Source organism: Brevibacterium antiquum (genome assembly GCF_016107655.1).
Classification (GTDB): Bacteria; Actinomycetota; Actinomycetes; order Actinomycetales; family Brevibacteriaceae; genus Brevibacterium; species Brevibacterium antiquum.
Genome location: NZ_JABASX010000007.1, coordinates 170,653 through 228,323, shown reverse-complemented (window position 1 = coordinate 228,323; position 57,671 = coordinate 170,653). Strand labels below are relative to the sequence as shown.

At 59.3% G+C, this 57,671-nt stretch carries 41 protein-coding genes (1 of these 41 running past the window's edge); 12 read left to right on the top strand and 29 right to left on the bottom strand.

What is annotated here, in order from left to right:
* The 5 genes from JFC13_RS13440 to JFC13_RS13420 all read right to left on the bottom strand — a co-directional run.
* A protein-coding gene (locus tag JFC13_RS13440) for a phosphotransferase family protein (RefSeq protein ID WP_198397578.1) crosses the window boundary here: on the bottom strand, positions 1 to 924 show its 5' portion. Its footprint begins 102 nt before the window's first position; only the first 924 of its 1,026 coding nucleotides appear in the window; the start codon lies at positions 922 to 924; its stop codon lies off the left edge, out of view.
* Positions 921 to 2,144: an acyl-CoA dehydrogenase family protein gene (locus tag JFC13_RS13435; RefSeq protein WP_101572670.1), complete on the bottom strand. Its 1,224-nt coding sequence runs from the start codon at positions 2,142 to 2,144 to the stop codon at positions 921 to 923. The genes JFC13_RS13440 and JFC13_RS13435 overlap by 4 nt, the downstream gene beginning before the upstream one ends.
* A 67-nt stretch (positions 2,145 to 2,211) precedes the next feature.
* Entirely contained in the window at positions 2,212 to 3,207 is a 996-nt protein-coding gene (locus JFC13_RS13430; protein ID WP_198397577.1) for an NADPH:quinone oxidoreductase family protein, read from the bottom strand.
* Positions 3,208 to 3,236: 29 nt separating this feature from the next.
* Positions 3,237 to 4,037, bottom strand: coding sequence for an SDR family oxidoreductase (locus tag JFC13_RS13425; protein WP_232488596.1), 801 nt, complete (start codon positions 4,035 to 4,037; stop codon positions 3,237 to 3,239).
* Positions 4,038 to 4,163: 126 nt separating this feature from the next.
* A complete protein-coding gene (locus JFC13_RS13420) occupies positions 4,164 to 4,643 on the bottom strand; it encodes a MaoC family dehydratase (protein WP_198397576.1) in 480 nt (159 codons plus the stop codon).
* A gap of 178 nt (positions 4,644 to 4,821) precedes the next feature.
* Here JFC13_RS13420 and JFC13_RS13415 point away from each other — a divergent pair, with 178 nt between their 5' ends.
* Positions 4,822 to 5,781: a phosphotriesterase family protein gene (locus tag JFC13_RS13415; RefSeq protein ID WP_198397575.1), complete on the top strand. Its 960-nt coding sequence runs from the start codon at positions 4,822 to 4,824 to the stop codon at positions 5,779 to 5,781.
* A gap of 26 nt (positions 5,782 to 5,807) precedes the next feature.
* The gene (locus tag JFC13_RS13410; protein ID WP_198397574.1) at positions 5,808 to 7,205 is read left to right on the top strand and encodes an MFS transporter; all 1,398 of its coding nucleotides are present in this window, start codon (positions 5,808 to 5,810) and stop codon (positions 7,203 to 7,205) included.
* Positions 7,206 to 7,294: 89 nt separating this feature from the next.
* Here the strand turns inward: JFC13_RS13410 and JFC13_RS13405 are convergent, their stop codons facing one another.
* A complete protein-coding gene (locus tag JFC13_RS13405) occupies positions 7,295 to 8,104 on the bottom strand; it encodes an SDR family oxidoreductase (RefSeq protein WP_198397573.1) in 810 nt (269 codons plus the stop codon).
* Positions 8,105 to 8,262: 158 nt separating this feature from the next.
* Between JFC13_RS13405 and JFC13_RS13400 the strand changes: the two genes are divergently transcribed.
* A complete protein-coding gene (locus JFC13_RS13400) occupies positions 8,263 to 9,798 on the top strand; it encodes a class I adenylate-forming enzyme family protein (RefSeq protein ID WP_198397572.1) in 1,536 nt (511 codons plus the stop codon).
* Positions 9,799 to 9,986: 188 nt separating this feature from the next.
* Here JFC13_RS13400 and JFC13_RS13395 read toward each other — a convergent pair whose 3' ends face one another.
* From JFC13_RS13395 to JFC13_RS13375, 5 genes are read right to left on the bottom strand one after another with little or no spacing between them, the layout of a single operon-like run.
* Positions 9,987 to 11,429, bottom strand: a complete 1,443-nt coding sequence (locus JFC13_RS13395) for a sodium:solute symporter family protein (RefSeq protein ID WP_198397571.1) — start codon at positions 11,427 to 11,429, stop codon at positions 9,987 to 9,989.
* On the bottom strand, positions 11,426 to 11,626 hold the full coding sequence (locus JFC13_RS13390; RefSeq protein ID WP_198397570.1) for a hypothetical protein: 201 nt from the start codon (positions 11,624 to 11,626) through the stop codon (positions 11,426 to 11,428). The genes JFC13_RS13395 and JFC13_RS13390 overlap by 4 nt, the downstream gene beginning before the upstream one ends.
* A gap of 21 nt (positions 11,627 to 11,647) precedes the next feature.
* Entirely contained in the window at positions 11,648 to 12,817 is a 1,170-nt protein-coding gene (locus JFC13_RS13385; RefSeq protein WP_198397569.1) for a M20 family metallopeptidase, read from the bottom strand.
* Between the two features lie 39 nt (positions 12,818 to 12,856).
* Entirely contained in the window at positions 12,857 to 14,563 is a 1,707-nt protein-coding gene (locus JFC13_RS13380) for an amidohydrolase (RefSeq protein ID WP_198397568.1), read from the bottom strand.
* A 46-nt stretch (positions 14,564 to 14,609) separates the two neighbouring features.
* A complete protein-coding gene (locus JFC13_RS13375; RefSeq protein WP_232488595.1) occupies positions 14,610 to 16,154 on the bottom strand; it encodes an aminotransferase class I/II-fold pyridoxal phosphate-dependent enzyme in 1,545 nt (514 codons plus the stop codon).
* A gap of 104 nt (positions 16,155 to 16,258) precedes the next feature.
* Between JFC13_RS13375 and JFC13_RS13370 the strand changes: the two genes are divergently transcribed.
* Positions 16,259 to 17,206 carry a LysR family transcriptional regulator gene (locus JFC13_RS13370; RefSeq protein ID WP_198397566.1) on the top strand — a complete coding sequence of 316 codons (948 nt, stop codon included), beginning with the start codon at positions 16,259 to 16,261 and terminating at the stop codon, positions 17,204 to 17,206.
* A gap of 54 nt (positions 17,207 to 17,260) precedes the next feature.
* On the opposite strand, the gene JFC13_RS13365 is transcribed toward JFC13_RS13370, so the two are convergent.
* The 3 genes from JFC13_RS13365 to JFC13_RS13355 are packed head-to-tail and all read right to left on the bottom strand — an operon-like array spanning position 17,261 to position 20,121.
* Positions 17,261 to 17,971, bottom strand: a complete 711-nt coding sequence (locus JFC13_RS13365; protein ID WP_198397565.1) for a response regulator — start codon at positions 17,969 to 17,971, stop codon at positions 17,261 to 17,263.
* Positions 17,958 to 19,682, bottom strand: a complete 1,725-nt coding sequence (locus JFC13_RS13360; protein ID WP_332839412.1) for a sensor histidine kinase — start codon at positions 19,680 to 19,682, stop codon at positions 17,958 to 17,960. The genes JFC13_RS13365 and JFC13_RS13360 overlap by 14 nt, the downstream gene beginning before the upstream one ends.
* Positions 19,683 to 19,686: 4 nt before the next feature.
* The gene (locus JFC13_RS13355) at positions 19,687 to 20,121 is read right to left on the bottom strand and encodes a hypothetical protein (RefSeq protein WP_198397564.1); all 435 of its coding nucleotides are present in this window, start codon (positions 20,119 to 20,121) and stop codon (positions 19,687 to 19,689) included.
* Between the two features lie 282 nt (positions 20,122 to 20,403).
* On the opposite strand from JFC13_RS13355, the gene JFC13_RS13350 reads away from it, so the two are divergent.
* The 3 genes from JFC13_RS13350 to JFC13_RS13340 all read left to right on the top strand — a co-directional run bounded on the left by JFC13_RS13350 (position 20,404) and on the right by JFC13_RS13340 (position 24,058).
* Positions 20,404 to 21,699, top strand: a complete 1,296-nt coding sequence (locus JFC13_RS13350) for a cation:dicarboxylate symporter family transporter (protein WP_232488620.1) — start codon at positions 20,404 to 20,406, stop codon at positions 21,697 to 21,699.
* A 145-nt stretch (positions 21,700 to 21,844) separates the two neighbouring features.
* The gene (locus JFC13_RS13345; RefSeq protein ID WP_198397562.1) at positions 21,845 to 23,032 is read left to right on the top strand and encodes a YbfB/YjiJ family MFS transporter; all 1,188 of its coding nucleotides are present in this window, start codon (positions 21,845 to 21,847) and stop codon (positions 23,030 to 23,032) included.
* Between the two features lie 114 nt (positions 23,033 to 23,146).
* Positions 23,147 to 24,058 carry an LCP family protein gene (locus JFC13_RS13340; protein ID WP_198397561.1) on the top strand — a complete coding sequence of 304 codons (912 nt, stop codon included), beginning with the start codon at positions 23,147 to 23,149 and terminating at the stop codon, positions 24,056 to 24,058.
* A 7-nt stretch (positions 24,059 to 24,065) separates the two neighbouring features.
* Here the strand turns inward: JFC13_RS13340 and JFC13_RS13335 are convergent, their stop codons facing one another.
* Entirely contained in the window at positions 24,066 to 25,580 is a 1,515-nt protein-coding gene (locus tag JFC13_RS13335; protein ID WP_232488619.1) for a hypothetical protein, read from the bottom strand.
* Positions 25,581 to 26,187: 607 nt separating this feature from the next.
* Here JFC13_RS13335 and JFC13_RS13330 point away from each other — a divergent pair.
* The 3 genes from JFC13_RS13330 (at position 26,188) to JFC13_RS19395 (ending at position 28,959) form a co-directional block, all read left to right on the top strand.
* A complete protein-coding gene (locus tag JFC13_RS13330) occupies positions 26,188 to 27,759 on the top strand; it encodes an APC family permease (RefSeq protein WP_198397560.1) in 1,572 nt (523 codons plus the stop codon).
* A 772-nt stretch (positions 27,760 to 28,531) separates the two neighbouring features.
* Complete coding sequence (locus JFC13_RS19400; RefSeq protein ID WP_232488594.1) at positions 28,532 to 28,717, top strand: hypothetical protein; 186 nt, start codon at positions 28,532 to 28,534, stop codon at positions 28,715 to 28,717.
* 59 nt (positions 28,718 to 28,776) lie between these two features.
* On the top strand, positions 28,777 to 28,959 hold the full coding sequence (locus JFC13_RS19395) for an ATP-binding protein (RefSeq protein WP_232488593.1): 183 nt from the start codon (positions 28,777 to 28,779) through the stop codon (positions 28,957 to 28,959).
* Here JFC13_RS19395 and JFC13_RS13320 read toward each other — a convergent pair.
* The 3 genes from JFC13_RS13320 to JFC13_RS13315 all read right to left on the bottom strand — a co-directional run bounded on the left by JFC13_RS13320 (position 28,949) and on the right by JFC13_RS13315 (position 32,633).
* On the bottom strand, positions 28,949 to 30,697 hold the full coding sequence (locus tag JFC13_RS13320; RefSeq protein ID WP_198397559.1) for a hypothetical protein: 1,749 nt from the start codon (positions 30,695 to 30,697) through the stop codon (positions 28,949 to 28,951). The genes JFC13_RS19395 and JFC13_RS13320 overlap by 11 nt on opposite strands.
* A 72-nt stretch (positions 30,698 to 30,769) precedes the next feature.
* Positions 30,770 to 31,048, bottom strand: a complete 279-nt coding sequence (locus JFC13_RS19390) for a hypothetical protein (protein WP_232488592.1) — start codon at positions 31,046 to 31,048, stop codon at positions 30,770 to 30,772.
* Positions 31,049 to 31,187: 139 nt separating this feature from the next.
* Positions 31,188 to 32,633: a hypothetical protein gene (locus JFC13_RS13315; protein WP_198397558.1), complete on the bottom strand. Its 1,446-nt coding sequence runs from the start codon at positions 32,631 to 32,633 to the stop codon at positions 31,188 to 31,190.
* Between the two features lie 314 nt (positions 32,634 to 32,947).
* Between JFC13_RS13315 and JFC13_RS13310 the strand changes: the two genes are divergently transcribed.
* Positions 32,948 to 34,084 carry a glycosyltransferase family protein gene (locus JFC13_RS13310; protein WP_198397557.1) on the top strand — a complete coding sequence of 379 codons (1,137 nt, stop codon included), beginning with the start codon at positions 32,948 to 32,950 and terminating at the stop codon, positions 34,082 to 34,084.
* 77 nt (positions 34,085 to 34,161) lie between these two features.
* Here JFC13_RS13310 and JFC13_RS13305 read toward each other — a convergent pair whose 3' ends face one another.
* The 10 genes from JFC13_RS13305 to JFC13_RS13260 all read right to left on the bottom strand — a co-directional run bounded on the left by JFC13_RS13305 (position 34,162) and on the right by JFC13_RS13260 (position 54,109).
* Complete coding sequence (locus JFC13_RS13305) at positions 34,162 to 38,718, bottom strand: heparinase II/III domain-containing protein (protein ID WP_198397556.1); 4,557 nt, start codon at positions 38,716 to 38,718, stop codon at positions 34,162 to 34,164.
* Between the two features lie 12 nt (positions 38,719 to 38,730).
* On the bottom strand, positions 38,731 to 42,555 hold the full coding sequence (locus tag JFC13_RS13300; protein ID WP_198397555.1) for a glycosyltransferase: 3,825 nt from the start codon (positions 42,553 to 42,555) through the stop codon (positions 38,731 to 38,733).
* A 101-nt stretch (positions 42,556 to 42,656) separates the two neighbouring features.
* Positions 42,657 to 44,582, bottom strand: a complete 1,926-nt coding sequence (locus JFC13_RS13295) for a glycosyltransferase family 4 protein (RefSeq protein ID WP_198397554.1) — start codon at positions 44,580 to 44,582, stop codon at positions 42,657 to 42,659.
* A gap of 390 nt (positions 44,583 to 44,972) precedes the next feature.
* Positions 44,973 to 45,842, bottom strand: coding sequence for a DUF6270 domain-containing protein (locus JFC13_RS19385; protein WP_232488617.1), 870 nt, complete (start codon positions 45,840 to 45,842; stop codon positions 44,973 to 44,975).
* Positions 45,842 to 47,146 carry an ABC transporter ATP-binding protein gene (locus tag JFC13_RS13285; RefSeq protein WP_198397552.1) on the bottom strand — a complete coding sequence of 435 codons (1,305 nt, stop codon included), beginning with the start codon at positions 47,144 to 47,146 and terminating at the stop codon, positions 45,842 to 45,844. The genes JFC13_RS19385 and JFC13_RS13285 overlap by 1 nt, the downstream gene beginning before the upstream one ends.
* Positions 47,133 to 48,014, bottom strand: a complete 882-nt coding sequence (locus tag JFC13_RS13280) for an ABC transporter permease (RefSeq protein ID WP_198397551.1) — start codon at positions 48,012 to 48,014, stop codon at positions 47,133 to 47,135. Before JFC13_RS13280 ends, JFC13_RS13285 begins: the two co-directional genes overlap by 14 nt.
* Complete coding sequence (locus JFC13_RS13275) at positions 48,011 to 49,774, bottom strand: glycosyltransferase family 4 protein (RefSeq protein ID WP_198397550.1); 1,764 nt, start codon at positions 49,772 to 49,774, stop codon at positions 48,011 to 48,013. The genes JFC13_RS13280 and JFC13_RS13275 overlap by 4 nt, the downstream gene beginning before the upstream one ends.
* The gene (locus tag JFC13_RS13270; RefSeq protein WP_198397549.1) at positions 49,771 to 51,132 is read right to left on the bottom strand and encodes a glycosyltransferase family 4 protein; all 1,362 of its coding nucleotides are present in this window, start codon (positions 51,130 to 51,132) and stop codon (positions 49,771 to 49,773) included. Before JFC13_RS13270 ends, JFC13_RS13275 begins: the two co-directional genes overlap by 4 nt.
* Positions 51,129 to 52,166 (bottom strand): MraY family glycosyltransferase, encoded by a 1,038-nt coding sequence (locus JFC13_RS13265; protein ID WP_198397548.1) that lies wholly within the window; start codon positions 52,164 to 52,166, stop codon positions 51,129 to 51,131. The genes JFC13_RS13270 and JFC13_RS13265 overlap by 4 nt, the downstream gene beginning before the upstream one ends.
* Positions 52,166 to 54,109, bottom strand: coding sequence for a polysaccharide biosynthesis protein (locus tag JFC13_RS13260; protein WP_198397547.1), 1,944 nt, complete (start codon positions 54,107 to 54,109; stop codon positions 52,166 to 52,168). Before JFC13_RS13260 ends, JFC13_RS13265 begins: the two co-directional genes overlap by 1 nt.
* 293 nt (positions 54,110 to 54,402) lie before the next feature.
* On the opposite strand from JFC13_RS13260, the gene JFC13_RS13255 reads away from it, so the two are divergent.
* On the top strand, positions 54,403 to 56,295 hold the full coding sequence (locus JFC13_RS13255; RefSeq protein WP_232488591.1) for a glycosyltransferase family protein: 1,893 nt from the start codon (positions 54,403 to 54,405) through the stop codon (positions 56,293 to 56,295).
* Here the strand turns inward: JFC13_RS13255 and wecB are convergent.
* A complete protein-coding gene (wecB, locus tag JFC13_RS13250; protein WP_232488590.1) occupies positions 56,283 to 57,419 on the bottom strand; it encodes a non-hydrolyzing UDP-N-acetylglucosamine 2-epimerase in 1,137 nt (378 codons plus the stop codon). The genes JFC13_RS13255 and wecB overlap by 13 nt on opposite strands.
* Positions 57,420 to 57,671: the final 252 nt, after the last annotated feature.

The window sequence follows — 57,671 nt, the reverse complement described above, 5'->3', positions numbered from 1 at the left end:
GTCGAGGACCCGGCGGTAGACTCCCTCGGCGATGATGGCGACCTTCCACACTCCCAGCACATGCCAGAACCCCAACGCCTGCCCGTCGCGTCCGGAGGCACGCAGATATTCTGCAGCCATCTCTGCCCGGGTCGGGAAGCCGTCCAGGGCTGAGGCGGCGAACATTCCGCCCGGCAGTTCACCGGCCTGCGTCCAATATGCGAGCGCGCTGCCCATATCGGCCAGCGGATCGCCCAGGGTCGAGAGCTCCCAGTCCAGGACCGCTCGGATGCCTCCCGTGCTCTCGTCGATGATGACGTTGCGGATGTGGAAGTCGCCGTGGACCAGGGCGATCTCATCCGAGTCCGGGATGGTGTCACGGAGCAGGTCAGTCAGGGCGTCGAGGTCGGGCCGGTCCTGGGTTCGGCTTTCCTCAAGTTGCCGACTCCACCGTTTGAGCTGTCTCGGCGCATAGGGCTTCCGGGAGGCCAGGCCTCCCAGTCCCGCGGCATCGATGTCGACCGCGTGGATCTTGGCCAATGTCCGTGCGAGGTCGAGGCCGAGCCGCCGCCGCACGTCTGGGGTCAGTGAGTGTGCGGTCTCCTCATCATCGACGACGATGCCCTCCACGTGGGCCATGACGAAGACGGGAACGTCAGCGACGGCGGGGTCCGTGCACACACCGATCGTGGTCGGAACGGGAACTCCTGATTCCTGCAGCGCCGACATGATCTGATATTCGCGGGCAACGTCGTGAGCCGAGGCCAACAGTCTGCCCAGCGGGGGCCGGCGTGCGATCCACGCATGTCCGGCCTCGTCATCGATGCGGTACGTGAGGTTTGACTGGCCTTGGCCGACTCGGGTCCCCTTGAGCTCACCGACGACGGCCTCCCCCGCAGCCTGCATCCAGACTGCGAGAGCTTTCAGGTTGAGTTCGATACTCATCCGGCCTCCCGAGCGGTCTTCCGGCGGCGCAGTTCGCGGCGGGCGATCGAACGCTTATGCACCTCGTCGGGTCCGTCGGCCAGGCGCAGCGTACGCAGGTGCGCATAGAAGCCGGCCAGCGGAAAGTCATCCGTGACTCCGCCGCCGCCGTGAACCTGGATGGCCCGGTCGATGATGGTCAGGGCCATCTCTGGGGCCTTGACCTTGATGGCTGCGATCTCCGTTGCCGCTTCCCGGTTGCCCACGGTGTCCATCATCCATGCCGCCTTGAGCACGAGGAGACGGGTGGCTTCGATCTCGATGCGCGCCTCGGCGATCCAGTCCTGGATGTTGGCGCGATCGGCCACCGGCTGTCCGAAGGTGACTCGCTGCTGGGCACGGTCGATCATCAGTTCGAGGGATCGTTCTGCCATGCCGATCGTGCGCATGCAGTGGTGGATGCGGCCTGGCCCCAGTCGGGCCTGGCTGATGGCGAACCCATCCCCTTCACCGGAGAGCAGCGCGGTCTTGGGCACGCGCACATCCTCGAACAGGATCTCTGCATGGCCTTCCCGGTCCATGTACCCGAACACCGGCAGCCCGCGAACAATGGTGATGCCGGGGGTGTCCTTCGGCACGACGAGCATGGACTGCTGTCGGTGGGTCTCCGCGTTCGGGTCGGTCTTGCCCATGACGATGAAGACCTGGCAGTTGGCGTGCAATGCATTCGAAGCGAACCATTTCCGACCGTTGAGGACGTAGTCATCCCCGTCGGCGGTGATGCTCATTTCGATGTTCGTCGCATCGGAGCTGGCCACCTCGGGTTCTGTCATGCAGAACGCGGAGGCGATCTCGCCGGCCAGCAGAGGCTTGAGCCACTTCTCCTTGTGCTCATCGGTACCGAACAGGGCAAGTACTTCCATGTTCCCCGTGTCCGGTGCGTTGCAGTTGATGGCCTCCGGGGCGATCTCTGGGCTGCGTCCTGTGATCTCCGCGAGGTGCGCGTACTGCAGGTTCGTCAGTCCCGCACCCCACCCTTCGTAAGGCAGGAACAGGTTCCACAGTCCCTGCTTCTTCGCCTCGGCCTTGAGGTCTTCGAGGACCGGCGGGTGGAAGTTCGGGTCACCGGACTCGGCGCGTTGGCGGTGATAGACGGACTCTGCAGGGTAGACGTATTCGTCCATGAATGCGTTGAGTCTGGCCTGGTAGTCGAGGGTGGTCTCATCTGGTGCGAAGTCCATGGTTCCTGCTTTCTGGTCAATTCACTTAAGTAGAGCGAAATTCTTCGGTACAGCCGCGTTGTCAGAGTCAGCGGGTGGCAGTCTCGTTGGCGTCGCCGCCGACTTCGAGGAGCACTTTGCCTCGAACCGATCGGGAGTCGATGATCTCGAGTGCCTCACCGGCCTGCGCCATGGGAAGGACGGTGTGGATTGCAGGGTTGAGGTCTCCGGCAGACAGGTGGGGCCAGAGGGTTTCCCACTGCTGAGCCACCATCTCAGGCCGTCCGGCCAAAGCGGCTCCCCAGCCCACGCCTGCCACGGAGATGTTGCCCAGCAGCAGTCGGTTGACCTTCACCTCAGGAATCTGGCCCGCGGTGAAGCCGAGGACCAGGAGCGTGCCGAAGGTCGAGAGGCAGCGCAGGGAATCCGTGAAGCGGTCCCCTCCCACCGGGTCTGCGACCAGGTCGACTCCGCGCGGGAAGATCTCCTTGACTGCGTCTTTGAATCCGTCGGCGAAGACCACATGTTGTGCGCCGAGGTTGGCCACCGTGTCCGCCTTCTCCTGAGTGGAGACGACGGCGACGACTTCTGCACCGGAGGCGAGTGCGACCTGGACGAGGGCGCTGCCGAGTCCCCCGGCAGCTCCGTGGATGAGGACGCTCTGTCCTGCTTGAAGGTTCCCTCGCACGCGCAGAGCGAAGTCCGCCGTCAGCAGGTTCATCGGCATCCCGGCCCCGGATCGCAGAGACACCGAATCCGGCAGAGGCAGGACGCTGGCGGCAGGAACAGCCATGACCTCGGCGTAGGCTCCGGTGCCGGCAACACCGAGGACACGGTCACCCACAGAGAAGCCTGTGACCCCCTCCCCCAGTTCGCGCACTGTTCCAGCGACCTCAGAACCCATCGTGTAGGGCAGGGGCGGCTGCATCTGATATTGCCCGCGAGACTGCAGCAGTTCGGGGAATGTCACGCCTGCATAGGCGACGTCGATGAGGATTGTGCCGGGTTCGGCTGTGGGGGCGTCGACGTCTGCGAGTGCGAGGGAGCTTGGCCCGTCGGTGGCGTTCAGCTGTACTGCCTTCATAATGTTGTGTCTTCCTTGTTCGGTTTGTCCTAGAGTCCAGCCGATGCGACGACGCCGCCATCGACGACGATTGTGTCGCCGACGACGTAGTCACCGGCGCGTGAGGCGAGATAGGTCGCGACTCCGGCCATGTCTTCTGGCCCGCCGATGCGCCCGGCAGGGATGCGCTGCTGCAATTCGTCTCCGTGGTCGCGGGCCACCTTGTTCATCCGTGAGGGGAATGCTCCGGGTGCGATTGCGCTGACGATCACGCCTTCTGGTGCCAGCTGCGCGGCCAGGCGCTTGGTCAGGTGGATGACCCCGGCCTTGCTGGCGTGGTAGCTGTACGTTTCGTTGGGGTTCGTTCGGATGCCGTCGATGGAGGCGACGTTGATGACCTTGGCGAGGTGGTCCCCGCTGGCAGCGGCGGCGCGCAGTTCGGGGGCGAGTTGCTGGGTGAGGAAGAACAATGCCTTGAGGTTGAGGTCCATGACCTTGTCCCAGCCGTCTTCCGGGAACTCGGCGAAGGGTGCACCCCAGGCGGCTCCGGCGTTGTTGACAAGGATGTCCAACGTCGACTCATGCTCGCGGAGTCGGGAGACGACAGATGCGAGTCCCTCCGTCGTTGAGATGTCGCCGGGGATCGAGGTGCAGCTTCCCTGCTCAGACATTTCGGCGGCCGCTGCGTCGCATTCCTCTGCTTTGCGGGCCGTGATGTAGACGCGCACGCCGAGTTGGACGAAGCCTTCGGCGATCATTCGGCCGATGCCGCGTGAACCGCCGGTGATGAGTGCGCATCGTCCTTCCAAGTTGAACAGTGTTGACATGTTCATGGTGGGTGACGTCGTCATTCGGAATCCTTCGTTCGGGGTGGACGGTTCGGGCCCGTCGCTCTCGTCTGTGAGTATGCTCCGACCATAGTTGAACTTGACCTCAACTTCAATAGTCTGACATCCCGTCGCTCGACGCCTCGACTCTCAGACCTCAGCGCCGTGCTCGGTGAAGAATCCGATCGATTCGGCTACGCAGACAGGCTTCTCGATGCCTTCGGCCTCGAAGACCTGAGTCGTCGTGATCTGCGCGGAGCCGGTCTTACGTCGCTCCACCTCGGTGACGGTGGCACGCATGCGCACACGCGAGCCCACGGGACGAGGATTCGGGAATCGGACCTTCCCGTATCCGTAGTTGAGGCTGTGGGCGAAGCCGTCGAAGGCCATCAGCTCCTCCATGAAGGCCGGTCCCAGCGAGAGCGTGAACAGGCCGTGACCGATCGTCCCACCGAAGGGCCCCGCCGCCGCGCGCTCCTCATCGACATGGATCCACTGATGATCATTCGTCAGGTCAGCAAAAGAATTGATGTCGTCTTGGACCAGCACATGCCAGCTGGTCGGGCCGAGCTCTTGGCCAACGAGCGCTTCGAGGTCGGAGATCGAGGTGGGGCGGATGGGAGTGGTCATTGTCTGCCTTTCGGTGGGCGCAGCGCGGTGAGGGCGAGCGCAGAATGGGGAATTGCGAAGCTGAACTTGAAATTGACTTCATGTTCGATAGCGTAAGACTAGCCGTGTGAGCCGCATCACTTCAAATGGCATCGGCGCCGACCACACGGCCGAGCTACGTATGCGAAGGAGCAGCACCATGGCAGAAGTGCAGACCGTCACCGGCACCATCGACAGCAGCAGCCTCGGCAGGACCCTTGTCCATGAACATGTCTTCGTCCTCAGCGAGGAGATGCGGCAGAACTACGACTCCACATGGGATGAGGAAGAGAAGATCGCGGACGCCGTGACCAAGCTCAACGACCTCAAGAGTGCAGGAATCGACACGATCTTCGACCCCACGGTCGTCGGGCTCGGTCGCTTCATTCCGCGCATCCAAAAAGTCGCCGAGCAGACCGACATCACCATCGTCGTGGCCACCGGCCTCTACACATACACGGACCTGCCACACCGTTTCGATGTCCGCGGACCCGGCCTCCTCATCGATGAACCCGAGCCCCTCGTCGGCCTGTTCGTCAGCGACATCGAGGACGGGATCGCGGGCACCGGCGTCAAGGCGGCGTTCCTCAAATGCGCCATCGAGGCACCGGGGCTGACCACCGGGGTGGAGCGGGCCATGCGCGCGGTCGGACAGGCGAATGCCCAGACGGGCGCCCCGATCACCGTTCACACCAATCCGCACACGGAATCCGGGCTCGTCGCGCAGCAGGTGCTCAAGGAAGAGGGCGCGGATCTGAGCAAGGTGGTCATCGGGCATTCAGGTGATTCGACGGATCTCGACTACCTGATGAAACTGGCTGACAATGGGTCATTTTTGGGCATGGACCGATTCGGCCTCGACGTGTACCTGCCGACGGACAAGCGCATCGACACGATCGTCGAACTTGTCCGCCGCGGCTACGCCGAGAAGATCACTCTGGCTCACGACGCATCGTGCTACATCGACTACCTCTCGCAGGAGGAGAAGACGCAGATCCAGCCCAACTGGCATTTCCGTCACATCCCAGACGACGTCATTCCAATACTGCTGGCGCGCGGCGTGAGCGAGGACGACGTCGACACGATGCTGGTGAAGAATCCACGCCGCTATTTCGAGTGACATTCCCACCGAGCAAAGGACTTCGCATGCCCCCGAACTCCACCACCAGCCTGGATCGCAGCAACCCCAAGTCCCACGCCGGAAAGCACGGACGCCTCCGCGCGGCCGGACTCATCGGCTCATCGATCGAGTGGTACGACTTCTTCCTCTACGGCACCGCCGCCGCCCTCGTCTTCCCACACGTGTTCTTTCCCGATGCGGAAGGCATCAACGGTGTGCTCCTGTCGTTCTCCACCTTTGCCACAGGTTTCATCGCCCGCCCGATCGGCGGTCTGCTCGCCGGCAACTACGGCGACAAGCTCGGCCGCAAACCCATGGTCGTCATCTCTCTGCTGGGAATGGCGATCTTCACGTTCGCCATCGGATGTCTGCCCTCGACCGGGAGCATCGGCCTCGTCGCACCGATTCTGCTCGTGACGTGCCGGTTCCTCCAGGGCATCGCCTGTGGGGCACAGTGGGGTGGCCTTGCGCTCCTGCTCAGCGAATCAGCCGGGCCCAAGCATCGTGCATTCTCGGGCTCGTTCATGCAGGTCGGCGTCCCCTGCGGAGCCTTGCTGGGCAACCTCGTCTTCGTCATCGTCTCTACCTCCATCAGCCATGAGGCCTTCGTCTCGTGGGGATGGCGGGTCCCGTTCTGGGCCACAGCACTGCTCGTGCCGGTTGTCATGTACATCCAGCTCAAGATCGAGGACTCCCCGGAGTTCGAAGCGCTCAAGCACGAAGTCTCGGCGAACAAACCTGCCGTCGTGCGTGCTCCGCTGTGGCAGGCAGTGAAGTCGCAGTGGAAGACGATCCTGCTCGCCTCTGGCACACTGTCGGCCACGAACTGCGTCTTCTACATCACGATCGCCGGCGCCCTGTCCTACGGGACGACGTACCTCGGCATGGATTACAACAGCATGCTCATTGCAGCCATGCTCTCCACTGTGGTCGCGATCCCGGTGACTCTGCTCGGCGGCAGGTTGGCCGACAGGATCGGACGTCGACCGGTCATCATCATCGGCGGAGTCGGGATTCTCATCTGGGCGTTCCCCTACTTCGCCCTCATCAACGCAGCGAACATGGCCATGTTCACGATCGCGGTCAGCGTTGCCGCCATCTTCCAGTCGCTCGTCTATGCTCCGGTCGCCTCGTATTTCGGTGAACTGTTCGCACCGCAGATCCGCTTCTCCTCGGTGTCGCTGGCCTATCAGCTCAACGCGATCATCGTGTCGGGCTCAACACCCATCGTGATGACGTGGCTGATCTCCGAAATGGATGGCTCAACTCTGGGCATCACCCTGTTCGTGTGTGCGATGGCGGTTCTCACGGTCGGGTGTGCCATCGCGCTGAAGGAGACGAACCCCAAGGCAGTCAGGCAGTCCCCGACAGCCGTTCCCGGCGAACATCTGCGTGCCAACAGCGTTGCAGGCTCCGCGGACTGAGAGTTAAAGCCGTCTGAAGAATCAAGACCACTCGAGGACCCAAGCACACATTGAGCGGCAGGGACTTTCCCTGCCATTCAATCGTTTCATCAGCGGCCTGCAGCCGAGGTGCCCTGCAGCTTCGCCTGGTAGCGGCGCATGCCGCGGATCCAGCGATCGTAGTCCGATCCCTTCATGCGGTACATGTCGAGGACCTCGGGATGGGGCAGGATGAGGAAGTTCTCGGCTTCGATGGCGGCCATCACGGTCGTGGCCACCTCGGCAGGCTCAAGGACATTGCCCGCCTCGGCGACTGCTCGCTGTCCGGTCAGGGCTGTGCCGGTGACGTCCCCTGGATCCTCGCCCCACAGGATCTTCGTGTTCACACCCATGGGGGCGAGCACGGACACGCGCAGCCCCTCGTCGCCATAGGTCACGGACAGCCATTCTGCGAAGGCAAGGGCTGCGTGCTTGGTCACCGAGTATCCGGCCGATCCGATCTGAGTGAGCAGTCCCGCCGCCGAGGCGGTGGCGACGAAATATCCTTCCCCACGAGCCGTCCACGTCGGCACAAGGCGTTCGGCTGCGCGGATGTGGGCACGCAGATTGACGTCGATGATCCGGTCCCAGTCATCGTCACCACCGAGACCGGTGACTCCGGTGATCCCGGCATTGGCGAAGTAGAGATCGACCTGGCCAAGTTCGCGCTCGGCCGTGTCCACCAGCTCGGTCACCCCGCTTGCCGAGGAGACATCCCCTATCCAGTGCAGCTGCCCCAGCTGTGCCGCGGTCTCTGCGGCCTCCTCGGCGAGGTCGGCGAGGAGCACTCGCGCCCCGCGCTCATGCAGTGCCGCCGCAACCGCGGCACCGATCCCTCCGGCCGCACCGGTGACTATTGCGTTCCGTCCTTTGAGCTCCATCGTCTCCCTCTCCGCAAAATGACCTCACCTCATTGTGTGCGGGGCCACACCCATCTATAGTTGAACCTGCACTCAGTTTCAAGTAAATAGATCGACGATGATCGGCACCTGACCCAGCGCGGGCCCGGGCCTGCATCGTTGCGATCTGAAGGAGTCTCATGGCCGCGACCCTGCGCACGTCAATCCTCGATCTGCTTGTCCCCTGGGCGGAAGCCATCCCTGATTCCGTCGCAGTGCGCCCTCCCCCTGGCCCCGACCGGGTCTCGCTGTCTCAGCTGCGCTTCCTCGCAGAGATCGGGGCAGCCCGTGATCGCTACCGTGCAGCTGGGCTGTGCCCGGGTGATCGGACAGTGCTCATCGCGCCGTCCTGCCCGGAGTTTCTCATCGAGTTCCTCGGCGCTCATGCCGCCGGGCTGGCTGTCGTGGCCGTCAACCCACTGTCGACGGCCCGGGAGCTCGTGTACATCCTCGAGGACTCAGAAGCCCGTCGCCTCGTGGCCCACCCGGCCATGGCGGAGCCAGGACGACTCGCTGCGGGCGAAAAACACATCGGCTTCGACACCCTGCCGCTGGTCGGCATTGAGGGCCCGATCCTTCAGTTGGGAGATCACGCTGCGGCTGACTTCGATCGTGTCGAGTTCGAGTGGGACGATCTTGCCGCCCTGCTCTACACATCTGGCACCACCGGCAAGCCGAAGGGCGCCATGCTCTCGTTGGGAAATTTCATCGCGACGACGGACATCGTCAAGGAGATGACCCAGACCTCCCCGGAGGACCGCTCCGCGACTGGACTGCCGCTGTTCCATGTCTTCGGACTGGCCGACATGGCACTGCCCGCACTGAGCGCGGGCGCACCTCTCACGCTCTTCCCGCGGTGGGACCCGCAGGCCTTCGTCGACGCTCTGGCGAAGGACGAAATCTCCATCATCTCGGGTGTGCCCACCATGTGGATGTCGGTGCTGACGAATGCTGATGAGGCCGCGACGCCGAACCTGCGTCTCGTGAGCTCGGGCGGAGCCGCGATCGCCGGAGAGGTGATCCGCAAGGTCGAAGCGCGCTTCTCTGCCCCTGTTGCTGAAGGGTACGGGCTGACGGAGACGGCCGGTCTGGGAACGTTCAACCCGCTGTTCGGGACGAGGAAGGTCGGAAGTGTCGGCCTGCCCACCCCCGGTTTCGAGGTGAAGGTCATCGACGTCGACGGCGCATCGCTTCCCGCCGGTGAGGTCGGCGAGGTGGTGCTGCGTGGTCCGGCGGTCATGCTCGGGTATTGGAAGAAACCCGAGGCCACCGCCGAGGTGCTCGATGACGAGGGCTGGTTCCGCACAGGAGATCTTGGCAAGTTGGATGACGACGGGTATCTCTTCATCGTCGATCGGATCAAGGACCTCATCATCCACGGCGGGTACAACATCTACCCGCGTGAGGTGGAAGAGGTCCTCTACGAGATTCCGGGAATCGCTCAGGCCAGCGTGGTCGGAACACCGGATGAGAAGTACGGACAACAGGTCACCGCTGTCATCGCCCTATCCCCCGGCGCCCACCTCGACGCGGCAGAGGTGGAAAGGTTCGCCCGAGAGAATCTGGCCGCCTACAAGATCCCGCGGATCATCGAGTTCGTAGAGGAGCTGCCGAAGGGACCCAGCGGCAAGATCCTCAAGCGGGAGATCGTGAAGATGTACACGAGGGCGACTTGATTGCAGGCGCCGAAATAGCAAAGCCGCAAGGCCAGGCGACAATCGATCTCCTCGACGAGGGGATGACCCAGAAGCAGGTCTGCGCCGACCTCGGTATCTCCAAATCAGCCCTCCAAGCCTAGGTGCTATGATCCCACCCCTCTCATCCGTAAGAAGACACCCGATGCCGTGTGGTGGAGGAAGCGAGTTCAGACAACTTCTTCAGCTGGTTCAGGCATCACAGAGGGCCGCGGCCGGTTCACTCGGATGGCAAACTCGACGACGGCCAGCACGACGAGGTTGACGGCCAGACCGCTGATCCCTTCGTTGATGTTCGGGCCGTGGATCGGCGAGAAGGTGAACAACAGGACGATGAACAGCCCCGAGCACAGGCCGCTGATGACCGAAGCCTTGTGCAGCGTGATCTTGGGGATCACCGCGCCGAGGATGCCCGGGACCATCTGTGTCGAACCGCTGAACGTCAGGAGGAGCATCATGCCCAGCAGGCTCGGCATCGTCAGCGCGAGGAGGAGGGCGCCGAGCCCGAAGACGATGACGAAGATTCGGTTGTAGGCGATCTTCTTGCTGTCGTCCTTGATCATGAAGACGTTCTGCACGGCCAACGGCGCGATGGCGTTGAGCAGAGCGGCTCCGGGAACCATCGCCGTCGATGCCGCGGCGACGAGGACGATGCCGGTCAACCAGTCGGGCAGCGAAGCTGCCGCCATCTTCAGCATGGCCAGATCGCCATCCTGGCTGAGGCCGAACGCGAGGATCGCAGTGTAGCCCAGCAGCATCGGGATGCAGGCGAGCATGTTGTAGACGGGCAGATAGATGAGGTTCCGGCGCACGACTTTCTCGCTCCGTCCCGACAGCAGTGCAGGCCAGGTGTGGGGCAGTGAGTAGAACATCACACCGATCATGCTGATCGCCATGCTCGAGACGACCCAAGCGACGCCCGTCTCACCTGGTTGCACCGAGAGAAGCTCGGGCATGGAGTCGATAACCTCCTCGACACCGAAATCGAGTCCACCGCGGAAGTGGAAGGGAATGATGAAGGTCAGGCCCAGGACGACGACGATCATCAGCACGTCTTTGAGGTAGGACGTCAGCGCAACTCCCCGGATTCCCGACCACAGCACGAAGCCGATGACGAGGACGAAAGAGAGGACGATCGCGTAGTTCTCGTTGATCTCACCGCCGGTCGCGACCGAGATGACGATGCCGAGTCCGGTGATCTGCAACTGAAGATAGGGCAGGAGGAAGAGGATACCGAAGAAGGCCGTGAGCCAGCCGAGCGTGGGACTGTTGTAGCTGCCGCGGAGGAAATCCGCCTGCGTGAGGTAGCCCATCTCCTTCGCCTTGCGCCAGAGTTTCGGGCCGACCCAGTACATCGCAATATAGGCGAGGGGGACATAGGGGATCGAGTAGAAGGCCGAGGCACCGATGGAGACGACGAGGCCGACGGTGCCGAGGAAGGTGAACGTGGTGAAGGTCTCTCCTGCTTGGAGGACCCAGGCCGTGAGGACACCGTAGTTGCGTCCGCCGACGGTCCACTCCTCGAGGTTCTTGACAGGACCCCGTCTTCCGATGAAGCCGAAGGAGGCGATGAGGACCATGCCCAGCACTCCGATGATGACTGTGGTGCTCATTCCTCTTCACCTCCGAGATCGCGGCGGGTCTTCTCGAAGTACATGAGGACCGCGGTGACCGGGATCGTGCTGAAGAGAACGAGCCAGACGAAGATCGACGGCATACCGAACCACAGGTGCGGGCCGTTGATGAACGGCAACCAGGTGAGCAGGAAGACTCCGATGAACGGAATCGAGCCGATGAGCCAATATTTCACAGTTGAACTCCTTTGTTCAGTTCAGTCCGCCTGCGAATGCTGACGGTTCGTGCGGAAGCTGCGCCGAGCCTCCTCGTCGGTGGCGACGTCGATGATCGTCCACGCCATGGACAGTCCGCCTTCGATCACCGCACGATCTGCGGACGCGCTGACGCAGTGCGCGGCGAATTCGGGCTGGTGGTTGACCGCTGTTCCGCAGTCGATGTCGAGCATCGGGTGGATGGCAGGAACGATGCGCGAGACGTTCGCCATATCCGTTGAGCCGACCGGTGAGGTGTCGTCCTCGTGGTCGAAGACACGCCCCAAGGATTCGGCATTTGCCCGGTAGAGGTCGGAGAGGACGTCGTTGTTGTTGAATTCCGAATAGGCCGGAGCTTCGCTGCTGGCCTCGAACGTGCAGCCAGTCGCCGTCGCCGCGCCCTCGACGCAGGCGCGGATGCGCTGTTCGAGGCGGTCGAGGGTCTCGAGCTTCGGAGACCGGAAGTTGAACACCAGTTCGGTGTAGGCGGGGATGACGTTGGCCGCCTCGCCGCCGTGGGAGACGATGCTGTGAACCTGGTCGCCGGGATGCAGCTGCTGACGCAGCAGACCGACGGCCACCTGGGCCACGGTCACCGCGTCTCCGGCGTTGATGCCCTCATAGGGGGCCGCCGAGGCATGGGCATTCTTGCCGAGGAAGCGCACCCGCAGATCCCCGATCGCCAGGCAGTGCGAGCGGGACTGCTCCCGGTTCGAGGGATGAACCATCATCGCCAGATCGAGCCCATCGAACTCTCCGGCCTCGAGGAGGACGACTTTGCCCCCACCGTTCTCTTCGGCCGGTGTGCCGAAGACGACGAGCTTGATGCCCAGCTGATCGACCAGCGGGGCCAGCCCGAAGGCCGCGGTCATCCCGGCGGCTGCGATGACGTTGTGTCCGCAGGCGTGTCCGATTCCCGGCAGGGCGTCGTATTCGACGCAGACGCCGACGACCAGCGGACCCTCACCGATAGTGGCCCGGAAAGCCGTGGGCATCTGAGCCAGTCCGCGTTCGAGGGTGAATCCCCGCTGTTCGAGTTCGGTGCTCAGCAGCCGGCAGGCCCTGTGCTCCTCGAACCCGAGCTCCGGGTCGGCGTGGATCTTGTGGCTGAGCCCGAGAAGGACCTCCTCCGTAGCCTCGACGTTGCGCCGGCATATTTCCTTGATCGTCATCGATCTCCTAACTGAATCGCCGTTCAACATAAAATAACACTATTGATGCCCGTGACCCGCACAGCTGCGATCGGGGTTGAGGGTCTTCGCCGCGATGTCGACGCGGTTGAGACCCTGTTCGCCCTGCTCACCACCGGTGGCGCCCGTGTCGTGGACGATCTGTCCGCCGACGATGGTGAGATCGGCGCGCTGTTCGAGCAGCGCCGACGGGTCGAGCCGGTAGAGATCGGCCGACCAGGCGACAAGGTCGGCGACGGCGCCAGGTCGGATGACGCCGAGGCGGTCCTCGGCATGCCAGGCCCATGCGCCCTCTCTCGTGTAGCCGAAGAGCGCCTGGTCGAGGGTGATGATCTCATCGGGCGTCCACGAACTGGATCCATCGAGGCCGGCGCGGGTCAGGGCGGAGTAGATGCCGACCAACGGGTCCATCTCCCCCACCTGCCAGTCGCTGGACAGGGCCACATGCGCCCCGCTGTCCATGAGTGATTTCACGCGCCAGGCGCGGTCCCAGCGCTGCTGGCCCACATTGTCCATCCACGTGCCCTCGATGAGGTCCGGGGAGGCGTGGCGAGGCTGCATTGCGGCCGTGATGCCGAGATCGGCGAACCGCGGCAGATCGGCCGGGTCGAGGCATTCGACGTGGACGATCCCGTGCCGGCGGTCACGAGTGCCGTTGGTCGCCTGTGCCGCGTCGATGGCATCCAGGGCCAGCCGGACTCCCCCGTCGCCGGTGGCGTGGGTGTGAGTCTGGAAGCCGAGCCGGTCGAGTTCAGTGACGATCTTCGTCAGTTCTCCGATCGGGGCGGAGGGGTGTCCGCGGTGGCCGGGACGGTTGGCGTAGTCGGCGAGCATCCAGGCCGTATGCGGTTCGATGACGTCATCAGCATAGAGTTTGATCGGCCCGAACTGCAGCCGGTCGCTGCGCGGGGCGTCATCGACGGCCGTGCGCAGCTCCTGCCGGAACTCGGGTGCGGAGTCGACAGGGTGGAACAGGGCGGCGATGACGCGGGAGGACAGCCGGTCTTCGCGCAGGGCACGTTCGAACAGGCCGATCTCGGCCACGGGCACCTGCGGTTCGACGACGGTGGTGATGCCTGAACGGGTGGCCATATCGAGACTGCCCAGGATCTTCTTGTAGCGGCGCTCAGGCGAGTACATCGGGATATCACGCTGAAGAGCGGCCAGACCCGCGCTCGTCATCGCCGAGGTGTAGAAGTCGGTGACCCAGCCCGTGGCCCGTCCCGAGGAGTCGCGTTCGGCCCGTCCCCAGGCGATGTCCGCACCATCGTGGATGCCGAGGATGGTCAGGGCCGCGTCGTTGAGCCACACGGAGTGCTGGTCGTAGGTGGTGACGAAGATGGGACGGTCGGTCAGCCCGGCCAGGTCATCGGCGTTGGGGCGGCGGTCGTCGACGATCGAGTAGACGGCGTTTTCCGCACACACCCAATCGAGGTCGGGGCGTTCGGCGGCGAGGCGGCTGATGCGCGAACGCACCTCGGCCAGGGTCTCAGCCCCTTCGAGGCTGACGGCATCGGAGTCGAAGCCGAGCAGCAGGTGGTTGTGGCTGTCGATGATGCCGGGGGTGAGGAGATTGCTGCCGAGGCGGCGGGTCTCCTTCGCTGCGGGAGCGTCCGCGGCAGCCCCGACGTAGGCGATGCGTCCGCCGGTGATTCCGACGGCTTCGGCCCAGGGCCGTTTCGGGTCGAAGGTGCGCACGCGGGCGTCGGTGAGCAGCAGATCAAGCATGGGGATCTCCAGACGTCGTTGTCTTAGGGGGCGGGCAGGTCGGTGTTCAGGCCCGAAGGACCCGGAAGCTGTCGACGCTCGAGGTCACGGCTCCGCGGACGAAGCCGGACGGGGAGGCCGCGATCGCGGTGAGGAAGTCGCGGGCCTCGGCGGTGATCTCCTCACCGGGCATGACGTTGGGAACACCCGGAGGGTAGGCGGCCAGGGAATCCGCGGAGATCCGGCCCACGGCCTCGGCAGCAGGCACGATCTCGGTGGCCGCGAAGTATCCCTCACGCGGGCGCACACGCATCCGTCCGGGGGCGGGCAGCTCCGGGAAGTCCGTCTGCGCGCCTCCGCTCACCGCCTCGGCCCGGCCCTCGGGCGAGTCGATGACCGCGATGAGGGTGGCGAAGACAGCGTCGACGTCGGGGGACTTGCCCGCGCCGATGACGGCGACCAGGGTGGTGTCGGTCGACATCTCGAAGTACAGGTCGTGCTCGGTGATGAGCCTGTCGCGGACCCAGTGGGCGCTGATGCCGGTGGCGGACAGGTCGATGGGCACGCGCAGCAGATCGGTCTCGGCGATGTCGGCGAAATCGTCGAAGCCCTCGCCAAGGTCGGCGAAGCGCTCATCGGTCTCCAGCAGCTCACGGAAGCGCAGCGCGGTGTCGATCGAGCGGCCGATCCTGTCCTCACCGGTGGCCAGGGCGCGCCGGGCGATGTCGAGCGAGCCCATGAGCAGTGCCGAGGAGGAGGTCGAGGCCGTCATCGTCATCGCGCGGGTGATGAGGGGCTCGAGCGCCTCGGCGAACGGGCCCTCGCCGAGGTGGAGCATCGCCGACTGGGTGAGCGAGCCGGCGAGCTTGTGGGTGCTCGAGACGACGAGGTCGGCGCCGAGGCGGGTCGGGGATTCGGGCAGGCTCGGGTGGAATCCGAAGTGCGGCCCCCAGGCGCCGTCGACGATGAGCGGCGCCTCGTGAGCGTGGGCGACCTCGGACAGACCGCGGACATCGGCAACGGAGCCGAAGTAGCTCGGCGAGACGATGTAGACCGCCGAGGCGGGGCGGCCCTCGTCCTCGGCCAGACCGAGGGCCGCGTCGAGGGCCGCGACGGACACGCCGTGAGCGATCCCGTTTACGGCGTCGACGGAAGGGAGGACGTAGCTGGGGTGGAGCCCGGCGAGCACGACGCCGTCGCTGAAGCTCGAGTGGGCGCTGCGCTGGGCGATGACGTTCTCGCCGAGACCGGCGACGGCGAGCGCGACGGTGCGGTTGGCCTGGGAGGCGCCGTTGGTGAGGAACCAGGTGCGGCGGGCTCCCCAGGCGTCGGCGGCCAGGGCGAGTGAGTCGGAGAACGGGGAGTCGTCCTCGAGGTCGATGCCCTCGAGCAGCATGGGCACGTCGAGGCTGACGGCTTTCTCGCCGATGAAGTCGGTGAGCATGTCGCTGATGCCGTCATCGGTGCCGCCGTGGCCGGGGACCATGAGCTTGATCGAATCGCGGGAGGCCAGAGCTCTCAGAGCGTCGGAATAGGGGGACCGATCCTGGTTGAGGCGATAACGTCTGAGGCGATTCTGCGGGGCTGAAGTGTCCGTGAGCGATTCCAACATAGGGCTATCGTTGCGCATCAGATCCGCGGGAGGAATCCCCCAGATCCCTGGTTCGCTCCATATGCTGTATGGAACGAAGGGCTCGAACCGCGTAGGATCGGGGCATGCTCGATCTTCGTCAGATGCAGGCCCTGACCGCAGTGGCCCAGACGGGTTCGGTGGCGCGAGCTGCCAAACAGCTGGCCTGGAGCCAGCCTTCGGTCGACTACCATCTGCGCAATCTCGATCGCCTCTGCGGCACTCCCCTCGTCAAGCGTTCGACGCGTGGTTCGTCACTGACAGCGGCCGGTGAGATCATGCTCGATCGGGCCCAGCGGATCCTCACACTCTCCCAGCGCGCCCTGCACGATGTGCAGGCGCATGCGCAGAGCGGTCTGACGCGGATGAAGTTCGGCACCTTCCCCACAGCCGCCTCGGCGCTGCTGCCTTCGATCGTCAAGAAGTCGAAGCTTGCCGGTCTGCACATCGACAGCACGCTCGAGGAGATCTACCAGCTCGTCGCACATGTCAACCAGCACGAGTACGACGCTGTCCTGCTCTATTCGGTGCCCGGCTACGATCTGCCCTTCACGCCGACGGTGACCACGACCGAGGTGTTCCGTGAGCCGATGCAGCTGGCGCTGCCGGCCTCCCACCCTCTGGCGCGCCGGGAGTCGATCGATGTGGAGACCCTGGTCGGGCTGCAGGACGAGAACTGGCTGCTCGGCGCGACCCGGGACGATCCCATCGACACGGTCGTCGTCGATGCATTCAAGGCGGCCGGTCATCAGCTCGAGGTCAAGTTCCGCACCGACGACTACTCGGTGATGCTGGGCATGATCGCCGCGGAGATGGTTGTCGGTCTCGTCCCGCTGCTGGCTTCGATGGGCCACCGCCCGGGAGTGGCGCTGTTGCCCATCGACGATCCGGCCTTCTCCCGCTCCCTTCTGCTGGCCACCCCGCACAGCCCGAAGGGCTCCGAGCTCGCGGCGAACACACGCAAGCTTTCCAGCATCATCACTGAGTGCACCAGCTTGATCGGCGATACCTCGGTCCACCGATCTGGACGGTAGTCCTTGTGATCGCCGGAGGAAGCTTCAGCCGGTCACGAGCTGAGGGTCTCAACCTCACACCCACCGGTACTCATACTCCGGGCGCCCTGGAGTCCCATGTCGCGGTTGCTTGACCGCCTGCTTCGTCTTGACCAGATGCTCCAGATACCGGCGCACCGTCACGCGTGAGAGATCCAATGCTGTCGCGACCTCGGTGGCCGACACAGCAGAGTCAGCATCCCGTACGACACCAGAGATCGCGGCCAGTGTCTCCTCGATCAGGCCCTTGGGCAGCCGTTCCGAGGACACCGAGCGCAATGCGCTGAGTGCATTGTCGACCGAGGCCTGAGTGGCCAGGGAGCCCGCACCAGCCCCGGTGAGGTTGAGCCGGAACGCCCGCTGGTTCTCCAGCTTCTCCCGGAAGGCGGCGAAGGTGAAGGGTTTGATGAGGTACTGCGTGATCCCCGTCGAGATCGCGGACCTGATGACCTGCAGGTGGCGCACCGCGGTGATCGCGATGATGTCGGCCCCGTGACCGCGCGTGTTCATGCGCTTGGCCACGTCGAGACCGTGGGAGTCCGTGAGATTCATGTCGAGCAGCACAATGTCGACCGGGGTGCCCGCAGCCGCCAGCGCATCGTAGCGGGCGAGCGCCTCGTGTCCGCTGAGGCAGATGGCTGCGACGGTGAAGCCGGGGACCTTGCGGACATAGTCCCCGTGCGCCTCGGCGGTCATCGGATCGTCTTCGACGATGAGCACCCGCAGCTCGGCATCAGTGCCGGTCATCGTCACCCTCCCGTCCGTGTCCGGAGCCGTCTTCCGCCGCAACGTCGCCACCCTCGCCGAGGTTGTCCTCCGTCAGTGGCAACGTCACTGTGAAGATCGCGCCCCCGTCGGATTCGACCTCGAGATCTCCGCCGAGTCTCGTCACAGCCTGACGCACCAGCACCAATCCGAAGCCGCGCCCACCGGATCCAGCCGGAGCAGCCTTGTCAGAGGCGCCGAGGTGGAAGATCGCGTCGATCTCCGTGCCCTCGATGCCCGGGCCCGAGTCCGCGATCGTGATGATGAGTTCGCCGTCAGCGGCCACGAAATCGGCCCAGACGTGTCTCTCCTCGGACTCCACCGCCGCGTCGAAGGCGTTGTCGAGGAGGTTGCCGGCCACGGTGACGAGATCACGCGCGTCGAGGCTGGCGGGTGGCAGCTCACCCGTGGCGGTGACGGTGAGTTCGATCCCGCGCTCGTTGGCCTGCGCGGCCTTGCCGATCATGAGTGCGGTGATGAAGGGTTCGTCGAGGGAGTCGACGAAGGAGTCGGTCAGCCGCTGTGATTCCTGCCGGTCGCGGACCGCGAAGTCCAGCGCCTCCCGCGTGCGCCCCAGCTCGATCAGGGTCGCCACTGTGTGCAGACGGTTCGAATGCTCGTGGGTCTGGGCCCGCAGCGCCTCGGACAGGGTCCGCATCGTCTCGAGCTCACCGGTGAGTTCCTGAATGTCCGTGCGATCGCGCAGGGTCGCCACCGTTCCCCCAGAACCAGCACCGCCCCCGCTGACCCCGCCACGATCCGGTTGGCTCGCCTGCTTCTGGTTGACCACCAGCACCCGGTCACGGGTCAGATGGATCTCATCGACGGCATCCCGACCGGAGGACAATAGGGATGACACGGACGAGGGCAGGGCCACCTCGGCGAGGGGAATCGGATCGCGATCATCAGGGTCGGGCAGACCCAACAGCTCCGCAGCCTCATCGTTGTAGAGGACCAGCCGCCCGTCATCGTCGACGAGGATGAGCCCCTCGCGCAGCGAATGCAGCGCAGAGTCGTAGAACGCGAAGAGGCTTTTGAGCTGCTCGGGCCCGTAGCCCAGGGTGACTCGGCGCAGGTAGCGGCTGAGGACCCAGGAGCCGAGCCCACCGAGGGCGATCGCGGCGAGTCCGACGATGATGATCTGCGGGAGCGCGGCAGCCCGAGCCACCGACAGCGTCTTCAGCGTCACCCCGACCGCGACCATCGCGGTGACCTCACCGGATGAGTCGGTGATGGGCACAATCGCCCGCACCGACTCCCCCAGCGTCCCAACGTATTCCTCGACCTCACTCTCCCCGGACAGTGCCTGGTCGATGCTGCCGATATAGGCCTTGCCCAGCTGCTGAGGGTCCGGGTGTGTGTAGCGGGTGCGGTCGCGGTCCATGATCGTCACGAAGTCGACATCGGCGGTGGAGATGACGGTCAGCGCATAGGGCTGGAGCTTTGCCGAGGCATCAGTATCACCCGAGGCGTCGACGGATTCGATGACGAAGGGGTCATGGGCCAGGGTCTCGGCGATGGAGAGCACCCGCTCCGACGTCGACTGCCGGGCCGAGGCCAGAGTCGAGACGTAGCTGGTGATGGACAGTGCCGCGCAGACGATGACGATGAGCGCCAGCTGCATGAAGAAGAGCCGCCGGGCCAAGGTGCCGCTGCGCCGCCGGGTACGGACTCGCGGCCCGGATGCCTTCACACGCCTACTTCTTATTCTTCTTGGTCTTCTTCTTTTTCTTGTCTCCGGCCGTGAACATCAGAGCCAATCCGATCGCGGCCAGCCAGGTGTCCTTGGCCACGGGGATGCCGTCCTCGGAGGGGCGGATGCCGTCGTCTTGGGTCATGGAGTCAATGGAGAAGTAGTTCGCGACCAATCCGGCGGAGAACGTCGTCAGAGCGGCTCCGGCGAGGCGGGTGGGAACGAAGGGCAGCAGCAGTGCGGCACCGACGGCGATCTCACCGTAGGACAGGAACTTCCCGAACTGGGCAGGGGTCATCTCCTCAACGAAGGGGACACCATTGGCGGCCATCTGCTGCAGGCCAGCGGCCGACTCTTCATCCATGCCGAGCTTGCCGATTCCGGAGTTGAGAATGAACGCACCGGGAACGGCGCGCAGAAGTGCTGTATCGAGTTTCATGAGCTATCCCTTCATATCGTCAAGGCTCGCGGCCACCTAGTCATGACCTGCACGCCCCAGACTAGCCGACCTGCCGACTGTGTCCATGAACACTATGAACACAACCGAGACAGCCGTCACAGTCCGTGGAAAACTCAGTGAGAAATTCTTCGCGACCAGACATCGCGAGCACCACCACTCAAGGAGGAGACCGTGGCAACGTTGCCATCAAATTTTGCAATCGCCGAGGATGGGCCCACCCTACCGAAGCGCAAGAAGGACCGTACGCACTGGCTCTACATCATGGTCATCATCGCCGTCATCGCCGGTGCTGCCATCGGGCTCATGGCCCCCGAAGCAGGCAAGGCCCTTGAGCCACTGGGCAAGGCCTTCATCGCACTCATCAAGATGATCATCGCCCCGATCATCTTCTGCACCATCGTCCTGGGTGTGGGTTCCGTGGCCAAGGCCGCGACCGTCGGCAAGGTCGGCGGCATCGCATTGGTCTACTTCCTCATCATGGCGACCTTCGCTCTGGTCATCGGGCTAGTCGTCGGCAACCTCATCCACCCCGGTGAGGGACTCAAGCTCGAACCCTACGAGGCTGCTGCCGGTGGCGAATCCAACGGGACCGTCGATTTCCTCATGAGCCTCATCCCAGGCAGCATCCCGGTCCTGCCGACCCTGGTCCTCGCCCTCCTCGTCGGCTTCGCGCTGCAGTCGATGGGCAAGGCCGGCGAGCCCGTGCTCACCGGCATCAAACACATCCAGGCCGTCGTCTTCAAGCTCATGATGATGATCATGTGGGCCGCCCCTGTCGGTGCTTTCGGTGCGATTGCCGCAGTCGTCGGCAAGACCGGCTGGGCCGCGATCGGGTCGATGGCCGTCCTCATGGGCGCCTTCTACCTCACCTGCGCCCTATTCATCGTCATCGTCCTGGGCTCCATCCTCAAGATCGTCACCGGGCTCAACATCTTCCTGCTGCTGAAGTACCTGGCCCGTGAGTTCCTGCTCATCTTCTCCACCTCTTCCTCGGAGTCGGCGCTGCCGCGTCTGATCGCGAAGATGGAACACGCTGGAGTCTCGAAGCCCGTCGTGGGCATCACCGTACCGACCGGATATTCATTCAACCTCGACGGCACCGCCATCTACCTGACCATGGCCTCACTCTTCGTCTCCACTGCCATGGGCATGCCGATGAGCCTGCCCGAGCAGATCTCGCTGCTGGTGTTCATGATCATCGCCTCGAAGGGCGCCGCCGGAGTCTCCGGTGCGGGCCTGGCAACCCTGGCCGCGGGCCTGCAGTCCCACCGCCCCGAGCTGCTCGACGGCATGGGCGTCATCGTCGGCATCGACAAGTTCATGTCCGAGTGCCGTGCCCTGACGAACTTCACCGGCAACGCCGTGGCCACCCTGCTCATCGGCAAGTGGACCCACGAGATCGACCTCGACCAGGCACGTGCAGCACTCAATGGCTCCAGCCCGTTCGATGAGCTCTCGCTTGAGCCCGATGCTCACGGTTCAGCTGCAGAGGCCACCCCATCTGCCTCGGTTGCAGACGAACCGGATGAGAAGGGCCGGGTCACCGTCAACGCCTGATCGCCGAAGCAGCAGTCACCATCAGACGCGGGCGCCGATATTCCCCAACAGGGAGTATCGGCACCCGCGTTGTTTCGGCACCAACCGAACCGAATCGGTGACATGCTGAAGCCAGACGACAAGACATCTTTGAACGAAAGAGGGTATGGCTGTGGGTGCCAACTCCCCGGGCACGACCAACACCACCGCCATCCGTGGCACCCTCGGGCTGGCGCTGGCCATGGGAATGGGCAGGTTCTTCTACACACCCGTCCTCCCCCTCATGGTCGCGGCACTGCACTGGAGCTCGGCTCCAGGTGCCTGGATCGCCACACTCAACTACGTGGGATACTTCATCGGCTCCCTGGTCATTGCCCGCGGCTGGGTTGAACCCACCCGAGGCGTCTACCGGTCCAGTCTGATTGTCTCCACCCTGTGCCTGGCCGCCATCCCCCTGACCTCGAATCTGATCTGGCAGGGATCGGTGCGCACGCTGGCCGGAATCGCCTCGGGCCTCATCTTCGTCTGCATCACCCAACGCATCCCGTTCGTGGCCCGCAGACCGGTCGATTCCGGCCTCGTCTATGCGGGAATCGGCACCGGCATTCTCATCTCCGGGGCCATCGTTCTCAGCGCTGGCAGCCTCGTTGGCTGGCGCGGACTCTGGATGATCTGTGCCCTGTTCAGTGCCGTGTTCACCGTCATCGCTTGGGCTTGGCCCATGTCGGCGCCCGGCGAAAGCAAACCGGCCGCTCAGCCCGCCGAGGTGGTCGCCGCAAGCGATCACCCCGAATTCATAGCCGTATCCCCGAGGTTGCGCCGGGCCATGGCAGTGCTCACAGCAGGCTACTTCTTCCAAGGTTTCGGCTACATCATCATCGGCACCTATCTGGTCGTGCTTGCCAAGCCTGTCTTCGGTGAGACGGCAGCCGCCTCGACTTGGGTTGTCGCTGGTATCGCGACGGCGGCCTCACCGTTGATCTGGTCGAACGTCGCAGCCCGCATCGGCACCCGTCGAGGCCTCGTCGTCTGTTATTGCCTGCAGGTCGGCGGGGCTGTTCTCGCGGTCTTCGGCACCAATCCGGTCCTGCTCCTCATCTCCGCGGCACTGTTCGGTGGGACCTTCGTCGGGGTGGTCATGATGACCATCGGCGAAGGAACGCAGATGGGCATCACCGCGGCTGCCGCGAAGCTGACGACTTGGTACAGCCTCGGCCAGATCGTCGGGCCCGCCCTGATCGCCCTCGTCCTCAGCGAGACCGTCGTCGGCAGCTTCATCGCCGCCGCGATTGCTCTGCTTCTGGCCATGACCTTGACTCTGCTCGGTTCGCTGGCCGGCAACGGCAAGAGATGACCACCGAGGCGACCGGGGCCCTCCCGTACCCACCCAACGACACCTGTTGCATCGTCCCCGCTATGATTGATACTGCAGGATAAGTACTGATCACACCGAGGAAGGCGCACCGCGATGGCGAAGCTGAAGAAGATGGTCTCGGCAGTAGGTTCCATCAAGGACTTGGGCAGCGCCCGGGCCGAGTTCGACGATGCCTCCCGCATCCTTCCAGACGAGGCGATCTTCCCACCCGACGACATTCGTCCGGCAAACACCGAGGCGAGTACTCTCCTGCTGCGGATCATGCATGCCACCGGGTCACAGGGGACCACGAGCCAGGGTGACACCTTCGCCGTCATCCATATCCCAGCGGCGAAGGACTTCGCGGCTGGGATGACGCTCAACCCTTCCGCACAGATCGAATCGAGTCTGACCTTCGCCACCATCGCTGATGAAGGTGGTTGGCCGGTCATCGTCGCCATGGTCGAAGACATCCTCGGTGTTCGCATCGATCACGTGGCCGAACTCGAATCGGCGGCACTGGGTCAGGTCGTCACCGAGCTCGGCGGTCTGCCGGTCTACAGCCGAGCAGGATTTTCCGCAGAAGGAATCGACTTTGTCGAGGGCACCAACCATCTCGATGCCGACACCGCGGGAGTCTTCGCCTCGGCCGATCCGATCGACGATGCCGGGCAGACACGGACCCGCAATCAGCGTGCAGCACTGCGTGCGCTCATCCATGCGCTCAAGACTGGCGGTCTGGCCAAGGACCCCAACAAGGGGGCCACTGTGCTCGGTCATTTCGCCAGCGGTATCCACCACGATAAGGCCCTGACGACACTGGAGCTGGCCAAGATCGCCAACAGCCTCCGCCAGCTTGAATCAGATGACATCGCCGTCGTCACCATCCCCACGACTTCCCGACGAGACGACGAAGGCACCGTCATCATTGACCTCGATGCCGAGGCCATGCCTGCGCTCAAGGATGCGCTGGCCGGCACCGACCTGCCGGACTTCTTCCGGTACCTGGTGTCGCTGGGGTACTGAGGCCCGGCTACTTCTTGGTCATGATGAACACCGTGGCCGAACTCGCCGCGAGGTCGATCTTCAAGTCGTTCCCTTCTGCGTCGGCGCCAGCGGTCTTCGTCGACCCACCATAAGGAACAGTATCCGGCAGAGGATTGGCCGGGATGACCTGCGTAGCACTTTTTGCCTCATTCGAAGGCCCGTAGACCTGAGAGACCCTCTCGACTGAGAACCCTTCCGGCATCTGCATGTTCACAGGGTTTCCACCCGACTTCTCCGCGTCGTTGGCGTTGATGACTGTGGTCACCAGGGTCTCGCCATTGTTCTTGACCACGGTGTACGCGCTCATGTTCCCGCCACCTTTGACGGCTGTGTTCGTGAACGTTCCACCGATACTCGGAACCAGAAGACGCACCCCGGCCATGTGAGGTCGCCCTTGGAATGTATCGGATCGGGAGCCATGATCGGCAGGGTCACAGACCAGCGACATCGGAGCTCCCCCATTGCAAGCCCCCAGCATCGAGTGCATGCTCATGCGTTCAACGCCGAGAGTCGCTGCATAGAGCGTATAGTCTGCCGCCCACAACGCCGAGGCGTTAGTCAGCGAGGTGTCGTTCGTTCCCGGACAACTGGTGGTGCCAGTCTCTTCGAGCCACAGCGGAAGCCCCGCCTCATCCGCGTGATCCTTACCGATACCGAGGTTCTTCTGCGCCGACTTCTTCGCGAGCGGATCAATGAGGTTTTGCGGTTCCGGACCGCGGCCGGGAACTTTATCGGAGTCACATTCGTACGTTTGGTACCAGTGTTGGGAGAGTGCAGCTTTATTGGTGACATCGGAATCGGCAAACGCGTCCATCCATGCACCGTCGTAAACATCAGGACCGATGATCGGAGCATCGGGACGCTCAGCATGAATCGCTTTCCCATAGGTCTCGAGCTGCTTCACGTACTCCTGCTTATTCCATCCCTTGTCACGTACGGATCCGCCCGGAACATCTTTGATCGTGTACCCGTTTGGTTCATTTCCAATAGCCAGACCAACCAAAGAGTCGCCAAGGATGTCGACGGCGTGAACGGCCATATCGACACCTTGCTTCGGGGCGTACGTGCCCAGGGGAATCCCCATCGTCACCGTTGAACCGGTGGCATCGACGAGCTTCTTCAAGCGTTTCAAATCCTCAGGTGTGACAACGACTTGATCAGACTTAGAAGGTGATGCGTGATCGGATGTCCAGAACAAGCGTCTGTCGAGTTCGTTTCCGCCGAAGCGCAGCGCGGGAGACCCCAGCGAATTGAGCAGATCGTCAAGGTTGGAGGCATCGGGGTCCAACCGTTTGTCGGCGAGCGCTGTGGACTCGAGCGAGAGGCCGATGTTGTTCGCACGGAAATTGTTATGTGTCTTCTTGTTCGACACGGAGAGAGTGGCTTCCGAACCACGAGCGTCGGAGACAAACGCCTGCTCGAACACGGTCGGCGTCGGACTCGAGTTCGAGCTGTGGTCGGGCGATGAGCCGAGGGTGCATGCGCTGAGGAGAAGGACCATCGTCACGGAGCAAGTAGCAATTGCTCGTCTGATCAACATCGTCCGATATTTCCCTTCTGGACGCCGGACTCGCAGTATTGCTCAATACTCACTAACAGCCTATAAAATAGAAGATGATCCTTCTATCGGCTGCTCAAGATTCACAACCACACGGGCAGTGAGTCTCGAATGGACGATCTGGGTAGCAGCCGGGTGGAGGAGGGCAATTCACCACGAATGCAATCAAATTGTTCGATGCTCCGAAACAAACTGGCCCCCAGTTCTACAGGCAGTCGGGTAGATTCTCAGAAGGCACACCCGCAGTCGCCCGATCCAACGTCGAGAAAATTCACTTCGATGCGACCCGATTCTGAGATGATCGCAGGTAAACAGGTTTGACTAGCGTAGTCATTCTAACCTGGTGCTTTACCCCGCCGGGCACAGACAGTCCACTAACGGCGTGGAACTCCGATCAGCGATCAAGAGGAGCCAGCGTGTCCGACGTCGTCAAGGTTGCGCTCACCACGAACCTCCCGGGACTCACACCGACCACAGCCAAGCGATCGAGATACGGACCCTTGACTACGCTGACCATATATTCAGAGCTAAGCAACAAAAGTAAGGTGTCATGTCAAAATCTTTAGAGAATCCAAGTCACTATCCCGACCCAGACCCGTCGGATTACGGCAACGGCGGACAACCGGAACGGATGGCCAAGACGCTCAAACCGCGCTGGGTATTCGCCATCGCCCTCGGCTCCGCCGTCGGCTGGGGCGCATTCATCCTCCCCACCGACTGGTTGGCCATAGGCGGACCACTGGGAACGCTGGCCGGCTTCACCATCGGAGCCGGGCTGATGCTCATCATCGCTGTCAGTTACGGCTTCCTCATCCGCACATTCCCGGTCTCCGGCGGAGAACTCGCCTATGCGCTCATTGCGTTCGGACGCGTTCACGCCTTCTTCGCAGGATGGTTCCTCACCCTAGGCTATGTCTGCATAGTCGCACTCAATGCCTCTGCCTTGGCACTGCTGTTCCGCAAGATCATGCCCTCCGTCATCGAACAGGGCTATCTCTACACCGTCGCTGGCTGGGACGTCTATCTTCCGGAAATCATCATCTCCATCACAGCACTCGTCGTATTCGCCGTCCTCAACATCAGAGGCACCGCGTTGTCAGGTCGAATCCAGTTCTGGGCCTGTGTCCTCATGATCATCGCCGTCGCCGCGATCATGATCGCAGTCATCGCCAGTCCGTCGACTCATTTCGCCAATATGTCGCCTGCGCTGCCAGACGGAGTCAGCCCCATTGCTGCGATCATTGCGATCGTCGCCATCGCGCCCTGGGCCTTCATCGGCTTCGACAATGTCCCACAGGCCGCGGAGGAGTTCGACTTCTCCCCAGTCAAGGCCCTGCGACTCATCGTCCTTGCAATCGTGACCGCCACAGCTCTGTACATGGCGATGCTGGTGTCGACGTCCGTGGCCGAGCCCTGGCAGGCTCTCGCGAATTCAGGATCCGCGTGGGGCACCGCAGATGCCGTCACCGGTGTCATCGGAGGCTCCGGGCTGTTCCTACTTGCCATCGCCATCACCATGGGCGTGAGCACCGGTCTTAACGGCTTCTATGTCTCGGCCAGCCGAGTTCTCCTGGCAATGGGTCGTGCACAGATGATTCCTCCCGCATTCGCTCGGCTTCATCCCAGATACAAGACCCCGCACGTGGGGCTCTTCGCGGTGATGATCGTGTGCCTCATCAGCCCGTGGTTCGGCCGTGCCGCACTGACCTGGGTAGTCGACATGTCGTCAATCGGCGTGACGATCGCGTACCTCTACACATGTCTATGTGCGTTCCGGATCTTCCGTCCGACCCATGAGGCTCGTGATCCGGATGCGCTGTCCGGCATGTACTCGACGACAAAGAAGGTCCTCAGCGGCGCGGGTGCCGTGATCGCGGTCATTTTCATGCTGCTACTTCTCGTCCCCGGTTCTCCCGGTGCACTGGGCAAGGAATCACTCATCGCCTTGGCTGCTTGGGTCGTCATCGGGGTTGTCTTCTTCCTCTCCCGGATCCGCCATAATAGGAAACTGACAGACCTTCAGGTCGACCGCCTCGTCCTCGGCGACATCCGCCCGACGGCCACCAGGTTCCACGAACGCGCACGCATGCGTCGCGAGGGTGCATTTCCCATCAGCGACTGAGATCGGTCGGCTGTTGCTCGCGACTCGCGAGCATCAGTGGGCCAGAAGCAACGTCTTGCCGTGACATTGCGACCGGTCCAAGACTGTGATTCTGAAGGCAAAAGGGGCTAAAAAATGTAAGGAGGGGCTCAACTACTGCCCACACCAGCACATAGACCTCTCAATGCTGCCCGATCGATGTTGGCACAAGAAGGATAGGTGAGGATCGGATCCGAACCTGTGCCAGTCCCGACGATTCCAATGTCAGTAGAACTCCTCGGTGCAGCCACTAGTGACTCAAGTTTTCGCGCGAAATGATACTCGCCGTTAGCTTCGGCGGTTGCTGAAACCCTTATCAGCGCGTCACTTGTGACGATCGGGGCCTTCGCCGCGCTGTCAGTAGACGACCCATCTCAGCAGTTCCGCGTCGATCCCCTCACGATAGAGTGAGGTCCAGAGCATCCCGCCGAGATGGGTGCCCAATCGGCCATGAGGTGTTCGCTGATTTCACGACACCCAGGATTCTCAAGAGTTCCGACCCTCTTCCTGTCTCACCGAATGCCTCCGCCACTCCACGAGTTCGTGGTGAACCCACGAGTCTCAGCACTCACGTGTAGACGGTCCAGGGCCGTGACGACGACGGCGAGGAGAGGCGATGTCGAGGAAACCGGTCGGACAGGTGCTCGAGACCGCCGACGCTGCGGGGCTCGATTAGACGATGTCAAAGACCGTCCCGACTTGTCGAGCACGGCGGTTACGTGCGCGGTGCCTCCTACTATGTAGGAGGCACCCGGTGATCAAGACCGACACACAGACCAAACACAAGCTGCGCGAAACAGGCGCGACTGCCCTTCTGGACGCGTTCGGGTCCCAAGACGAGCACCTCACTATGGGGTTAAGCTTCGATGAGCGGCTACAGCTGATCATCGTTGAAGCCCGTTCCGGGTTCAACCGCGCCAAAGTGGGCGCTCATTCGTAAGGCTTGGCCCGGCAACTGACCTGCGTCAACTCGACAGAGTCAACGACCGAGGCCCGGATATGAACGTAATGGCGCGGCTGGCTACCTGCGGGTACATCGAGCGTGACCAAAACGTCGTATTCCAAGGGTTCGCTGGTTCCGGGAAGTCCTATTTGGGGTGTGCACTTGCCAAACGAACTCGACACCGCCGGCTTCAGACCGATTCGTCACACCTGTTTACGATGAGTCTGATTACCACCTAGACCAAATGGAACGACGAATCGATTCAAGCCTCGCCACATGGTCAGGAATGGCGTCCAGAACGTAAGCTTTGTTTAGCGTTGATTCATCAACACTAGTACCTTCTCCAGCGTGAACAGTACGCTCGAGTTTCGCCATTGCGCTTGGCTCAAACCATTGCTGCCAAGCCGTACGTTCGTGAAGCAGCCTCTCCATGGATCCTTCGGAAGTATCCCAGGTGCGGATCCGACGCTTCCGCATCGTCGAAGTGGATTCTTCCATCGTCGCTTTATAATATGGAGTGCTTTCCCATTGTGGAATCAATTCGCGCGAAAGAGCCCGCTGAAATTCCTTGCTAAGACGCTGCTCGGGAGTGAGATCAATGCAATTGCGCACGAAGACCGGATTCAGCAAAAGGACAAAAGACGATGCACTCAACTGTGCGTTGATCCAGCGCCGGAACTTTGAGTGCATTTGAAATACGTTAAGTGCCGTAGCATCCAAATGCCCCAGGCTTCGGGTAAATTCCACTTGATGTTCAATAAAGGACAAAAATGCGGTGCGGGATCTCTCAGTATTAACTCGGCCTGCAAAAGCATTAGCAACTCGATCAACGGGATGCGGAAGTTCGCGAGCCATTTTTAAGAATTTCTCAGTCGAGTAGTAGATGCCGTGCATCAACTCGCCGTTGGCGCCCCCAACGGTTAACCGGGATCTTGCTGGCGGACGCCGAACTGCAGCTTTGAGATTCCCGGGGGCGAAATCGCCATCCCACATCAACATAGCCTGGGCAAGTCGATCTTCGATGGAATAAGTAGACAGTCTTGCCGGACTCGGTTCCGTCACCTTGTAGGTGATATTGCGCTCTTCCAAGGTGCGTTCTTTTTCAAGCGTCGCCATCAGCTGGCGAGCAATGTCGACTTCACCCTGAAGAGTACCTGCCGTCTGAACGGTTGCGGGTTTACCTCCCACGATCCACGCGGCCGCCGTCACTCGGGAATCCTGACCGCCTGAGAGATAAACTACCGGCGCCTGGATAGCAATTTCGCCACCGTTCGCGGTAACTACTGCCAGCGAGTCCGCTACAGACCGGACATTTGGTTCCGAGGCTCTATATCCGTAAAACTCTTCGTCGGTCGCATAGCGATATCGTTGCACGGCTCCGTCGGCAGTTGCTTTCACCACCTCTGACGGACCGAGGCGGCGCACAGTCGAGACGGGAGAAGCATCCTCTGGCCAAAACCCCACTTGGGACAGGACGTCGCATCCATACATATCGATTTCCAACCCTTGGTTGGCAAACAGAGAGGTCATTCCGATATGGTTGCCCACCGCTACGAAGTCCTCGTTTTGGACGACATATGCCCGCCCGAAACCAAACAAATCGTTCCACGCTTGGAAAGTTCCATCATTGCGCATCTCAAGACCGAAGTAGCCAGGCTGGACATTGGATCGCCCAGAATCGACGCGAAGCGCAGTCCGAGCCCAGTTTTCCCAGCCAGATCGTGGAACCTTCTCCGTATAGGAGACGGGCGGCTGGGAGAGCGCGATAATACCCTCTCTATCTTCGATCCAAGTGGGTGCGTCCCAGGTCTGAGCAGTGCTGCGAGCATTGAGCACAGCTCGGCTATCTTCTAGGACACTAGCCTTTCCTTCAAGGTCATAGGCTTCTCCGCCCATCTCCAATGCAGCCCGCCACAACGCAGGAAGAAGGTGCCGGCCCCGCGCCGACAAAGCAACTACTCCGAAGTTTATATTCACAATTCTCCATACTTCTTATACCCACGCCAACGCAGTGCGGTCTACTCGGTCCTTTTGTATATTCCAGATTGCTTAGCTTCTGTGTCTCAAGCCGAGAAGTCGCAAAGTCATAGTACCAATCATAACCGCGTCGCCGCGGACAAGATTCAGATACTTCGAAGGCACCAGCGCCCTGTCCCCTCGGCCGAAGAACAGGACGTGGGTCATCATCGGTAAAGCCTGTGATGAAGCTAAATATTCAACCCAAAAAGGCAGGAAACGCGCTCGATGGTGATGATCACAGCCGAGTTTTTGGATAAGGGCACCGTCCCGTTCAAATCTGATCCGCCGATATTGCTCAATGAGCTTCATACGTCTAGTCTTCAAATTCTACACGCTATTGGACAACCGGCCTCGGCAGGTTGTAGAAGCATTCGCAAGACACCGGGCAAGCGCGAAAATTGCTGAGACACTGACCAGAGCAGCCGTAAATACCACGACCGGCTTGTCTTCAGTTGTTACGCATAATAAAAACAGTGACAGAGCTCGCCGCGATATCGATTTTGAGTTCGCTGTTATCCGGATTCGAGCTGGCTGAAGGTGTCGCATTGCCAGACTTGCTCGGACTGCTGTATCGAATTTTGTCCGGCAGAGGATTGAACGGAATCACCGAAGTTGCATTCTTTGCTTCATTCGATGGGCCATAGACCTGGGAGGCACCGTCGACAGTGAATCCGTCCGGCAGGTCGAGCGTCACCGGATTGCCACCCGATTCAGCTGCGTCGTTGGCATTGATGATTGTTGTCACCAATGTATTACCACCGTCCTTTGTGACCGTGTATGCACTCATATTTCCGCCACCCTTGACACTGGTATTCGTGAACGTTCCGCCAGTGCTCGGCACCAGCAGCCTCATCGCGGCCAAATGGGGCCGACCTTGGAACGTGTTGGATTTCGTTCCGTGGTCGGCGGGATCACAGACGAGTGACATCGGCGCGCCCCCGGTACAGGCGCCTAGCATTGAATGCATGGCCAAGCGTTCCACTCCAATAGTCGCTGCATGAAGCGTGTAATCAGCCGCCCAGAGCACTGAAGCGTTGGTCAGCGACGTGTCGTTTGTGCCCGGGCAACTCGTCGGACCAGTTTCCTCGAGCCAGAGCGGAAGATTGGCAGCGTCAGCTTTGCCCTTTCCGATGCCGAGGATCTTCTTTGCATCATTTTGTGCTGCCGGGGATACCAAATTCTGGGCTTCGGGTCCGCGCCCCGGCACCTTATCGGAGTCACATTCGTACAGTTGGTACCAATGCTGAGAGATCGCTGCTTTATGCCTGACGCTCGAATCGGCAAACGCCTCCATCCACGCAGCGTCATAGACATCAGGACCAATGATCGGGACACCTGGACGTTTGGAATGTATCCTTTTTGTATATGCCTCGAGTTGACTGACATATTTGGCTTTCGTCCAGTCGCTGTCTCGCACGGCTCCGTTCGGAACACCTTCGATCGTGTACCCGTTAGGCTCGCTTCCGATTGCCACACCGACCAGAGATTCACCGAGGATATCGACCGCATGCACGACCATATCTGCTCCACGTGCGGGGTCGTAGTCTCCTAGCGGAATACCCATCGTGACGGTAGAGCCCGTGATGTCGACTCGCTTCTTCAGCCGCTTGAAATCATCGGGGGTAACCATGACTTGGTCGGATCTCTTCGGCTTCTCTCCTGAAGAGGTCCAAAACACTCGCCGGTCCAATTCGTTCCCGCCAAATCTCAACGCCGGTGATCCCAAAGATTTAAGTAGTACTTCCAGATTTGAACTTTCTGGATCCAGCCGAGGATCGGCAAGAACCGTTGACTCGAACGAAAGGCCAATATTGTCAGCCTCGAACCGAGCGTTCATCCCCGCTTTGGTGATTTCGAGGACCGCTAGTTTCCCAGTGGCTTCGTTGCCCGGCACCTGCCGGAATTCAGTCGGAGTCTGGGAAGAGCTGTGACCAGAACCGCGCTGGTCTCCAGGAGTGCCAAAGGTGCACCCCGCGAGCTAAAAGGCGGAAATGAGAAGTGACATGTACAGGCGCAATTGGCGCAATCGAATCTTGTCCCCTCGTGATCCTGCGTGTCGGTACAACCTTGTCTTATATGGAGCAATCCAAGTCAACTCGCGTGTGGTGCTATTGAGCGATGCGCGTAGCCAATTGAACATCACCTAATCGATGCTATTCTCGCGTTGAAGGAAATCATCTGCCCTAACTACGCAGCCGAGGCCGTATCATGAAAGTATTACTTGCTCCGAGCAATGTCGCAAACCAATCAACATCAATCGCAACCGGGCTACGCGGACTCGGGCATGACGTGCAGATTTGGAACTATGGCCCGAGTCCAAACGGATTCCTCGTTGATCGCGAATTCAACCCCGAAACCCCGAGCGACTATTACAATATACTCGAAGCAAGCCTGCACGAAGACTTCGACGTCTATCATTTTCAAACGGCCCGCTCCCTCATTCCCGACCGAGGCGGACTTCCACAGATGTGGGATCTACCGCTTCTACGATCTCTTGGAAAAAAGATCGTCACGTCGTTTCACGGTTCGGACATAAGACGTGCAAGCCACCACGTTGCTGAAGATCCTTGGAGCTTCTATCGATTCGCGGACATACCATGCGACGAAGAGAAGATTGACACTCGACTAGCCATTATTCGCACCTATGCCAATCATATGACCGTATCCTCTGTCCTAGATGCCGTCTACGCGCCGGATGCAGCATACATACCGAAGAGCCTGAATCTCAATGACTACGCTATGTCGGCCTTGCCAAACCCCAGCCGCCCCGTCGTCCTCCATGCCACACGGCGTCGAGCAACCAAGGGCACAGACATCATTGAGGCTGGACTTGAAGAGCTCCAACGGAAATTCAATTTCGAAATCAAAGTCGTCGAAGGAGCTTGTCACGCGGATCTGATTCACGAGATCAAATCTGCAGACATCGTAGTTGAGAAACTACTTGGAGGTGATGCCGGAGTTCTCTCACTTGAAGCAATGGCTCTGGGACGCGTGGCTGTAGCCCGAATTCGAGACGAAGTGCTCAACCAGCATCCAACCATGCCGATCGCGAGCGCTGATCCCAAAACCTTTCAGGGAACAATGGCGAAGCTCCTCACGTCCCCACAACTTCGCCAAGAACTTGCAGACGCCGGGCGCGTTTATGTTGAAACCACACACTCCGCAAATTCCGCAGCACAAAAACTGCAGGAAATGTACAGATCCCCATGCAAACGCGTATCCCGTCCACACCCAGATTGGGGAAGCGACCCATCACCAAGAAAACTCGAATCTGCATACGCCCGCATCAGAAACCTAGAAGAAAAGCTCGCCAGAAATAATACATCGCTACGTAAGCGCCGATAGCACTAAAAAATCAACATTGAATCTGATGGAGATGTACTGGCTTAGGCCGAGAAGGAAGATCCGTCACAACTTCAAGTTCACAGCCTCTGTCGCAAACCTTCAAACTTCTCCTGACCTTTGACCTCTTCCAGCGCGTCCCTTACATACTGCATATATTCCGGAACCGAAGGAACCCGATGCCCGGGACCAAGGTCAGGTGTATAAGTCTTCAGGCGTTTGCGCTCTCCTGTTTCCTCAAAAGCACTCACAAACGGAATGAAATGATCCTTGTAATGCTGATCGTCACCAGGATTTTGAATTAGTACTACGTCCTGATCAAAACCTATACCTCGATAGCGTTTGATAACATCCATCCGCTCGGCATTCTGATTGTCATCTTTTACAGTATCGCGCCCGAAGCAGCTCCAATGAGCGGCTTGCGCAATGCGCGGGACGTATTCGTCAATCTGAATTTGAGGGTTGAAAGCCACCACATAACTTCCCGCTAGGTATGAAGCTACCTGCAACGAGGCAAATGCGCCTCCTGAGTTGCCGACGAGGAGGACGTCTTTAACGCCCGCATGCGAGGCGACCGTGCTGATCATCTTCGCGATCTCAAAATGAAGATTCACTTCTTCCGTACCAGTGAACCACCCGAGAATCATTCTCGAGTCGAGATCCAATGTTGGATCTGAAAAAAACATGAGCGGCCCGGAATCCAGCTCGCCCATAGACCGCAAGCGCTCGTATCGCGGCAGGGTAAATCGGGTGCGGTCCGTTGCACCGTGGAAGTACACCGTCAAGACTTCTCCCGTGCAACCAGTTATATATGACGACGGCACCAATTGCCCGTGGTCAACGCTCCAAATGTACGGCCGGTTAGGCGCTACAGGCAGCTCGTCCGAAGACACGGATGTTACCACGGGTACTTCATAATCTGGTTGCACAAAGCCGGAATTTCCCCAATTCACAAGGCCGGTCCTCCGTAGGCCCGAAGAAGTCGTTCTTGCACTAACTAGTTCCTTGAGGTCTGCTCCACCGACATCGACCATCGCAGCACCCAATCCGTGGTCCCTCAATCCGTGGACGTTCAGTTCCTGGGCAGTTTCTAGTAGCTTCTCCATTCCAGCTTTGCGGGATTCCAGGTTCCCTCCTGCCTCACGAATCTGCCTCTTGGTTGCGATGATCGCCTCTCGCACCGCCAAGCGCTGCTCTAGGGCCTGTTCCGGACTGAGCTGACCGGAGGCAGCCCGGTTGATGGCCTCGGAGACACTTGTCTCAGGATCACTGTCGCCAGGGAAAACGACCGACCTGTCCGGAGTGACGACCAACAGTTCGTTCATATTGCTGTGGTTCATTTGGACAGCAAACTCCGCACCGAAATAGTCGATCCTTGGAGCCAATGCTGCCTCCGTCTCCTCGGTCACGTCAGCTATGACGGTAGTCGCCCGGGCGCTCTTCCCAGACATCGGGACTCGAATTCTCCAAGCTAATCGTGCGCCATGTTCATCCAGGATGGGCTCTATGACGGAATCGCGAACCTGTCGACTGACCACGGATATACTCACAATTCGATTTTGAGATCTGAGCACGAACCCTCGTCGGACCATCTCCACCTCGACATCAGGAGCAACCATCCATTGTTGAAATGCGTCGAACTTATCGGATGATCGCAGTACATCAGAAACCACTACATAATTGCCAGTCCTGACAAAAACGAAGTGTCGCCGCCATTGAACCGGGAGATAAGCAGTGTTGTTCACAACGAAGCCATCCACTTCGCCATCGTCGTATTCTCTGATCAGTTCGGCACGACTGTGTTCTCTATATCGTCGCCCGTCGACAAGGATATTTGAGTGGCAATCTGCATCGACGAGCAACGAATCTGCAGGGTCAATTATCCAGTCTCGACCTTGTGAAGAATACGTTACGCGCGATGCATCACGATGAGATTTACGGCCACGGACTGGACCCAACAGGATACTCGTTGCGGTCTCGTCTTCAACATTCCGCTCAGTCTCTCCCCAACCGCTATGCAACATCACCGGGCCCACCGGAATCACCGAACGCAAGGCAGCTGGGGGAGATCCTTCCTTCCCCCGGCTAATTACGTATCGCGTGGGGGCGTCTAAATCGAGTTCAGCAAAATCTGGCAGCTCCTCACCAAATGGTATGAAGCGACCTGTAGGAGATAATAGATGCGGAACAAAAGCGGTAGCACGAACTCGAGTCATCGCGTCGGAGGCTTTGTCCACACCAACCCCGCAAAGGACATCGCCCCAAGCTGCCTTGGCCTGGAAAACCGCGCGCAGATCAGTGCAGGACACATAGCCACTATCGTGAAACACCTCCATCGCCGCGTTTTCTACAAGCTCCTCGACTTTGCGGCGAGGAGCTCCAAGACGATGCATGAGGCTCAGTTCAATGCGAAGTATCTCCAAACGTCGAACGCCGTCTAGAACCTCAGCGCCCACCTTGCCCAATTGCTGCAGATGAATATCTGCAAGTTCTATTTCTTGATCGCTTTGCCCCATACCGAGTGCCAAAGCAGTCGACCGTTGGATTAACACACTGGCTGCCCACGCGACCGAAGTACGGTCCCGAGATTCTTCAGACCTGCTCCAGGCGTCAACGATGTGGCTCCAAGCCTGCCTGGATGCGCCGTTAGACGGGGATCGTCTCAAAACGTCAACCCACCGCAAAGAATGCAACACCAGTTTGTCCCCACGCGATAGTGTCAACGAATCATTAAACGTATGAGTGTCGAATACGTCAACGCGTTGCGCGCTCAATGTCAGTGCGCCTTCGACCAGATCTCGGCTTACATCGTCGTCAGACCTGCGTGGACTGAAGAAACCTTTATTCAGGTCGTCCAGTTGCGCCTGCAAATATACATTCTCAGCGATGGTCACCGAAGGCCTATGCGAGTCATGAACTTGTTTGACGTGCTCATTGAGAGCTCGTACATGCTTACCTATGTAATCGATCCAAATAGCACGATTGAGAAACGACTCGTGCACTGGTGCTGCCTGCCCCTTACGAACCAGGTCAGTAAATTTACTCACTCGGTCAGTCTGCAGGTACAAGGGCCATGTTTCGGATTCGCGCAACGTCGTAAAAAAGTAATCTGGGTCGGTGTCGAATGTAGCCAGCTTCTTGGCCATCGAAGCTTTGGACTCTTCGGCGCTCGCCTTGTAATAGGGGACAGACGCCCAAGATGGTATGGCCTTTTCAACTAGCGAGGTTGGCATCTTCTTGCTGACATGGTCGCTAGGACTGGTGTCAAACGCCGCCCGCACGAACGCTGGGGCTGAAAGCATAATTGCTGAAGTTGAGTTTAGGGCCTGATTTCCCCAGCGACGGTACTTCTCGTTGAGATAGAGGTAGTCAAGTGCCAGTATGTCTTTTCGTCCATCAGCTATAGATTTTTCCCAGAGAATTTCGAAATAATCACTCATGCTTTCCGCAGAATATTCTGTGACGGACGCGGATCCGAATTTGCGTTTTGCATGTAACATCGGATTGCGCCCAAGAATATTACTACCATACTCGTCAAGATGATCGTAGTAGTATCCGTGGGTGATTTCTCCCCCGACGCCGCCTATATTTAACGCAAGCGCACCAGTCGGCGTCGGCACGTTGGAACGCATATTAATCGGAGCAGCGTCGCCATCCCACATGAGGAATGCTCTCTCCAAGCGATCCTCAAGCCTCATGGTTATCGACGTCGATTTCCTATATGTAATTTCGTGACTCACACGATCGTCTTGTCCGTTGGTGTCGAAGAAATCCTTCATCAAGATGCTTGCAAGCTCTGCTTCTCGCTGAAGTGTCCCTGTGGTGACAACCCGCGCACTGTTACCAGAGCTGAGCCAGATTGACGCGGTCATCCTGGAATCGCGGCCCCCGCTCAACATGACAGTTGGAGTACGAACGCTCAGTTGGTCAAGATTCGCACCGACGATCCTGGTCTGGTCGACCACTGCTTCGTAGTCTGGCATTTGGTCGCGGCTACCCACCAGGTCTCGCAGGTCGTTGTGTTCGTAGATCCTGGCTGAGCCATCCGGGTGTGCCTCTATTACGGATCCCTCGCCCAGCCTTCTGATACCGACGATCGGAGAGTCATTTAGAGTGAACCACTCAGTATGCGCATAACGAGACACTGAATTGTGGTCCATCTCGATTGGTCCGTCGACAAAATACGCAAGTATACCGATGTGATTCGACGCTGCTACGAAGTCAGGCGTAACCACATAGTAGCAACGCCCAAGACCCAATACATCAGACCAAATTTTGACGGTACCCTCAACGGTCCGATGTATTCCGAAATGATTTGGCAGTAGCCGACCATAATCACCACGCCGAACTAGCTGTCCCACGACATCCCAATAATTGTCAGCATCAGTCAATGTGTCAATCGGAATGGGTGGCTGAGAAACCGAGATAAGATCGCCGGCATCTTCATGCCAGGTTGGGGGCAACCAAGTGCCTGAGACACCGTTTGCGTTGTAAATGGCGGCGCCATCATCCACCCACTGACTACCTACAGAATTTGGAAAGATCGATTTAGCATCGCTGACGGCAGCATCAAAAAGATACCCCAGTCGACCTTTGGCGCTGGTGTTCCTTGCCACACAGACGAAATTTATGTTCAAGATTATGTCTCCCTATGGCTGCTGGTCTGGAGTCATACTAGGACCGCTCATTGATAGATTGAACACTGTTTCCACACTCGCACGCGTGTCAATCGAAATTGCGAAACCAAGCGACCAGACGGGCTCCAGTTTCCTGTCTTTTCTGGAGCGCCAGCCTCGTAGAGGGCCAGTCTGACCACGGACAGGTTCGACCAGCCTGCCTGGTCCTCGAACCTCGAGGTTCAGCGGGTTCGTCTCACTACCAAGATGAAACTCGACGATATTGTCTTCAGTCGAGATCAGCTCAAACTCCCCCGGGATGTTGAACCAAAGGATGCCTTCGCGATTATCCGGAGACTGCGAAAATATGGAATCTTTGACCCGAAGCTGAGTTCCAGGAGTGAAGATCACTCTCCTCCGGTGTATGTAATCCAGATGATGCACTCGGCCGGACAGATCGAACACCCCGTCTTCTTCGGAACATTCACCAATAGCACCGCCGTAAGGAGTTCTCGTCCGCCGATCCTGGTTCGCTCCGTCCATCATAAGAGTGTTGTGGGCCATCGTCCCTTCAACATACTGTCGCTCGGGCGCCGAATAGTAGAAACCCTCTTTTCGGAGGGGCGAATCAGCCGGAAGAAGGTCGCCGTAGCCATATCGCCCACCGTCAGTCAGTATCTGACTGCCTCGATCGAACCAAACGACGTTCAGATCGTCGGCGTGCTTATGCGCTCGCGAATGGAAGGCAGCGCTGAACGCAAGATAACTACTGCGGTTTAGTGCGACATCTTGCGAGGGCTGAGGTGAGCGTACGAACGCGTACCCGCCTTCTCGAAACACTGCTAGTTCCCTCTGAGGCTGCGTGCCACAAGCACCTTCGCTGAGTATGAAGTGGGTTTCAGGATCAATGGACTCTGAACCCGGTTTCACCAGAATCGTTTCGGGCGAATCACCAAATTGGACTAGCGCACCATCTGGCTGAATCATCCACCCCAGTACGTGCGCAGCGCGACGAACCCGCGTCTGAACATCGGCGTCCTGAATCAAATTGTCGTTGACGCCTCGTTCAAACGAGGCCAAAAGCATCCGGTGATAGTCCGGCGAGTGCTCCATGTGAACTCCATCCGAGGCAAACTGTGACTCGGCCATGCGCGAAAGTCGCACTTGCCCTTCTGACGCGGACTGCTTGGAGCCCGGAAACATCCAAGCATATTTGGCGGCATGGACCTGCGAAATCGCAGTGTAAAATCCGTGGTTATTATTCGGGTTGAACGATCTTTCTTTATGAAGTTCTTGCAGATGCTGAGAGACTCCTTCCGCAAGGACTACTACGTCGTCTCGCAAATCCGGAAAGCGAGCAGCACGCAGAGTAATCGCAATCAGCCTGGGTGTCCTCAGGGAAAGCGACATATCGTACCAGGCCATAGGGTCGCCTACATCGGATTCTGATGACCGATGCAAATCAAACCAGCTAATGGCAATATCAATCGCTGCTCGCAACCAAGATTGCTTACCGGTCGCATCATATTCGCGCAAAATCGAATCCATAAACTCCCACGCGTGGAGATGGAATCCCCACGAGCGATGCTCCTGACCATATATCGACCAGTCGGTTAGTCGCGCAACTGGCACAGGATCGAACCCTGCGAACCTCCAACCTACGTCTAGGATCTCTGATGCAGATTGCCTGTTCTCTTGGATACTGAACCAACCAGTCAATGCCGGAATTTCACTCTGTGCAAGTGCTGCCAGAATCTCGCCCGGATTTGCGCCCTGGGAGGTGATACTCAACTCCGAAAGTACGACCGGTTCAACGAACCCGGAGTACCCGAGCTCGCGGTAGACACGGTAATATTCATTGACGTTACTGTCCCAGGAACGATGGTTCCTTACCCATCTTTGAGCTCGATCTCCGAGAGACTTACGACGCTCGGGATCACCAACAAGTTTGACCAATTTACTAGCGAGATCGAGCGCAGATCCCGCCGAAAATGTATCTACAGCAGATGATTGAAGAGCTATCTCATTTAAAGCATCTACATCCGACAGTATTACGGCTCTTCCGGTGGAGAACGCTTCAAATGGTTTTAATGGAGTCACCAGGTTAGCGACGGTAGAGGCTTTACGTGGAACAACGAAAATATCGATTATACCGTAGTACATCAAGACATCTTCGTGGGGTACACGTCCAGTAAAGTAGACGTCTTCTATTTCCTCGCTCCGAACTAGCTCACGGAGAGTATCGAGGTAGTCGCCATCTCCGACCAGCAAAAGACACATTTTCTCAGAGGATTGTTGTCTTGCTTCATCATAGGCTTTGATTAGAGTGTCTATACCCTCGTATTCCACCATTGACGAAATATACCCGACAACCACAGCGTCTTCCGGTAAACCAATCTCCCGAAGCAGCGCATCGTCACGTTCCTGAACTGGAAAATTGGCCTGCTCAACCGCATTCGGGACAAGGCTGACCGATGTGTTTGGAATTAGACCGTTCGCTGAATTTAGAATATGTTGCCGCATAACTTCGGCAAGAGTAAAAACATGGTCCGGCTGCAATCGCGCAATCTCTTCGGCATGCTTGCGGAGAACATACGCATCCGGCTCGCCGTACATCTCAGACAACTCATTGTAGCTATCCATTTGATTGTTCGCATTTATTGACCGGGACAACCACGACTCTTCCCAGAACCCTCTGGATTCATAGACGGTCGGTATTCCATATTTCTTCCCCACGGCGTTTACAATCAACGCATTGAAAAAGTCCGATTGCGCGTGCAAAATGCTAGGTTTCAGGGTTCGGACCAACTCGGCTAGTTGTTCAATATTTTCTTCGAGCCATGTATCGATCATCATCTGGCTACGAGGAGAACCAGGCAACAGATAGTAGTCCATCTCTTGAAAACGATAGTGCTCAATGGAAGGAGAGTCTGTACCCGTTATGCCAGTCTGTCCGACGATAGCAACTGGCAGTCCCTTTCGTTGTTGCGATAGCGCAGTGTACTGGGTACGAAGGGTGTATCCAGTCTGCGTCTCGGGTAACACACGGCCAACCATATGGAGAATCGGCCCATCGGAGCTATAAGCGTCGCCATCTGGCAATTCGGGATCTACAGCCTCTGGTTCCTTAAACAGCTTAATCTCGCGATGGATCTTCTCCGCAGCGAAACGATCGGTGTCTCGGCCAGTCACAGTGTGTATCCGACAGACAACCAAAAGGGCAAGCTCCCAATAGCCCGACTTCCGGTAGTACTGGTAAAGACGACGTAGGCTCGTGAGACTTTCGTTCTTAACGACGTCAAAATTCTCAAGCAGAGGCCTGGTGTTCAGAAATTGCCCACGCTCAATGTACGCATCAAACAATCTGCGAGCTTGCTGGTCAGAAAGTACCGACTTGGGATCACGACCCAACCGAATCGCTGATTCAAACGCGATTCGCAAAGTTTCTCTTCCAGTATCGTTGATCATCGCTACGTCTGACTGCATTGAGTCCAAGTACCCAGCAGGAACTCGTCTGCGCAGCACCTGGATGTCTTTTCGAAGCACCTTGGCACGATCTTGAAGATTCTTCCCATTTTCGCGCACTTCGCGTGAGACCGTGGAAACTTGATTTTCCAATTCAACACTGGTTGTCTCCAGATGGCCGATGCGTGTGTGAATCGCATCTTGTCGCGCGATGACGATTCCGGACAGCTGCTTCAATAAGATCCCGCCAGACACGATGCCCACGATCCCGACGAGAAAGGCGCAGGCGCTAATAAACACAGACTGGAGAATCATTCCTAGAGCCACGAGCACAACGAATGCCACCAGCAACACCGATGCAACAGCGCCAGACAGAGTTAGCTTTTTTCTCATGGATCTTCGTACTCGCTGTATCATGTTGCTCCTGAGTTGTCCTCATACTTAGAAAATTGTAACTGCAGCGCAAGTCTAATTCCGATTTGGCTTTTGACTGTTTAGCAATTGAGACGAGGGTCGCCCAGCGCGCCCGACTGTCGAACTCCACCCAGCCGTTCATATATCTCTCCGACAGCAGCGGCCGCATCAATCCATGTACGGTGGTCTTGGACCCATCGTCTTGCGCATGTCGCCAGGGATAGGCCCAGCTCCGGGTCATCCAGCAAACGACGAAGAGTTGAGGTCAAGGAAGCTACGTCTCCTTTCCTGTGCAGCAGGCCCGTCACATTGTCTTGAATGATCTCAGCCAATGCTTCCACATCGGAGCAGACTACAACCTTCCCCATTGCCATGGCTTCAAAGGGTTTCAACGGCGAAACCATTTCGCAGACAGGCAATGGCAAGCGCGGAAATGGAGCGATGTCAATGAGTGAAAAGTAGTCCTGCACCTCTGAATGAGGGACGCGTCCAACGAAGTTAGTGCACTGTTCGGCACCCAAATCCACCGCCAACTGTTTCAAAGAGCCGAGGTCCTTGCCATCCCCTACGATTAAGATCAAGAAATCATCTCTTTCGGTAGAGAGCTCCGCAGCCGCTTCAACGAGCATCGCAAGACCCTCGTAGTCTACGACCGACCCCACGTAACCAATTACAGTGCGGTCACCGACATCCAGAGTCTCCGCCAATCGCTCATCCCTACGAATCGGGTGGAACCGCGCGACGTCCACACCGTTGGGGACCACTGTGATCTTATCTGCGGCAACACCGCGCCTTACAAGCTCTGATTTCAGTCCACTAGTAATCGCGATCACCTCTGTCGCCCTGGAAGCAACTTCAACTTCAAGCTTCGCTGCTAGACGGAACATCGGGCCACTTCCCCAAACTGGATCTCTCGAGGCCCGTGTAATTTCCCACAACCCTCGAACCTCGTATATTGAAGGAATACCCAAATCCACCGCAGCGGATATCGATGCTAATCCGTTCAAATGGTTAGACGCAGCATGAACTATTGCGACTCGTTCGTCAATCAGGAATTTTTTGAGACGCTCAGAATATTGTTTGGCGTATTCTTCAAGCGGCTGGCGCGGCAGCGGAGCTCCACTTGAAACCAGCCGATGATAAGGTACGCCCTCAACTGAATCAATCGCGGACACAATACTCGGGTCCCTGTAACCAGGCATATCGATTGGGTATTCGAGCCTCGTAGTGCCTGAGACGTCCCATCCGAGGTTCCGGAGCGCTTGAAGAAGCCCTTGAGTACGTGTCGCATATCCAGCCGAGTGATAAGGCAGGGAGTTGTATACTGTATATGCCACCCGGTTCTTCGCTACGTCGCGCCCTATTGCCGAGGCACTCTTATCTCCAAACGGGTATTCGCGCTTAAGCAGTTCCAGATCTGCCAATTTCGACGGTACGTTACGGAGATTCTTAGCCCAGGAGTCTTCCGGCTTAACACGCAGATACTCCCCCACCATGTCGTCTACGACAACCACATCGCCAAGTAGTTTAGCTCTGCGAATTGCTAGACGGAGGCTAGAGACCGGGATCCACTCATCTGGTAACCCGCGTATAGATTCTATGGCGTCATACCAATTGCCGATGCCCAATCGGTACACGGCCTGTGCCGATGTGTGTTCAATTGGGCTGAGCTCCTGCGAGGCAGATTCATCTCTCTGGAGATACATTCTCGCGATAGATGCTGGAAAACCACCCGACTCTTCTGCAACTACCTCGACAGCGTCATCCAGGCCGTAGGCGATTGAGTAGTTCAAAGATTCCAGGAATCTATGAGGCCGTCCAGAGATGGCACCAGATAACGGTGCCAGCACAGCATCGATACGCTCGTACTCTCCTCTGCTCGAAGCCATCGCAATAAACGGTTCCAAAGCACCGAAGTTCCCCGGATCTAGCTCGACAGAATTTGTGAAAGCCAAATAGGCTGCATCAAACTTCCTTCCACTTTGAAGTCGGTTACCCAGCGACATCCACAATAAGCTGTCATGGGGCATGTCTCGTAGAGCATGGCGGAGTTGATCAACTGATCGCTCGAATTCGCCGTTGTGCCAAAGCTCGATGGAATTCCTGCGGACTGCGGCAGAATCAACATGTGTCGCGTTTATCCCCATAGCGTGCTGGACGCTCGTCTTTGCCGAAATGTCGGAACGTTGCAATGTACCACCGCTAGGCATAATTAGGCGAGCAATGTCTTGCCTTACGCGCCACGTCTTGCGCCGAGTGGATGCTAGAGCACTTCTTGAGCGACTCAACGTACCTCCGATGAAATTCGCGGTAGTGAGTTCCGCAGACTATGCTCGCGAGTTCTAATGATAATTGCTGCATCGGGAACTCTATTCGATGTCAGAAAGCATGTTCCGTCAATCACTACTGAACCTCCTTGCGATGTTTGCAATTTCGCTCGCCATGGAAGCGTAATCGCTCTCACGATAGTGAAACGGCTCGGCGCCCCATCTGTTATTGCTATCGATCCTCAGTACTTCGTCGATCCTGATAACCCGATTTTCGATTAAGGATTCCACATGGGAGGCGTAGCGTTTTCGCATCAGATTCGCCTGGCGAGCACGACGAGCAAATGACTCTGCCTGGGTCTCAGTCATTTCCTGTCCAACTCGAAGTGAGCTTATCAAGCTCTGTCCACGTCGGAATTTTCTACGGCTGAGCCGAAATCGTCGACGAAGTCGGCGCGTCCGCCGGCCAATGGCATGTCGAGCACCACGAGAAGGGCGAGTTTGCCCAGCCAGCGCAGAGGCCCATTCAACGTTTAAGAATATTGCCCGACGCAATAGGCCGGCGTCGCCAAGCTGTTCGACTTGACAGCAGAACGCTGACGACCAAAGGGAAAAGTGTTCGTCTGAACCGAACTCCAAGAGCCGGGCTCCAGCCTGGGGCGCCCATTTGTTGGCACCTGCACGGTACGCTTCAACCGAATTTGTCAGGTACGTTCCATTGGGAAACTTCCAAACTCCACGCCTTTCGTCGACCAGGTCAATGAGGATCACGTCGGGAGACGAGGAAATAAGTCGCTCAATTGCATCAGCCTTCTGATCGCCTACAAACATCTTCGTTTGAAATGCGGATTCCAGATGCCCAGAAGGAAAAGTATTGGCTCCCACAGGGCCAAGCGAGACGATTGACGACTGACGTGCAACGTAAGCTGCGACGTCAGAGGCAGGTATAAACTCACAGATGTCCCTACTTACACAGGATCCGAAGACCGCGATTTTCATCATAGCGATTCCTGTGGTGACGCATCAGGTTCTTGACGAATTCTCTGCCGTTCTTTATATCGCTCATCGGCGATCCTCTTCGAATTTGCCTCAAGCCGACGTCCGGTGAGGTCGCTCGCGGTCGCTACTGTTGACGCTCGATCATTCGGGTCAGTAGCTCGAAGGACCACCCTGTTGTTACTCGGACGTAAGCGCAATGGTGGGGGGTCATTACGACTACTTGGTGCGCTGACCGCCCTGGAAGCAGCTTTTGGCAAGTCGGGAAATTGTGCCTTCGGAGGTTGAACTTCCAAATCTGCAGGCCAGAATTGTGATTCGGCAGCAGTCAGAAGCGGTAGGTCGATCTCTTCGACTTCCCCGACGGTGTCGCGGCGTTTCATATGCCTAGCAGACTTCGCGGCCACCGTCTTCACCCGCCGTGCAGCATGGCGAGGAATCGGGTTCTTGATGAGTTCTGGTGCCAGAATGTTGATCTCTTCTTTCACTGCGTTGCTGACGACATCGTGAAGAAGTTTATCGGCGACGCCTTCGTTACCTTTGGCCACATTCCAAGCCCACCAACGGTATTTCTCCGCAACCGCCTCAGCCGGACCATCCATGAGTATCTCGCCCTTGTGCATCCACACGGCACGAGTGCACAGTTCCTGGATGACTTTCGCCGCATGGTTAACCAACAGAACCGTACCTGCTTCAGCCAGCAATTCATCCATGGCACGTTCACTTCGTTCACCGAAGGTCGCGTCGCCTGTTGACAGTGCTTCGTCGATGAGAAGAATCTTCGGTCGAGCCGCAAGAGCAATAGCGAATCGCAGCCGCGCTCCCATTCCTGACGAATATGTGCCCATCGGTCGGTGGATGGCTGCTCCCAAAGCCGAGAGGTTGACGACGTAGTCGAATGCTTCAGCAGCTTCATCCGGGCTTAGGCCCATAGCCAGACACCCAAGTCGCACGTTCTCACTGCCGGAAAGGGCCGGCTGGAGCGCAGCATTGACTCCGAGGAGCAATGGCTGGTAACGGACGAGGATTTGCCCCCGATCTGGCTGTTCGATACCAGCAACATTTCGCAAAAACGTCGACTTTCCAGATCCATTGGAACCGACCACGCCAACCATTTCGCCTTCGTGAGCGACAAAGTTGACTCCGCGCAGCGCGCGAACTGTAGTCTGTCCCCTCCGTCCAAGTAGGACATTTCCGACCCGTCTCAGGCCCTTTGCGTGTTGTCCGGGGTCGTTTATATTGACGGTGTAACGAACTTGCACGTTTTCAGCGATGATGGTCGGTACTTGAATCTCAGAGTCGGCCATAGCTCTCCTCCCCGCGCCAGAAGAATAGGAATCCGACGATGAGAAGGCCGAATGCCCATATTGCTCCAACCAGCCACAGCGACAAAGGCGAATCGACGCCGTAAAGCAAGGAATTGCGCACCAGAGTCAGGTAAGCGGCCAGAGGATTGTATTGCATCACTACCAGGAGCATTGGATGATCAGCTAGTCGGTCCTCAATGTCAAAGAAGACACCCGAGCCATAGAGCCAGAAGCGGCTAACAATCGACATGAAGTTGGTTAAGTCCGGGATTTTGTGGCCCAACCGGGCCAGCAGACAAGCGAGTCCAACATTGAAGATCGTCTGCAACATGACAATGGGAATGACGAGAACAACTCTCCAAGTGATGACTTCGGCAGGAGGAACGATCACAAGAATGATAATCATGACGAGCAAGGAGGGCATGAAATCAAGGAAGTTACGCACCACAGTCGAAAGAGGGAGGGCAGCACGCGGAAATTGAAATCCTCTGATCATCGAAGCACCGGAGCGAATCGACCCTGTTCCGCCCGTCATACATTTGGCGGTGAATCCGAAGAAGAACACACCCACGACAAGAAAACCGAGGAAGTTGGGCACACCGCGAGATGTTTGCAGAATGAACCCGAAGACAAACCAGTACGCCAGCACCGAAAGCAGAGGAGTGAGAAACAACCAACCGTAGCCGAGGAGATTCTTCCGCGTCGAACTGCTCATTTTGGCCCGAGATTCCGCGATGATGTAGTGCCGGCGGTTCCACAGGGCCGAAAGATAACTCTTCAAGTTGGCACGTTTACCTACGGGCACGAGGCCATCGCTCGAAACCGAGGGAATCGTGATCAACCCTAATGGGTTTTTAGCTTCATTCATACAGCACCAACTTCCATGAGCTGAGAATAGACCTGACCATAGCGCTGGCCGATGTCCTTCCACCTCCGTGTTGCCAGGACGTGTTCGCGTCCGTTCTTTCCGTATCTGATTCTTGCACCATCGTTGCAGGCAAGCTCAGACAGCGCCTCAGCCAAGCTGTTCGGGTCGCCTGGTGCGACGCGGACTCCAGCGGACTCTGGCACGAGTTCGTTCAATGCAGGCAGGTCCGAAATGATGACAGGACGCCCCAGGCCCAACGCCTCAATCGGTTTGATTGGCGTGACGAGCTGGCACACCTGTTCATTCTTCCGAGGGACAACGATTACGTCGAGCCCGAGCTGATACTCGATTGCCTCTGCCTGCGACACCCTTCCAGTGAAGACCGCGTTCTCCCCCAGGATTGCAGCCCGTTCTCGCAATTCCGGCAGCGCAATACCGTCGCCGGCGATGAGGAGTCGTAGGTCCGTTCCCTGAGTTCGCGCCAAGATCACGGAGTCGACTAGGTCTCCAAGCCCTTCGTACCCGACGATGGATGCTGCGGTTCCGACCCAGATGCCGACTTCGGGCAGACCAAGACCAGCTCTCACCTCGGCAGGGATGCGCGAAACGTCTGCATTGACGACAGCTTCGGATACCGAGTTCGGAATGATGGTGATCGTCTCTGCCGGGACTCCGCCCGCGATGAGGTGCTCGCGCATGGTTTCGCCGAGTGTGATCACGGCATCGGCGGCAGTAGCGACTTCGATCTCCTTGTCTCGCATGAGTTCGAAACGCTGGCTGGCTCGACGGGCTTCGCGTTCAACAGGAGTGGACCCGCCTGCCGCCCAGGTTTCTTCAAGCACACCACGGACCTCGTAGACCCAGGGCAGGCCAGCAGCGTGCGCCGCTGCTCCGGTGGCCAGACCGTTGACATAGTGCGTGGTCGTGTGGAGAACCTGGGCACCACGTTCCTGTGCCTGAGTAGCAAGCCAGTCTGCCTGATCACTCAGACGGGCAGAGGGTGTGGGCAACGGACGCAGCGGCACCTGCCGCAGGTAGTCAATACCGTCGACGGTCTCGACCGGGCCCGAGCTCACCCGCCCGATCGTCACCGGGTAGGAGGGCCTGGTCGCGGCGACCACCCGGTGCCCGGCATCCTGCAACGTGGTGAGGATGGCGTGCGAGCGATATGCGTATCCGGAACGGGTGTGGGGCAGAGAATTCGTCAGCACGTGCAGAGCCGCGGGCCGGTTGGTCTCCACCGACGTGGAACTCGTTGAGTCCGTCTTCGCGGCTCGGGACCGTCTGGCCGTGACGTGACTGGTCACAGTGGGCCACCAGCCCGGCTGCAGGCAAAGACGCTCATCGACGAGCCGCGTGCGACGAGCACCATCGGGCAGGACGTCGATCGCCTCGTCGAGCTGACCCTTGGTCCAGCGAATGCGTGAACTCAGAGCGGCAGCGCCGGCCACCGAGGCAGCGATGCCTTCGGCCTCGTCGAGGAGTCCGAGGTTGAGGGCGATCTCTCCCAACAGCCGGGACGGCGTCAGAGAATTCGACACGAGGCGCTTCGCCTTCGCCTCCTGCCCGAGCAGCCAGGCCGAGGCAGCCTGCCCCGCATCACCGGGTACGCATCCGAGAGTATGCCCGACAAGGCGCGAAGCCGGACCGGGCAGTCGCCTGGCCAATTGCATGCCGAAGAACACACGATCATCGTTGATATGGGCAGTCGTCGTCGAAGCCACATTGGCAAGCTGGCGCGCAAGGAAGACCAGATTCATGAGACCACCTGTGTGAGGATGCGTTCGTAACTGTGGCCCATGGCCGCAGCCGAGGCGTGCCTGATCACCCATTCGCGCGGTTCCTGTCCTGCAGGAGGATTGGTGCCGAATTCCTCACCGGCTTCGACGCGCTCCCGCATCCGAGTCATGGCCGCGGACACTGAAGCGGAATCCCCGGGAATCGCCACCTCACCGGCGGCGGTGCCAGTGATGATGTCTGCGGCCTCGCCAGCGACGACGCCGAGGACCGGGATCCTACGTGCCATAAGCGAATAGAGCTTCGAGGGCACCGTACATTCGTAGGACTCGAGCGCACCGAGACTGACGAGACCGGCATCTGCCCAGTCCCAGTGGGCGGCGAGTTCCGCTCCCGCGTGCTGAGAATGGAACTCGACGGGGACCCGGTGGTCAGCCGCCACGGTCTTGAGTTCTGCTGTATCGGCACCGTCGCCGACGATGCGCAGGCGCACGCCCTCGGTGCGGGCCAGAGCACGGATCGAGGTGCTCAGGTCCTGGGAGCGCCCGACGGTGCCCACGTAGAGCAGATTGAGTCCGGTGTGTGCGGCAGCAGGTCTGCGGTTCGCAATGCCCGCTGCGTTCACGGTCTCCTCAGCCGGTGGGATCAAGGGAATCGCTCCAGTGGCGGTCAGCCCGGAGGCACCCTCAAGTTCTGCCGGTGAGACCCCGCTGCGCACCACCTCGGCGGTCACGCCCCGCTGTTCCAGGCGGTGTTTGAATCCGTCCGTCGTGACGACGACGACCGCTGCGCGGCGTTGGGCACGTGTCAAGAGATCCGGCAGTAGCCGGTGCTCAAGAGAGCCGGTGAGTGCGCCCGGCAAGTATTTCCCGAGGGCACCGGTGACCAGGTTCATCTCAGAGATGAGATCCGGCCAGGCGTCGCGGACCTCGGCGACGTGCGGCACGTGCAGGATCCGGGACAAGGTGTCTCCGGCGAGCAGGAACGGTAGAGCCGGGGTCGTGGAGACGATGACATCGGGCTTCATCTTGCCGCGCAGCCGGTCGATGACGGCGGACATGGCACCGGTGGCCGACACTGACTGGTCGAGCATCTGTCGAGCCATGGACGAACCGCTGTGCAGATAGGGAACTCGCAGGATCCTCTCACCGTTGATCCCGGTGTCCCAAGTGCCACCGAGGCGCACGTCAACGCGGCGACGTCCCAGACCGACCCGGGACCCGAAGAACCCATCCCGATCGGGATACGGGTAGTGCGGGTGCGGGGCGACGGTGATGACCTGATGACCGGCGGCGCGGAGGTGGTCGACGAGGATCCGCCATCGACGTTGCGGCGCACCGACCTCCGGATAGTAGTAATGGCTGAGCAGGACGATCCTCATGCGGGAACCACCTCGGCGGTGCTGCGCCGGCGCAACCACAGGGGAAGGAAGGCGTAGAGGGCCAGGAGTCCGGCCCAGAACACGTGGGCTGGATAAGTGGTCGCAGTGTTGCCTGCGATCAGGGTAGGGACCGCCAGAATGCACGCGAGGATGCTCAGTGCGGCGTGGAAGAGAGACACACGCCCATGGGACCAACCGGCCTGCTGGATCCGCTGATAGATGTGGTGTCGATGCGGGAGGAAGATGTTCTCTCCTTTGAAGAGGCGCAGCACTAGGGTGAGGCCGACGTCGAAGAGGACGAAGATCATGGGCGCGATGATGACGACGATCGGTACTTCCAAGACGAAGAGCCAGACAGCGATGGCGAATACCGCAGCTCCGATGCCATAGCTTCCAGTGTCCCCCAAGAATGCCTTCGCCCTGCCAAGGTTGAATGGCAGGAAACCGGCTGCGGCTCCGGCCAGAGCCAGAGAAAGGAGCATGACGTCGCTCTCGTCAATCCAGGAACCGACAAATGCGAACCAGGCCCCGGTGATGATCGACCATGTGGTCACGTAGCCATTGAGTCCGTCGACGAAGTTCACGGCGTTGACCAGCGTGACGCCGATGACGGCGAAGGCGAGGACGTGCGCGATTCCCTGTGTGGAGAACAGCGCGATGCAGGCGCTGAAGACAACCGCGAGGACGACCTGCCCGACCAGACGGCCGATGGGCTGCAGGGAGTCGAGGTCATCGCTCATGCCGATCGCCGAATAGCACCAGGTCAGCACCAGAAACCCGATGGGCAGCATGATGCTGCCCAGACCGTAGACGCCATGCTGTGTGAGGTTCCAGATCATGACCAGCACCGTCGCGACCGTGATTCCGCAGCCGATGGCGACGCCGCCCCCTCTCACCGTCGACTGGGTGTGGGACGAACGATGAGAGGGCACGTCGACGACGCCGGCACGCCGCAGCAGTGGAAAGGCGATGAGTGCGCTGACCATCGTGACCACGGCGGCCACGACGAAGATCACCAGCGACAGCAGATTCATCAGTTGGCGGCCCCTGCATCCGGAATTGTCACCGGTGTCGCGGTGATCTCTAAGGCAGACTCGTTCTTGTCATGCGGCATGCCCACGACGCGAGTCAGTTCCGCTTCGAGCTCGGTGCGATGTGTGAAGACTCCAGCATCCCGCGAAGCGTCGGCGAGTCGCCTCAGCGCATCGAGGTCGATCGGGGTGATCGGGACCTGGGTGATGAGCGGGTGGGTGGGACGGAGGTCCTCCTCCCCTGGCGACAGAAGTGCTTCAGTGAGCTTCTCTCCCGGTCGCAGCCCGGTGTAGATGATGTGGGTGTCGGGACGGCCGCTGAGCGCGATGACGCGGTTGGCCAGGTCGTTGATCTTGATCGGCTCGCCCATGTCGAGGACCAGAGTCTCACCGGGGCCGCCGATGGCTGCAGCCTGCAGGACGAGTTCGCAGGCTTCATCGGCGGTCATGAAATAGCGGGTGACTTCGGGGTCGGTGACCGTGACCGGGTCTCCGGCCGCCACCTGAGCAACGAAGGTCTCGAGCACCGATCCGCGGGAGCCGAGCACGTTGCCGAAACGCACGGACATGTACTTTCTCCCGGAGTCTGCGGCCACCGAGGCAACCGCACGTTCGATCGAGAACTTGGTCCGCCCCAGCACCGAGGTCGCCCCTGCGGCTTTGTCCGTCGAGATGTGCACGAAGGCTTCGACGTCATTGGCTACAGCCGCGTCGAGCAGGTCCAAGCTGGCACCGATGTTGGTGCGCACCGCTTGCTCGGGGAACCGTTCGAGGAACGTCAGGTGCTTGAGCGCTGCTGCATGGAAGATGATGTCCGGCTTGACCTCTGCGACGAGAGCATCGATGAAGGCCGTGTCGCGCAGATCCCCGAGCACGAGGTCGTCGCTGGTCAGCAGGGCCGAGCCCTCCAAACCGAGTTGAGTCGCGTGCAGACCGGACTCATCCCGGTCGGTCATGACGAGCCTGGCAGGGTTGAAGCGCGCGACCTGTTTGCATAGCTGGGAGCCGATCGACCCTCCGGCGCCGGTAACGAGGACGACGCGGTCCATGATCGTGGTCGAGATGTCTTCGACGTTGGTCGAAATCGGCTTGCGGCCGATGAGGTCCTCGAGACTCACATCCCGGAAATTGCGATGACGCAGGTCAGCCACGTCGAGCGAATCGGGTTCCGGTCGGCTGTAGTCGGCGACTGCGAGCTTCGGCATGATCTTGATCTCGACCGGCCGGGACTCGAGGTTCGAAGCGATCGTCTGGAGATCCTCCGGCGGCAGATCCGTGATGGCGATGATGACGACGCTGACCCCGGTGCGGTCAACCTGGTTCGCGATGTCAGAGACGGGCCCGAGCACTCGGATGCCGTTGTAGCGCAGGTGACGTTTACTCGGGTCATCGTCGAGGATTCCGACTGCCGCATACTCGCTGCGAGAGTCCTCAGCGATCATATCTAGTGCCAGCATGCCCTGACTGCCTGCACCGACGACGAGAGTCGGCCGCGATGACCCCGATGTCGACAGGTTGCGCTGGCGCAGATTGCGTCGGACCCAGTTCTCCAGGCTCTTCACCACGACCATCATGGCTCCGGCCGCGATCGGCACGCTGGTGGGGATCAGCAGGCGACTGGCGAACAGGAACTCGGCGACCCACATGAGGCCGACGCCCAGCGCCACCGTTCCTGCGATGGCCGCGAACTGGTCGGTCGAGCCTCGGCGATATCGGCCTCGATAGATCGCGAGAGGACCGCAGACGAGGAACACGAGCAGAGCGATGACCGAGCACACGAACATGCCGGGGACATTGACCCGATCCATTTGGAAGTCATAGCGGACAAGCGTCATTGCGACGACGAGGAAGGCGAAGACGACGCCGTCAGTCAAAGAGCGGACGAACGCGATGATGCCCTTGGCCAGTGGGGTCCGTGAGGGAAGGGGTCCGGAGTTGCTTCCCACAGTACTCATTTCACTCGACTCACACGCACTGCTTCGAGGGTCGTCCTGTTGATCAGACCCTGCCTCAATGGCCGCAGCCAGCGCATTCCAACTCCTCGATTGTACTATTGGCACTGACAGGTTTCATTCATGCGTAGTGTGGGCAACATTAAGATTCGGCCTCGAATCGGAGCGCCACCACAAGCTGGGTTGCCTGTACTCACAATAAGTTCAACCCAGTCATCTGGCTGTCATTCTTCGGACTCGAGGTCGCGGCAGTGTGGAGCGCGAGTCTCCGACGAGAGGAACACAACTTGGCCAAGACGCCGCTTCACACCCTGAGGACTGCGCTGTGGCACCTGCGTAACGGAGGTGTGTCTCAGCTGACGAAATGGCACCGTCGTCAGTCGATACCTCAGGGCACAGCAAAGACCCCGTCTCAAGTCACGTCCGAAAAACTCAATACCTCGGAGCTGACGAAGCTGTTCCCGCCTCTCCCCAGCCCAAGTCGCACACCGATGTTCGGCGATCTCAAAGTCGGTGTCATTCTCGACGAATTTTCGGCGACCAGCTTCGGATACGAGTGGTCACTAGTGCACCTGCAACGGTCTGGCTGGCGCGAACAATTGGAGGGACTCGACTTCGTCTTCGTCGAGTCTGCATGGAACGGCAACTCTGGAGATTGGAAGTACCAGCTGACCGGCACCTCCGGCCCCAGCTTTGCTGTGAGAGAACTTCTCACAGAATGCGCTGCCCTTGGCATCCCGACTGTCTTTTGGAATAAGGAAGATCCGCCACATTTCGATGATTTCCTCCCGATCGCGCAAATGTGCGATGTCGTCTTCACTACCGACGTCCGGCTCGTGGATGACTACCGCAAGCGCCTCGGCCACGACCGGGTAGGAGTGTTGCCATTTGCCGCCCAGCCTGCGATACATTCTCCCGTCCGGCCCCATCACGGGTCCGCTGCCCGAGACATCGCGTTCGCCGGTATGTATTTCGCTCATAAGTTCCCCGAACGTCGTCAGCAGATGGACCTCCTGCTTGGCGCTGCAGCTGAAGTCTCCGGCCGCATGGAGCACGGGCTCGAGATCTTCTCTCGATTTCTCGGTCAGGATGACAATTACCAGTTCCCCGTCCAGCTGGCTGATCGCGTTGTGGGATCTCTTCCGTATCCGAATCTCTTGACGGCGTATAAGCATTACAAGGTGTTTCTCAACGTCAATTCGGTCGTCGACTCACCCAGCATGTGTGCGCGCAGAATCTTCGAGATCACTGCGGCCGGGACACCGGTTATCACTACTCCCAGCGCAGCTACCGAGAAGTTCTTTCCTGTGGATGAAGTGCCGCAGCCGAGCACGTCAGAGGATGCGGAGTGGACGTTGAGATCCTATGTGCGGAGCAAAGAGCTTCGAGACAGAACGGTTCACAAGGCCCAGCGTCGGATCTGGAGCGAACACACTTATAGCCATCGCGCGATGGCGGTCATGGATGCGCTCACCGTTAAGTACGAGGATCCACTTCCGGCCGCCGTTTCGACCGTCGTGGCTACAAATCGACCTGAACACCTCCAGGACATCATTGCTACTCATGCCAAACAGACTCACGACGATCGCGAACTGATACTCGTCACTCATGGCTTCGAACTACCAAGGGATTTCGGGCAGCAAGCAAAGGAACTGGGGATCGAGAACCTCGAAACCGTATCTGTCCATGCGGATCAAACTTTGGGAGCATGTCTCAATAGGGGCGTGCAGGCTTCGAGCGGATCAGTCATCGCAAAGATGGATGACGACGACATCTATGGAGCCCACTATCTCTCGGATCAGTTGGCGGCACTGCGCTATTCGAACGCTGCCCTCGTCGGTAAACAAGCGCATTATCTGCACTTGCGGTCACGCGATATAGTCATGTGCCGGTTCCCAGAACGCGAACACCGATTCACGGACCTGGTAATGGGACCGACGCTGATGGGTACAAGAGAACTATTCGCCGACTACCCCTTCGCCGAACGTACTCTCGGCGAAGACACCGACCTGCAACAGCGCCTTATCACCGATTCTGCACGAATTTATTCAGCTGATCGTTTCAATTTCGTTCAGGTACGCGGCGAACATTCGCACACGTGGACGGTCGAGGAGGATCTGCTCCTCGCCAACAGCGACGTGCACAGTTTTGGGTTCGCTCCAGAACACTACTGCTTCTGAACCGGAGCCAGCAGCTCGCTGATGATGGCAATGCTGCGGGCTGCAGAATGGCCGTCACCATAGGGATTGACGGCGGTCGCCATATCTCGATACGCCTTCTTGTCATCGAGCAATCGAGAGACCTCGGAAACGATTCGATCAGTCTCGGTTCCGATGAGTTTGACAGTCCCGGCATCCACAGCCTCGGGGCGTTCAGTGTTCTCTCGAAGGACCAGAACAGGTTTTCCGAGGCTCGGTGCCTCCTCCTGGATCCCACCGGAGTCCGTGAGAACAATGTCCGAAGCCGCAATCAGGTGGGAGAATTCGCCGTACTCGACGGGTTCAATCGATATGACATTGCCGAGATCCTCAATCTGAGGAACAATCGACGCGCGCACTCGGGGATTCTTGTGAGCCGGCCACACGATGAGAAGGTCCGGGTAGGAAATGGCGAGCTGGCGCATTGCCCTACCGATGTTCTCCATGTTGTCGCCGAGGTTCTCGCGACGATGCGTCGTCACAAGGAGCACTCGACGATCATCGTCGGCAAGGTCCTTGAGCTCTGGAACCATGATCTCAGTGGGCCGATCAACAGCCCAGTGCAGCGCATCAATGACCGTATTGCCGATGACATGAATGTTCTCATCGGGAACCCCGTCAGCCAGGAGATTCGCACGTGACACCGTGGTTGGTGCCAAATGGACCCGGGCAATCTGGGAGACGATCTTGCGATTGGCCTCTTCCGGAAACGGCGAGTTGATGTCTCCGCTGCGCAATCCCGCTTCCAAATGCACCACTGGGATCTCCCGGTTGAAAGCGGCTATGGCTGCGCCCATCACAGTCGTCGTGTCACCCTGGACGAGGACTGCGTCGGGAGTGTGTTCTTCAAGCACCGCATCGATTCTGGAGATCACACTGCCCGCAATTCCGTTGAGCGTCTGTCCGTGAGCCATGAGGTTGAGATCAACATCAGGTTCGATCTCGAACACCTCGTTGACTTGATCGAGCATCTCCCGGTGCTGCGCTGTCACAACAACTACTGGGGTGAGCGTCGGGTCGTCTTCCAGGGCTTTGATCACTGGCGCGACCTTGATCGCCTCGGGGCGAGTCCCGTAGATGACCATAACTTTATGACCTGGTGTCATTTCTTCCCCATCTCCTTGGCGCGATCCTATGTCGATCAAGGACAGAAACAGGCCCGGTGCCTGACACCGGGCCCATTATCGTCCACCAAAATTGGTTTGAGTTGTCTTGCTTCTTCTGCAATATAGCATTTTTGCTTCGCTTGGCCAGTTCACGGAGGCGAGTTCAGGCCCACGCCTCTAACGCAAGTAGGATAACTACAGTCACCGTGATCGGTCTAGCTCGCGCCTGCCAAAGTAACAACTTCATCACGG

Bases quoted from the DNA above. Each gene is read 5' to 3' on its own strand.
- JFC13_RS13435 (WP_101572670.1), bottom strand. From the start codon at position 2,144: ATGGACTTCGCACCAGATGAGACCACCCTCGACTACCAGGCCAGACTC.
- JFC13_RS13430 (WP_198397577.1), bottom strand. From the start codon at position 3,207: ATGAAGGCAGTACAGCTGAACGCCACCGACGGGCCAAGCTCCCTCGCA.
- JFC13_RS13425 (WP_232488596.1), bottom strand. From the start codon at position 4,037: ATGACGACGTCACCCACCATGAACATGTCAACACTGTTCAACTTGGAA.
- JFC13_RS13420 (WP_198397576.1), bottom strand. From the start codon at position 4,643: ATGACCACTCCCATCCGCCCCACCTCGATCTCCGACCTCGAAGCGCTC.
- JFC13_RS13415 (WP_198397575.1), top strand. From the start codon at position 4,822: ATGGCAGAAGTGCAGACCGTCACCGGCACCATCGACAGCAGCAGCCTC.
- JFC13_RS13410 (WP_198397574.1), top strand. From the start codon at position 5,808: ATGCCCCCGAACTCCACCACCAGCCTGGATCGCAGCAACCCCAAGTCC.
- JFC13_RS13405 (WP_198397573.1), bottom strand. From the start codon at position 8,104: ATGGAGCTCAAAGGACGGAACGCAATAGTCACCGGTGCGGCCGGAGGG.
- JFC13_RS13400 (WP_198397572.1), top strand. From the start codon at position 8,263: ATGGCCGCGACCCTGCGCACGTCAATCCTCGATCTGCTTGTCCCCTGG.
- JFC13_RS13395 (WP_198397571.1), bottom strand. From the start codon at position 11,429: ATGAGCACCACAGTCATCATCGGAGTGCTGGGCATGGTCCTCATCGCC.
- JFC13_RS13385 (WP_198397569.1), bottom strand. From the start codon at position 12,817: ATGACGATCAAGGAAATATGCCGGCGCAACGTCGAGGCTACGGAGGAG.
- JFC13_RS13380 (WP_198397568.1), bottom strand. From the start codon at position 14,563: ATGCTTGATCTGCTGCTCACCGACGCCCGCGTGCGCACCTTCGACCCG.
- JFC13_RS13375 (WP_232488595.1), bottom strand. From the start codon at position 16,154: ATGTTGGAATCGCTCACGGACACTTCAGCCCCGCAGAATCGCCTCAGA.
- JFC13_RS13370 (WP_198397566.1), top strand. From the start codon at position 16,259: ATGCTCGATCTTCGTCAGATGCAGGCCCTGACCGCAGTGGCCCAGACG.
- JFC13_RS13365 (WP_198397565.1), bottom strand. From the start codon at position 17,971: ATGACCGGCACTGATGCCGAGCTGCGGGTGCTCATCGTCGAAGACGAT.
- JFC13_RS13355 (WP_198397564.1), bottom strand. From the start codon at position 20,121: ATGAAACTCGATACAGCACTTCTGCGCGCCGTTCCCGGTGCGTTCATT.
- JFC13_RS13350 (WP_232488620.1), top strand. From the start codon at position 20,404: ATGGTCATCATCGCCGTCATCGCCGGTGCTGCCATCGGGCTCATGGCC.
- JFC13_RS13345 (WP_198397562.1), top strand. From the start codon at position 21,845: ATGGCTGTGGGTGCCAACTCCCCGGGCACGACCAACACCACCGCCATC.
- JFC13_RS13340 (WP_198397561.1), top strand. From the start codon at position 23,147: ATGGCGAAGCTGAAGAAGATGGTCTCGGCAGTAGGTTCCATCAAGGAC.
- JFC13_RS13335 (WP_232488619.1), bottom strand. From the start codon at position 25,580: ATGGTCCTTCTCCTCAGCGCATGCACCCTCGGCTCATCGCCCGACCAC.
- JFC13_RS13330 (WP_198397560.1), top strand. From the start codon at position 26,188: ATGTCAAAATCTTTAGAGAATCCAAGTCACTATCCCGACCCAGACCCG.
- JFC13_RS19395 (WP_232488593.1), top strand. From the start codon at position 28,777: ATGAACGTAATGGCGCGGCTGGCTACCTGCGGGTACATCGAGCGTGAC.
- JFC13_RS19390 (WP_232488592.1), bottom strand. From the start codon at position 31,048: ATGAAGCTCATTGAGCAATATCGGCGGATCAGATTTGAACGGGACGGT.
- JFC13_RS13310 (WP_198397557.1), top strand. From the start codon at position 32,948: ATGAAAGTATTACTTGCTCCGAGCAATGTCGCAAACCAATCAACATCA.
- JFC13_RS13300 (WP_198397555.1), bottom strand. From the start codon at position 42,555: ATGAGAAAAAAGCTAACTCTGTCTGGCGCTGTTGCATCGGTGTTGCTG.
- JFC13_RS13295 (WP_198397554.1), bottom strand. From the start codon at position 44,582: ATGTCGCTGGGTAACCGACTTCAAAGTGGAAGGAAGTTTGATGCAGCC.
- JFC13_RS19385 (WP_232488617.1), bottom strand. From the start codon at position 45,842: ATGAAAATCGCGGTCTTCGGATCCTGTGTAAGTAGGGACATCTGTGAG.
- JFC13_RS13285 (WP_198397552.1), bottom strand. From the start codon at position 47,146: ATGGCCGACTCTGAGATTCAAGTACCGACCATCATCGCTGAAAACGTG.
- JFC13_RS13280 (WP_198397551.1), bottom strand. From the start codon at position 48,014: ATGAATGAAGCTAAAAACCCATTAGGGTTGATCACGATTCCCTCGGTT.
- JFC13_RS13275 (WP_198397550.1), bottom strand. From the start codon at position 49,774: ATGAATCTGGTCTTCCTTGCGCGCCAGCTTGCCAATGTGGCTTCGACG.
- JFC13_RS13270 (WP_198397549.1), bottom strand. From the start codon at position 51,132: ATGAGGATCGTCCTGCTCAGCCATTACTACTATCCGGAGGTCGGTGCG.
- JFC13_RS13265 (WP_198397548.1), bottom strand. From the start codon at position 52,166: ATGAATCTGCTGTCGCTGGTGATCTTCGTCGTGGCCGCCGTGGTCACG.
- wecB (WP_232488590.1), bottom strand. From the start codon at position 57,419: ATGACACCAGGTCATAAAGTTATGGTCATCTACGGGACTCGCCCCGAG.